Source organism: uncultured Sphingomonas sp. (genome assembly GCF_913062585.1).
Classification (GTDB): domain Bacteria; phylum Pseudomonadota; class Alphaproteobacteria; order Sphingomonadales; family Sphingomonadaceae; genus Sphingomonas.
The window spans coordinates 57,411-100,061 of record NZ_CAJXWX010000014.1; the positions used below are offsets into that span (position 1 = coordinate 57,411).

Here is a 42,651-nt window from a genome sequence, read left to right on the forward strand (position 1 = left end):
CTGCGCCGTGCCGCCCGCGCCGGCATTGAGGCCGAAGACGAAGGCGAGCACGACCGCGATCGCCTGGTACAGGTCGGGGCGCACTTCCTGCCCCTCGCGGCTGGTATAATAGACGGCGCGGGCGAGCTGCGGATATTCCAGCACCGGGGTGGCCAACTCGGTCGCCATCTCGCGAATGGCCAGCGCGGTCGCGCCGCGGCCCTTGGCGACGACCACCGGCACCTCGTCCTGGCCGCGTTCGTAGCGCAGGGCGACCGCGAAATGGGTCGGGTTGGTCAGGATGACATGCGCCTGCTGCACCGCCGCGCGCACCGCGCGCCGCGACATTTCGCGCTGCTTGCCACGGATATGCGCCTTGGCCTCGGGATTGCCCTCGCTTTCCTTATGCTCGTCCTTGATCTCCTGCTTGGTCATTTTCAGCTTGGAGAAGAGCTGGAAGATCTGGATCGGCACGTCGAAGCCCGCGATCAGGACCAGGCCGAACCCCATGACCAGCAGGATGGTGATGAAGGTATCGCCCATCGACCCGATCGCGCCGTTCAGGTCGCTTTGCGCCAGCCCCAGCGTGGCACGGGTCGAACGCCACAGCATATAGGCGCCCATCGCACCCAGCAGCACGACCTTCAGCAGCGACTTGCCCAGCTCGGTCCAGCCCTGGGTGCCGAAAATGCGCTTCAGGCCGGAGGCGGGGTTCAGCTTGGACGGCTTGGGCGCCAGCGCCTTGGGATTGAATTGCAGCGAGCCCAGCCCCGCCTGCGACGCGATGGTCGCGACGATCGTCACCGCGAAGAGCGAGGCGAGCGAGGGCAGGATCTTCCACCCCGCCTCGAGCAGCGGGCGAAAGGGTTCGAAATCCTCGACATCGGCGCGGCCGAACTGGAAGCTCGTCGCCATCACCGCCTTGCACGCGCCCAATAGTGTCGGGCCTGCGAACATCAGCCAGGCGATACCCGCCATCATGACCAGCGCCGCCGCCAGGTCCTTGCTGCGCAGGATCTGCCCATCCTCGCGCGCCTTTTGGCGGCGCTTCTGGGTTGGGGCTTCTGTCTTTTCGCCGCCCTCCGACATCAGCCGAGCACCAGGGTTTCGGTGGCGGCCAGGCCTTCGCGGATGATGACCAGCATATAGTCGCCCATGGCGGGGAAGGCGATCGCGATGGCGATGACGCCGATGGTCAGCGAGGCGGGCAGGCCGACCGAGAAGAGGTTGAGCGACGGCGCGGCGCGGCTCATCATCCCCATGACGATGTTGAGGCAGAGCAGCAGGAAGCCGACCGGCAGGGCGAGCAGCAGCCCGGCGAGGAACGCGTAGGAGCCGAACAGCGCGATGGCGCGTAGCTGGGCAGGACCCATCCAGGCATGGCCGGGCGGCAGCGCCTCATAGCTTTTGACGATCGTCTCGACCAGCACGAGATGCCCGTCGACCGACAGGAACAACAGGGTCAGCATCACCGTGAAGAACTGGCCCAGCGCTTGGGTCGAACGACCGTTCAGCGGGTCCATGGTGGCCGCGAAGTTGATCCCCATCGACCCGCCGATCAGCTCGCTGGCGACCAGCGGCGCGGTAAAGGCGACCTGCAGGATCAGGCCGAGCGCCAGGCCGACAAGCGCCTCGGCGACGACCGACATGATGGTGGGCACCGCGAAGATCACGGGCGGCGGCACGACCGGATGGACCGAGTTCACCAGAAAGGCGATCGCGCCCGCCAGGCTGATCCGCACGGGCAGGGGAATCGACACCGCGCCGAACACGGGCGCGGTGATGAACGCCGCGCCGATCCGGACCATGATGAACAGGATCGCCCAGGCCTGCGGCTCGATCGAGAGGCCGAAGCCGAGCATCCTATTTAACGAGATCCGGGATGCGCTCGAACATGCTGACGGTGAAGTCGCTGAGCAGGCCGACGATCAGGCTGCCGAAGATCAGGATCGACAGGGCGACGACGATCAGCTTGGGGACGAAGGACAGGGTCTGTTCGTTGATCGAGGTCGCGGCCTGCACCATGCCGATCACCAGGCCGGAGACCAGCACCGGCAACAGGATGGGGGCTGCGGCAAGCGCCAGCACCCACATGGTCTGGTTGGCCAGCGTCAGGAAATAATCGGCGTCCATGATGCGGTCTTCGTCCCGTGTGGGTGAGGGATTCCCGTAGCCTTCGACGTCGCTCAGGCTGAACGGACTTATGGGGCGAGAATGGTTAACGAAGGCCTTCCGTCGGGCCGTTCAGGCGGACTGTAGGTTTGCGTGATGGACGTCTTTCCCCATCAGCCGTTCAGGCTGAGCGACGTCGAAGCCCACGCCCCCCTATGTCGCGAAACTATTGGCCAGGCTGCCCATGGTCAGCGCCCAGCCGTCGACCAGGACGAAGAGCAGCAGCTTGAAGGGGAGCGAGATGATCGAGGGCGACAGCATCATCATGCCCAGCGCCATCAGTACGGTGGCGACAACCAGGTCTATGACGATGAAGGGCAGGAAGATCAGGAAGCCGATCTGGAACGCGGTCTTCAGCTCCGAGGTGACGAACGCGGGCAGCAGCACCGAATAGGGAATGTCGTTGGGGTTGGCATAGGGACCCGACTTCGCCATTTCGGCGAACATCGTCACGTCCTTGATCCGGGTCTGCTTGGCCATGAAGGCGTGGAGCGGCGCCCCTGCGGCCTTGATCATCTCGGTGCCGGGCAATTTGCCCTCGGCATAGGGCTGGATGGCCTGGGTGTTCATCTGGCTGATCGTGGGCGCCATGATGAATAGCGACAGAAAGACCGACAGGCCGATCAGCACCTGGTTGGGCGGCGTCTGTTGCAGGCCCAGCGCCTGGCGCAGGATGGCGAGCACGATGACGATCCGGGTAAAGCTGGTCATCATCAGGATGATGCCCGGCAGGATCGTCAGCAGACCCATGATGATCAGGACCTGGAGCGACAGGCTCAGCGATCCCGACGTACCGTTATTGCCGCCGCCCAGCTGGCCCAGCGCGCGGTCGACCGCATCGCCGACACCCGGCGCGGGTGCGGCGGGCGCGGCGGCGGGCGTGACCGCCGGGGTCGCCTGGGCAAAGGCGGGCATCGCGATGACCAGCGCCAGCAGCAGGGCCAGGACGATCCACAGCGGCTTCAGGCTGCGCTTCGGCGCGGCGGCCTGGCGCGCGCGGATCAGCGCGGGGCCGGTGCCGTGGCGGGTGACGGAGATGCTCATTGGTCGAACTTCTTCGGTGCGAAGCGCGACACGAAGTCGCGGGCGCGCGGGGCCGCCTGGTCCATCGGCGTCGGCGTCACCGGCGTCGGTGCGCTCGAGCCCTTACCCTCGACCTTGTCGACCAGCTGCACGCCGCCGCGCCCGACCGAGACGAGCAGGTTGCGCCCCTCGAACTCGATGACCGCCAGGCGCAGGCCGGGCGAGATCATCATCGTCTCGCGCACATGGATCAGCCGCGTCGCGGGCCGCCCCGGCATCCGGCTTTCCAGCCGCCGCCATAGATACAGGCACCCGATCATCAGGCCACAGATCAGCGGCAGCAGGACGACCAGTTTCAGGATATAGGACCAGAGCATGGAATGGATCAGCCGCGCTTGTCGGGGTTGACCAGCTCGGTCATGCGCACGCCGAAGCGATCGCCGACCGTCACCACCTCGCCGCGTCCGATCAGCGTGCCGTTGACCAGCACGTCGAGCAGCTCATTGGCCTGACGGTCCAGCTCGATGACGCTCGATTCGGACAGCGCCAGCAATTCGCGCAGCGACAGCTGGGTCGAGCCGATCTCCACGGTCAGCTTGACGTCGACGTCCTGGAGCAGCCGGAAATTGGCCGCGACCGACGTGTCGACGGGGAAACCCCCGGCCATATCGTTCATTCTTCGGGTCCTTTATAGGATTGCGCCACCGCTTCGGGCGGACGGGCGAGCGAGGTGAGCTGGACGGCGGCACGGCCATTGGCGGTGCCGACGGTACCGGTGCCGAGCAGGTCGCCGCCGACCATCACCGGGACTTCCGGGCCGAAGCTGATCGGAATCACGTCGCCGGTCTTCAGCTCCATCAGGCGGCTCAGCGGCACGACGGGTTCGGCGAGCACTGAGCGAACCGGGAAACGCACCGTCATCACCGCGCGGGTCAGGTCGCCGCGCCAGGTGGGATGCGCCTCGGCCTGCTTGTCGACGACCTTGCCGGTGAGCGCGGAGCCGTGCGGCTTCAACGCGCTGACCGGATAGAGGATGTCGAGCATCGACGGGCGGCGATTCTGCCCGGCAATGCCGAAACGGGTGACGATCATCGCATCCTCGCCCTCGATCCCCGACAACAGGGATGGCGAGGATTCGGGACGTCCGGCGCGGAAGTCGAGCTTGGCGAGCGATTCCCAGGCGTTGCGCATCGGCGTCGCCATCATCCGGCCCAGCTGGCCGATCATCGCCTCGCTGGCGGGCGAGAATTCGGGCGGCAGCATATCGGGCACGTTGCCCGTGCCGCCGAAGGACAGGTCGATCATCGACAGGCCGAAGCCGCCCTCGATGACGATCAGCGCCTGCGCGTCGGCGGCCATGCCGCCCTGCGACGACATGGCCATCGGCACCCAGGCGCTCAGCCCGTCGCCGCGTTCCGCACGGTAATCGGTGAAACGCTGGACGACCAGCGGCTCCGCCCAACAGCGCAGTTCCTCGCGCAGCAGCGGTTCGAACAGGCCCCGCAGCATCCGTGCCAGACGCGCGGACAGATGCTGCATCGTGTGAAGGTCACCGAACGGGTTGATCTTGTGCGAACCCAGCACCGAGTGATCAGCGACATACTGATCACGCGGGCGTTCGCGTCGTTCAACCTGAGGGGCGGCGTTAACCATGCCTCACTGAACAACGAAATTGGTAAAGTAGACGTTAGCGATGCCGCCGAATCCCTCCTTTTGGCGAAGAATCTCGTTGATCGCGTCGACCAGGCGGCGCTGCAGCTGGCGCTTGCCCTCGCCGGTGGTCACCATCTCCTCGCTGGCATCGCCCAGCGTCAGCAGGATGGCCGAGCGGACCGCCAGGTCGTTGGTCTTCAGATTGTTGATGACCGTGTCGTCATAGGGGGTGGAGACGGCCAGGCCGATCTGGACGATATGCACCGAGTCGCGCAGGTTCGAGGTGAAGTCCTTGGGCAACTGGTAATAGTTGGACGCATAGCGTTCGCCGCCATCGCCGACCGGCGTCTTCATGCCGACATTCTCGTGCTTCTCGCCGCCTTCGCCGCCCTCTCCGCCGCCGCCATGACCGCCTTCGCCACCTTCACCGCCTTCGCCGGCGCGCTTCTGCTCGGCCTTGGGGACCAGCTTGGGGCCGGGATGGCTGGCATCGGCCTCGGCTTCCTCCTTGGCGGCCTTGTCCTTCTCGGATTCGGCATGGCCGCCGCCGATCAGGCCGGAGTTCGCGGCATAGAGCCCTGCGCCGACGCCGCCGCCCAGCAGGACGAGGACCCCGACGACCATGATGATGATCTTGCCCAGCTTGCCCTTCTTCTTCTTGGGCGCTTCGTCGTTGGGCGTCTCTTTCGCGTCGCTCATATGTCAGTTCCTCAGGCGATTCGGATGGATGGAGAAGAAACCGTGGTGCCGGGCGATGCCGCTGCGTCCTCGCCGGACGGCTCGGGATCGCCGCCGCGTGGCCGGTTCGGGATCACGGGCACCGGCTGGGCGGGCGCCCGCTGGTCGCGCGCCGATTGGCCCAGATCGGATCCGGTGGTGCCGCCCGCCGAAACCGCCACGTCACCCAGCCGCATGCCCTTGTCCTCGGCCAGCTGGTTCAGCGTGTGATGGGCATCGGCCAGGATCGTCGCCGTGCTCGATTGCTCGGCGGTGAAATGGATATGGGTCGCCCCGTCGCTATGGCGAATCGCGACCGCGATGCCGCCCAGCGCGTCGGGTGACAGCTGGATGCGGGTATCGGCGGTCGCGGCGTCCTCGCGCATCCGGTCGATGCGGTCGATCATCGCCTGGGGCCAGTGTTGCTGCGTCATGTCGAGCGGCGCCTGATCGGTGGCGTTCGTTGCAGCCACCGAACGGGTCAGGTCAGTCGCGCCCAGCGACGCGGCGGCGATTCCGGTCGCGGCGACGGGCGTGCGCGAATCGCGCGGCTCCTCGTCCTTGGCCTGCGCCGAGGACAGGCCGCGCAGCGCACCCGCCAGCATACCGAGCGTCGCCGTACCCCGACCCGGCTGCGTGACGGTCAGCGGGCCGCTGGGGAGCGAGGCTAGGGGCGGGGCGCTCGATGTCGTCGGGGCGGAGGACGGAACCGACGCTGCGACCAGCCGGAAGGCAGGCATCGCGCCGCCGCTGGCGAGTGCCGATGCCGAGGGCGTCGTGGCGGACATGGGCGAGGCTGGAGCCGATACGCCATCGCTCGCGCCCTGGCGTAGCAGGTCGAGGATCTTCGGATCGGACGGGCGCACCGATGCCGCCTCGACCTGTTGCGCCGTGGCCGCACCTGTCGCCCCATCGGTCGGGCGTGCGCTATCCGGCATGACGCGGGGAGCGCCGGCGTCGCGCCCGATGTCCGTCGTCACCGGCGACGCCGTCGTTACGGGCGAGGCCGTCGTCTGGACGGAGAGTGGCATGATGACGGTCGAGCGCACGCCATCGGCCCGCGCCATGTTGGTCGACAGGGTCGTGTCGGACGGGCTGGTTGTGCCTGTGGCCGTCGTCGGGGATGCCGCCATCTGGGGTGTCGGCGGCACGATGATAGGCACGCCAAGGCCATCGGCAGGTGCGGTGTCGGTCGATAGGGCCGGGCCGGAGGGGTTGTCCGTCCCGTCATCCGCCGCATCATCCGTCCCGGTAGCGATGTCATCCTGATCGGCATCGGAATCGGTTGCGGCCTCTTGCCTGGACGCGCGGGGCCCGGTCTTGCCTGCTGTGGCGAGTTTCGAAGCTTCGGCGGTGCGCACGGACGTGGCGGCGGGCTCACCCGGTAGGGCGGCATTCGCTGGCAGCGGCATCAGGGCGGCGGCGACCGGCACGCTGGCGGGGGCGATCGGCGCGACCGTGCCGGAAGGGGTGGCCGTTTCGTCGTCCGTCGCGGTCGACGGGTCGTCCTGATCCTCGTGCTCCTGCACCTGAGACGTCGCCGTCTTGGCGGTTGTCGGAGTGACCGGGTTCGGCGTGGCGTTCAGCAACTCGGTGAAGCGGGCGGGCAGGGAGGGTGTGTCGGCCTTCGCGGCTGGCGGCAGGAAGGCGGGGCCGACCGGCAAGGTGGCGGCATCGGTCGGCAAGCCATTGCCGGGCAGGGGCGCGATCATGCCGTCGGTGATGGCCGGGCTGTCGGCCACATCGCCGTCGCCGGTCGCCGGCGCCTTGCCGGGAACGCGGCCGGTCTTGTCGCCCGTCGCTTCGCCGTCACCCGGCGCGGCGTTCAAAAAGTCAGCGAAATTCGTCAGTTGTCCGGGCGCGGCGGCGTTGCCCGTCCGGGGCCTACCGGGCGTCGTCCGGCCTGCGGTCGAGGCGTCCGGCGTGAGCAAAGATGAAATAGCTGACATGACGGGTCGTGCTCAGCAAGGATCGTGCCGATTTTGCGAGCGTCGTCCGCCCGTGGCCGGCATGTCTTCCAGCGCCCGCATTTCGGCGCGGATCGCGGCGGCGCGTGCGCGCTCCAGCAGTTTTTCGACCGCCGTCTGGTCGCGCTTGGCCTCGCGCGTCTGCTCGGCGGCCTGTTCGGCGCGCCGTTCGGCCGCGATGACGCGGGCGGCGGCGGCATCGGCCGATTCGTGCAACCGGCTGCGGAAATGCGCGCGCGCCATCAGCCCGGCGGCGGCGGTCGGCGGCGCGGGGGCGGGCGCCACCGCCTCGACCAGTTGCGCGATACGTTGCGACAATTGCTGCTCGGTCGTGACGCGCTCCTGCGCGCGCGCTTCCTCGGCCATGGTCAGGTTGAGTTGCAGCGTGCGGACCCGGTGCAGCCGGTTCAGCATCGCCTGTTGCCGGGTGGCCATGACGTTCTACCCCCTGATCAGACGCCGGGCTGGCCGAAGACGCCGACCAGCTCCTCGACCGCATGGTCGAGCGGCACGATCTCATCGGCATCCTGGCGGATATATTCCATCACCGCCGGGTGGCAGGCGATGGCGGCGTCGATCGCCGGGTCCGCGCCCGCGCGATAGGCGCCCATCAGCACCAGGTCGCGATTTTCCTCATAGGTCGCCAGATGGCGGCGCAGCGTCCGCGCGGCCATGGCGTGCGGCTTGCCGACGATGTCGGTCATGACGCGGCTGACCGAGGGGCCGATGTCGATCGCGGGATAGACGCCGCGCTCGGCCAGATGGCGGTTGAGCACGATATGGCCGTCCAGGATCGAGCGTGCCGAGTCGACGACCGGATCGTTGCCGTCGTCGCCGTCCGCCAGCACGGTATAGATGGCGGTGATCGAACCGGTGCCATGCGCGTCTGCGCCCGCGCGCTCGATCAGGTTCGGCAGCATCGCGATGGCCGAGGGCGGATAGCCGCGGGCCGAGGCGGGTTCGCCCAGCGCCAGCCCGATCTCGCGGCCCGCATGGGCGACGCGGGTCAGCGAATCCATGATGAGCAGCACCTTCTTGCCCTCGGCGCGGAACGCCTCGGCAATGGCGGTGGCGCGCAGCGCGCCGCGGATGCGCAGCACCGGCGAGTGGTTGGCGGGGACCGCGACGACGACCGAGCGTGCGCGCGCTTCGCCCGCGACCTTGGTTTCCAGAAAGTCGGCGACCTCGCGGCTGCGCTCGCCGATCAGGCCGATGACGATGACGTCGGCGCGCGCGGCGCGGACCATCATGCCCAGCAGGACCGACTTGCCGACGCCCGAGCCCGCCATGATGCCGACGCGCTGGCCCTGGCCGATGGTCAGCAGGCCATTGATCGCGCGCACGCCGACGTCCAGCGGCTCGCGCACCCGGCCGCGATCGAGCGGCGACTGCATCTTGCCCGCCAGCGGCCAGCGCCCGGCGCCGCGAATGGGGCCAAGCCCGTCGATCGGCTTGCCCGACCCGTCGACCACGCGGCCCAGCATCGCCGCACCCACCTCGGCCTCGCCCGGAGGACCCAGCGGGCGCACCGGCGCGCGCGGGAGGAGGGGGGCGGGGCCGCCCAGATTCATCAGGAGCGTGCGGCCGTTGCGGAAACCGATGACCTCGGCCTCGACCCGGCTCTCCGGTGCATCGCCAATGGCGCAGACGGTGCCAACCGGCAACGACAGGCCGACCGCTTCCATCAGCAGCCCGTCATAAGAGGACAGGCGACCGCAAACCGTGGCGCGGGGCGCGAAATTCGCGCTCGCCAGCGTCTCCAGATAATCGGCGGTGAAACGGTTCAGCATTGGGGAACGGGCACCTTGTCGATGATGGCGGCCAGCTGGTCCAGCCACAGGCGCGGACCGTCCTCGACGATGGTCGAGGCGCTTTCGAGCACGAAGCTGCCCCGTTCGATGGTCGCATCGCCGACCGGGAAGATGGTTTGCGGCAGGCGACCGTCGAGCAGCGCGACATCGTCCGGATGGACGCGCAGCATCGCCGATTCCTGGGCGTCGGTCAGCAGTTCGATCGCCCCCTCGACCCGCGCGGTCAGGCGGTCGGCGTCGATGCCGACCTCGCCGACCAGCCGGGTGACGAGCGCCATGACCGTCTGGCGAAGCTGTCCCGCCATCATCTCGCGGTCGACGCGCGAGGTGAAGGCCTGGGCGATGCCCTCCAGCAACTGGCCGTCGCGCGCCTGGCTTTCGAGCAGCGCCTGATATTCGTGGGTCGCGGCCTCGACGCCCTCGGCATAGCCGGCGGCGCGCGCCATCGCGATCGGATCGGCGACGGTGGCTTCCGGAATATCCTCGCACGCGGCGAGGGGATCCCAGCCTTCGGTCGGGTCCCGTTCGGGGTCGACCGGGTGGAAATGGCGGGGCTTCACCTCCTCGGCTTCGGGCTGGCCGCCCGGCATCGGCGAGCGGGCGCGGAACGGCATCGCCTCCGATCCCAGGTCGATCCCCAGGCCCGCCAGTCCGGGCAGGTCCGTCCGGGCGAAGTCGCCCGGCGGGGTGAAGGCCTGTTGCAGCGCGGCGGCGGCCGCATTCTGCCGGGCGGAAAAGCCGGCGACGAAATCAGACATAGTCGTCCTCGCCGCCACCCATCATGATCGTGCCTTCCTTGGCCAGGTTGCGCGCGACCGCGATCATCGCCTTCTGCGCCTCCAGCACCTCGGACAGCTTCATCGGCCCGCGACCTTCCATCTCGTCGCGGATGCCCGCTGCCGCACGCGACGACATGCAGCCCAGGAAGCGTTCGCGCGCCGCCTCGTCCGCGCCCTTGAGCGAGCGGATAAGGACTTCGCCGTCGACGTTGCGGATAAGGGTGCCCAGATTCTTGTCGTCCATCTCCAGCAGATTCTCGAAGATGAACAGCGCCTCTTCGATCTGCTTGGCGACGTCGCGGTCGATCTTGAACAGCTTGGGCATGACCCGCTGTTCGGTCGACTTGCGCGCGCTCGACAGGATCTTGGCCGCCTCGCGCGATCCGCCCATGGCCAGGCCGTTGCCGCCGCCGCTGCCGCCACCGCCGCCGCGACGGCGCTGCAGCACGGCGTTCAGCGTCTCGACCGCTTGCGGCGTCACCGGGCCCAGCCGGGCGACGCGGTGCAGGATGTCGGGCTGCATCGCCTCGGGCAGCATTTCGAGCACCTGGCCCGCGACGACCGGATCGCAATTGGCGATGATGACCGCGCCGATCTGCAGATGTTCCTTCTCGACGATCTTGGCGATGTCGCTGGCGTCCAGCCAGTCGAGCATGTCGATCTCGCACTGCGCCTCCGGGGGCACGATGCGCGACAGCACGGTGTCGGCGCGTTCGGGCCCGAGCGCGCGGTTCATCATATTCTCGACCAGCGGCTTGGGCTGGAAGGCGATCGAGGTGCGGGCGCGGGCGCAGCCGACGAAATTGTCGAGCACGGCATCCACCTCATTCTCGCTGACATCGGCGATCGAATACATCGCGCGGCCCAGCTCGCGGACCTCCTCCGGGTCCAGCTTCTGCAGTATGGCGGCGGCCTCGTCCTCGCCGACCAGCATCATCAGGACGGCGGCGCGTTCGACCCCGCTATAGGTCCGTTCGGAATCGAGAGCGGTCGTCACGCGGCTTCCTCCGTCGAGGTGCGGATCATGTCACGTACGGCCAGCGCGGCGCGGGCCGGATTGTCGCGGGTGAAGCCGCGCACCTTGACGATACGCTCGTCGAGATGGGTCGACTGTTCGATATCGTCCAGCGTCACCGGCGGCAGGACGGCGGGCTCGACCTCGCCCCCGGTCAGCAGCGCGTTCACCTTGGCGATGTCGATCCCGGCGGCGGCCAGCGCGGCGATCGCATCGGCGTCGAGCGGCACGGCCACGCCCTCGGCATTGACGACCATCGCCGCGCCATTGGCGCCTGCGAAAATCTCGCCGGGCTTTTTGGCGGCTCCGTCGGCGGCGCCCATGGGCAGCGCCTTGGTCTCGGGCTCGTCCTTCTTCTTGGTCATCGCCTTGACCAGCGGACGCACGCCGAGCAGCAGCACGAGCAGTGCGATCACCAGCGCGGTCGCGTTGCGCGCGGCCACCGGCATCCAGCTGGCGTCATACCAGGCGCGCTTGTCGTCGATGGCGGTATCGGCGAACTTGCGGCTGATGACGGTGACATTGTCCTGGCGCTGCGCATTGAAGCCGACCGCCGACTTCACCAGGTCGGAAATCTGGCTGATCTCCATCTGGCTGCGCTTGCCGGTGGCGGGGTCGCGCAGCAGGACGGCGACGGTCAGCCGCTTGATCGAACCCGGCGCGGCACGCGTCACCGACACTTCCTTGTTCAGGTCATAGGCGCGCTGGAAGGCGTCGGACTGTTTCTCGGGGTTGACGCCCGGACCACCGGCGACCGGCTTGCCATCGGCGGGCGGCGCACCGCTCGCGCCGTTGGCGGGCTGCGGCTGTTGCAGCGTGCTGGCGGGCGGGGGCGTGTTGGACAGGGCGCCCGGAATGCCGCCGGGCGTGGTCGGGTCCTTCTGGTTGCCGGTCCAGTTGCCGGTTTCGGCGCGCAGCGCGCCGTCCTTGTCATAGCGTTCGCTGGTCGCGCTGGTTTCGTCGAGATTGACGTCGGCCTGCACCTCGGCGGTGAAGTTGCCCGCGCCGACCAGCGGCGTCAGCAGCTGGATCAGCTGGGTGCGGTACTTTTCCTCCAGGCGGCGCTGGAATTCGATGCGGCGATCATCGCCGCTCGCGCCGTCCGCGCCCTTCTTGGAAAGCAGCGCGCCCATCTGGTCGACCACGGTCACGTCCTCGGGCTTCATGCCCGGCACCGACGAGGCGACGAGATTGACGATCGACTGGACCTGCGCGTCCGACAGCGAGCGCCCGGCATTGAGCTTCAGCACCACCGAGGCGGAGGGCGAGGACTTGTCGCGGATGAAGGGCGAGGCGTCGGGTGTGGCAAGGTGCACGCGCGCCTCGGCCACCGCGTCGATCTCCTGGATCGAGCGGGCCAGTTCGCTCTCGCGCGCCTGGCGAAGCCGTTCGCCCTCGACCGCGCGGCTGACGCCCATCGGCAGCTGGTCGAGAATGGCATAGCCGCCCGGCGCCTGCTTCGGCAGCCCCTGGCTCGCCAGCAGCATCCGCGCCCGCGAATAATCCTCTTCGTTGACGGTCAGCGCGCCGGTGCCGTCGTCGATCTTGCTCTTGATGTTCGCCGTCGACAGCGCCGAGGTCACCGCCTGCTTGTCCGCGTCCGACAGATTGTCGAACAGCGTCTTCTGCGGCGCGCTGGACAAGGCCATCCAGGCGAGCGCGGCGGCGGCGATCAGCCCGACGAGCAGCGCCATCGGCGCCGAACGGCGAACCGCGGGCTGCGCCATCACCGACTTGATCTGGCGAAGCGGGTTGGCGAATTTTTCCGGCAACGGCGGCAAGGTTGCCGGCGGCGACGTGTTGGATGCGGGGGTGAGGGCTGTGCTCATCTTACACCGGCATGCTCATGATGTCCTTATAGGCGGACAGGAGTTTGTTGCGGACCTGCAGGGTCGCCTCGAAGCCGACCGATGCCTGCTGGCGGGCCATCATCACCTTGGCGATGTCGACCGTTTCGCCGCGTTCATAGCTTTCGGACAGGCGGGCGGCCTGTTGCTGGCCTTCGTTGACGCCCTTCAGCGCGGATTCCAGCGTATCGGCAAAGCTGGTGGGCGCCGCGGGAGCTTGAGTCTGGGCGGCCTGTGCCGCCTGGTTGGCACCGGCCTGGCTTGCCGCCTTGAGTGCCTGATTGCGTTCCAGGATCTGGGCGCGCAGCGCCATCACCCGGTCGACGCTCATCGCACCGCCGACACCACCCACGCTCATGCGGTCATGGCCCGGCTAGACGGACGGATGATCTCCTCGCCCTGCTCGCGCGCCTTGGCCAGGCGATAGCGCAGGGTGCGTTCCGAAATGCCCAGCCGCTTGGCGGTCTCGATCCGGTTGCCGCCGCACGCGGCCAGCATCTCGCGGATCGCGGCGAATTCGCTCATCTGCACCACCTTGCCCAGCGTCGCCTCGGCGACGGACAGGCTGGGTGCGGTATCGTCCAGGTCGTTGGCGACCATCGGGCGGTCGAATACGATATGCTCGGGCTCGATCGTCGCGCCGCCGGCAAAGAGCAGAGCGCGCTGGATGACGTTTTCCAGCTCGCGGACATTGCCCGGCCAGTTGTGCATGGCGAGCTTCTCGATCGCGGCGGCGCTGGGCCAGGGCACCATGGTCCGGCCGGCGGCGTGGCGCAGGATCATCGTCGCGGCGAGCGCGGGAATGTCCATGCGACGCTCGGCCAGCGCCTTGGTGGTCAGCGGGAAGACCGACAGGCGGTAGTAAAGGTCGGCGCGGAACCGGCCCGCGGCCACTTCGGCCTGCAGGTCGCGGTTGGCGCAGGCGATGACGCGGACATCGACCGCCTGTGGCATCGACGCGCCGAGCGGGATCACCTCACGCTCCTGCAGCACGCGAAGGAGCTTGGCCTGGAGCTGGAGCGGCATCTCTGCGATCTCGTCGAGCAGCAGGGTGCCGCCGTCCGCCGCGCGGAAGAAGCCCTCGCCCGCCTGGGCCGCACCGGTGAAGGCGCCCTTCTGGTGGCCGAAGAGCAGCGCCTCCAGCATCGATTCCGGCAGCGCGGCGCAATTGATCGCGACGAAGGGCTTGGACGCGCGGGCCGACTGCGCATGGATGGTGCGTGCGACGACTTCCTTGCCGGTGCCGGTCGGGCCGTTGATCAGGACGGTGATGTCCGACTGGGCGACCCGCTCCGCCAGGGTGAAGAGCGCCAGGCTTTCCGGATCGGCGGCGGTCGGCATTGCCGGGCCCGCGACCAGGGCGCGGACGAAGCTGTTGCCGACGCCCGCTTCGCTCGAGGGATAGGTGACCGTCGTCGGGCGACCGTCGCGCATCGGTACGACCGAGGCCTCGGGACCATCGGCGATGACCACCGTGCGGGCCGGGTGCGTCACTGCATCGCCCGGCGCCAGCAGGAACATGTCCCCCGCCTGGGGCGCGGCACCGGGTTCGGCAACGGCCATACCCTGGGCGCGCAAGGCGGAGATCAGCGCATATTTCTGCTTCAACAGCGCGGGGGAGGGGTGAATCGACGGCATCGGCGACAAGTCCTTTCGTGACTCGTCAATGCCCTCTCCTTGGTAAAACGCGGGTTAATGCGGCAATTGCGGCGGCAACTTTTTTCCGGGCGCGGGCGGGCGGGTGCGCGGGCCCGGGCGGCGCGCGCCCGCCTGCCCGCTCGCGCCCGCGGTAAACGGCAAAACCGGCAAAACTTTACGGCGGATATTTGCCGGACCCCGGCTAAAACCTGCCGGAATGCGGCCGTTCTCCACTTCGACGGCTCGACGGTCCCAGGGGACAGCGAGGGACCCGTCAAGCTACTCGGAGGACGAACGATGACTGTTATTGCGACGAACGTGAATGCGATGCGTGCCACTGCCGCTTCTGCCATGGCCTCGAACGCGCTGAGCACCTCGATGCAGCGCCTGTCGACCGGCAAGCGCATCAACTCGGCGGCCGACGACTCGGCGGGCCTGGCGATTTCGTCCTCGATGACCTCGCAGATCCGCGGCATGGCGCAGGGCATCCGCAACGCCAATGACGGCATCTCGATGGCCCAGACCGCCGAAGGCGCGATGGACGAGGTCAACAACATGCTGCAGCGGATGCGCGAACTGGCGGTCCAGGCGAAGAACGGCACCTATCAGAGCAGCGACACCACCAACATCAACAACGAACAGCTGGCGCTGGCCACTCAGATCAACAACGTGCTCGGCAACACCACGTTCAACAACAAGGCCTTGTTCGACGCCAACGCCGGCGCGACCGGCTTCACCATCCAGACCGGTGCGGGCCTCAATGATACGATCACGATGAAGTCGACCGACTTCACTGCCGCGACTGGCAACGCCGCCATGAAGGCCGTGACGGGCGGCGTCGGTGGCACCGCGCCGACCGCGGCTTCGGTCGGCGCCCTCACGCTCGACAAGTACGACGCGGCGATCAGCGCGGTGTCGACGGCGCGGGCCGGCCTGGGCGCCACCCAGAACCAGCTGCAGTCGGCGGTCAACAACACGACCACGACCATGACCAACCTGTCGGAAGCGCAGAGCCGCATCCAGGACACCGACTTCTCGACCGAAACGACCGCGCTCGCCAAGGCGCAGATCCTGAGCCAGGCGTCGACCGCGATGCTCAGCCAGGCCAATCAGTCGCAGCAGGGTGTGCTCAAGCTGCTCGGTTAATCCCCGGATCGGGGGTTGATCCCCTGAACCCCCGATAACTGTTCCCCCGCCATTTCAATGAGATGGCGGGGGGCAGCCAAGAAAAAACGTCGCCCGCTTCACTTTTTTTCTAAAGTGCGGCGAAAGGCGGCCGTTTTCCGTGGTGGCAGCTCGACCTTCGCCTTGGGGGCGGCGGAGAGCTCCAGCTTCGGAGAACGACCATGACGGTTATCGCCACAAATGTTACGGCCTTACGGGCCGCCAATGCATCGGTCACCGCCCAACATGGGCTGGACGTGTCGATGCAGCGCCTGTCGACCGGCAAGCGGATCAACTCGGCCATGGACGATGCGGCGGGCCTCGCCATCACGTCCTCGATGACCTCGCAGATTCGCGGCATGAACCAGGGCATTCGCAACGCGAATGACGGTATCTCGATGGCGCAGACGGCGGAAGGCGCGCTGCAGGAAGTCAGCAACATGCTGCAGCGGATGCGCGAATTGTCCGTGCAGAAGGCCAACGCCACCTATTCGACGCAGGACAAGGCCAGCATCACGTCCGAACAGGACGCCCTGTCGGCACAGATCGCGACCATCCTGACCAACACGACCTTCAACGGACAGCATCTGTTCGACGGGACGGCGGGCACTAGCGGCGCGGTCCAGATCCAGGCGGGCGCCTATACGTCCGATGCGCTGACCATGACCTTCGGCAACCTGAAGACCGATGCCGATCTCGCCACGATCGTCAACTTCACCACGACGCCCGCGACGATGAAGCCGGCACCGGCGCTGGAGGATTTCGATACCGCGATCGCCAAGGTCGCGAATTTCCGGGCCGGCCTGGGTGCCGTGCAGAACCGGCTTCAGTCGGCGATGAACAACCTGACCTCGAACTCGACCAACCTGGCCGAAGCGCGCAGCCGCATCGAGGATACGGACTTCTCGGCGGAAACGACCGCGCTCGCCAAGTCCCAGATCCTGAGCCAGGCGTCGACCGCCATGCTCAGCCAGGCGAACCAGTCGCAGCAGGGCGTGCTCAAGCTTCTCGGACAGTAACACCAGGTTCCTGAGCGCCCTGGCACCGCGCCCCCACTCGGGTGCCGGGGCCAACCGGCTGCGCCTTAGCGGACCGGTTTGCAGGACAAACCCCGGCGACCTTCGGGTCGCCGGGGTTTACTTGCGTCTATTCGCCGCGCAGCACCAGCGCGGGTGATATCCGCGCCGCCGCCCAGGCCGGATACAGGCTGGCCAGCACCGCGCCCGCCATCACGCACAGGCCGATCGTCACGACCTCATGCGTGGCGATCCCGATGGGCAGCGCCAGGAAGACGTCCAGCTCGCCGTCGCGGGACGGCGCCAGCCACCGCGCCAAAGCGGTGATCCGTGTCCGCTCGAGCAGCAGCATCCCGGCCAGCGCCAGGCCCGCCAGCGCGCCGACGCCCGCGATGATGCTGCCCACGCCGGTGAAGACCCGCGCGATACCGCCCGCCGTCATGCCCATGCTGCGCAACACTGCGATCTCGCGCCGTTTCGAACGGGCGAGCAGGGTCATGGACGACAAGACGTTGAAGAGCGCGATCACCGTGACCAGGCCGACCGCGATCGACATGCCGACCTTCTCGGTCGCCAGCGCGGCGAGCAGCGACCGGTTCGCCTGCGTCCAGCTGGTGATGCGATAGCGGGAGCCCAGGCGGCGGCGAATCGCGGCGGTCACGTGCGCTTCGTCCTCCGGATGGGCGAGGGTCACGGCCACGCGCCGGGTGACGCCAGGGCCGTCCAGCACGCCTAGCCTATCAGCGGGGCCCAGCACGACCGGCGCCTGGCCGCCGACCGCATCCTCGTCGCGATATAGGCCCGACACCCGGGCCTCGAACAGTTGCAGGCCGATCGCGCGGTCGGGCGCGACCGCGACCCGGCCGATCGCCACCGGCGAGCCGGGCAGCAGGCCCAGCTGGAATGCCGCATTCTCGCCGACGGCGATGGTGCCGGGCGCGGTGGGGCGCACCCCCATGGTCGGGCGGGCCAGCGCCGGGCTGCGCGCCATGCCGTCGGGGGTCAGTCCCTGGATGCGGACCGGGCTCATCCGGCCGTCGATGGACAGTGCGGCGGTCAGTTCGCGCAGCGGCTCGGCGCGCAGGACTCCGGGCAGGCCCGCGACGATCGCGGCGACCTGTCCCTCGTCCATGCGCTGGTGCGCAGCGGTCGTGACACTGAGATGGCCGTCGATCGGCGCGACGGTACTGGCGAGCTTGGCCTGCGCGCCGTTCATCACCGCGATGACCAGCACCAGCGAGGCGACGCCGATCGCCACCCCGATGCATCCGATGGCACCCACCAGCAGGACCAGCCGCCCCCCGGCACCCGGCCAGAGATAGCGTGCGATCAGTCGACGTTCATGGGATGCGAACATGCTCTTCCCCCGGTGAAGGGGGAAGGCTTAGGCGCAGGGATGTGTGGCGGGAAAGCCGATTATGCGGGCGGCGGGGTGGCGGGCCCCGCCCATGCCCTTCACGCCCGGCTGGCGAGCGCCTTTTTCAGCTTCGCGTGCGCGGCGCTCTTGATCTGGCAGACGCGCGCGGCGCCGACGCCCAGCACCTGGCCGATTTCCTCCAGATTGAGTTCCTCGACATAATAAAGCTGGATCACCATCGCCTCGCGCTCGGGCAGGTCGGAGATGGCGGCGATCAGCGCCTCGCGCAGGTCGCTTTCGGCCAGCTGGTCGAAGGCATTGGGCGTGTCGTCGGCGAACCAGGGCAGATCGTCCGAATAGACGTCGTCGATCGAATCCATCCGCACGGCCTCGGCCGTCTTGTATTCGGCGCGCAGCTTCTCGACCGTGACGCCCAGCTTAGTCGCCACCGCCTCGTCGGTCGGTGCCTGGCCGTTGCCCTGGGTCAGCGCGGCGACCGCCTTGGCATAGTCGCGGCGGCGGCGCATCGCGCCGCGCGTCGTCGTCGCCTGGCGACGCAGCTCGTCGATCATCGCGCCGCGCAGGCGGGCCTTCAGATAATGACCGAACTCGACGCCGCGCTCCTCGAACGAGGCGGCGGCCTCGACCAGGGCGACCAGGCCGATCTGGACCAGATCCTCGATCTCGACCAGGTTCGACATGGATCCATGGACATGCCACGCGATGCGGCGGACCAGCGGCAAATGCCGCCGGATCAGCGCGCCGGAGTCGGTCGCGGGCCCGCGCGGGGCAGGGCGATAGGTCAGCGGCTGGTCCGCGATCGTGGGGTTGACCAGCGCGGGGTCGAAGCTCGCCGGGTTGATCGGCTGGGCATTCATGAATGCGCCGCTGAGAGGGTGCGAGGTCATGCAGCAATCGCCTGTTGCTGGGAGTGATGGGGGGCGCCGATGACGGCGACGACTTCGACCGGCTTTTCTTCCGGTACTTCGAAGAACGAGAGGACGGGCACGTCGGGCAGGCAGGTGCGCAGCAGCTTGCGCATCGCCAGGCGCACGCCCGGCTGAACGACGAGGGCAAAGGGCTTGGCCTCGGCGATCAGGGGTTCGGCCGCCTGGGTCAGCGCGGCGGTGATGCGCTGGCCCAGATCGGGCTCGATCACGTGGCGGCGACCGACATCGGCGCGCATCGCCTGGCCGAGCAGCCCTTCGAGCTGACCGTCCAGCGTCATGACGCGCAGCGGTTCGCGCACGCCGCACAGCTTCTGGATGATCAGGCCGCCCAGTTGCGGACGGATCAGCTCGATGATCTCCTCGGCATCCGCGGACTTCTGTGCGGCGACCGCGATGGCGCTGGCGATGCGGCGGAACTCCTTGAGGGAGATATTCTCCGCCAGCAGGCCCTTGAGCACCTGGGTCAGCGTGGTCAGCGGCAGCGGCGTCGGGCAGAGCGAGGCGGCGAGCTGGGCTGCGCGCTCCTTCAGCCCGTCGAGCAGCGACTGGACCTCGTCGGGGCCGAGCAGCTCGGACGAGTTGGAACCCAGGATATGGTTCAGATGGGTCGCCATGACGGTGCCCGGATCGACCACCAGATAGCCCATGCCGGTCGCGGCATCCGCATCGCCCTTCAGGATCCAGGTCGCGGGCAGGCCGAAGGTCGGGTCCTTCACCGGCTTGCCGTTCAGCGTGCCGAACGCCTGGCCGGTGTCGAGCGCCAGCATCTCGTCGGGCGAGACCTGGTCCTCGGCGACGACCACGCCGTTGATGAGGATGCGATAGCTATAGGGCGCCAGGCTGATGTCGTCGCGGACGCGGGCCTGCGGCACGACGAAGCCCAGATCCTTGGACAGCTGGCGGCGGACGCCGGTGATGCGGGCCATCAGCGGTGCGCCGCGACGCTCGTCGACCAGCGGCACCAAGCCGTAACCGATGTCGATATGCACCTGCATCCCGTCGATGACCTCGTCCCAGGTGATGCGCGAGGGATCGACCGGCTCGGGGGCCGGGGCGGGGGGCGCGATGACCGGGCGCTTCTCGATCTGGCGCAGCTTCCACGCGGTGAAACCGGCGATGGCGGCGGCGGGCAGCAGGATCAGGTGCGGCATGCCGGGCAGCACGCCGAGCAGGCCCAGGATGACGGCGACCGGGATCCAGGTCTTGGACGCGCCGAACTGCGACCCGATCTGGCCCGCCAGGTCCTTGTCGGACGAGACTCGGGTCACGATCGCGGCGGCGGCGATGGAGAGCATCAGGCTGGGGAGCTGCGCGACCAGCGCGTCGCCGATGGCGAGCAGGATATAGGTCTTGGCGGCGTCGGCGATACCCATGCCATGGCTGACCGGACCCAGGATCAGGCCGCCGATGATGTTGGCCGCCAGGATCAGCATCGCGGCGACCGCGTCGCCCTTCACGAACTTGGACGAACCGTCCATCGAGCCGTAGAAATCGGCCTCGGTCGACACCTCGACGCGGCGCGCCTTGGCCTGGTCGGGCGTGATGAGGCCGGCATTCAGGTCGGCGTCGATCGCCATCTGCTTGCCGGGCAGGGCGTCCAGGGTGAAGCGCGCCGACACTTCCGACACGCGCCCGGCGCCCTTGGTCACGACGATCAGGTTGATGATCATCAGGATCGCGAAGACGAAGAGGCCGACGACATAGTCGCCGCCGATCAGGAAGGTGCCGAACGCCTCGATGACATGACCCGCCGCGCTCTCGCCCTCATGGCCGTGCACCAGCACGATGCGCGTCGAAGCGACGTTCAGGCCCAGGCGGAACAGCGTGGCGAACAGGAGGACGGTCGGGAAGGCCGAGAAGTCGAGCGGCTTTTCGGCGTTCAGCGCGACCATCAGCACGGCCAGGCTGATCGCGATATTGGCGACGAAGAAGATGTCGAGCAGCGCCGGCGGGATCGGCACGACCATGACCAGCACCAGCAGCAGGATCGCCGCGGGCAGGGCCATGGTGCGGCCGCTCGAGAAGAACTTGCCCATCGCTTAGCCCCCCATGCGCGCGAGCATCATGTACGCCAGGCGCGCATGATCGGGTTTCGGACGCAGCACGCTGTCGCCTGTCGTGGTTGCGGCGTTGCGCAGGCCGAGCTGGTTCATCGTGCTGGTCGCCCAGGCGATGGCGTCGGCGGCGCTTTCGTTGTTGCCGGTGACGACGGTCGCGTCGCCGTTCATGCCCTGCAGCGCCAGCGCCTGCGCGGCGAACTGGAGGTTCGCCGCGCGCGTCTCGTCGCTATCGGCCTGGCTGCCCGCCAGCTTGGTGGCGAAACGGTCGTAAATGTCCGAGAGCGAGCGCGGCTGGCCGTTCGCGGCATAGAAGATCGAGCGGTTGGCACGGGCGGCGGCGGGGAAGAGCGACGCGGCGCTCGCCTCCGGGTTGCTTGCCATCGTGCCCAGGAACTTGGTCGCGCCGCCCAGGCCCAGGAAATGCGCCATGTACAGGTCGGTGCCATTGGCTTCACGACCCAGCGTCGATTCCAGCGCGGCCTTGTTGTCGGAGGCGTGCTCGGCCGCCATCAGCGAGGCGGCGGTGGGATCGTTGCGCAGCCCCATGATCGCCGCGCGCGCGCCGCCGGTCACATGATAGCGGCCGCCCGACTGGCTGATCGAATCCGCTGCCCAGCCCAGGCCATGCTCGGCGCCATGCTTCTTCACGACCGCGAGCCAGCTTTGTTCGACGAACTGATAGAGGCCCGAGGCCGAAGAGGTGCCCGCCCGCGCGTTCGCGTTCAGCCCCGATTCCAGCTTGGCCTGGCCGAGCAGATAGCCGAAATCGACGCCCGTGCGGCTGGACGCCAGCGCGATGGCCGATTGGACTCTGGCTTGGGAAACGGGTTGGACGGTCATGCTGAATGGTTAAAGCCTCTGTTCGGGCTTCACTCAGCAAAGGGCGTGCCAATTTCTCTCAAGTCGGCACGGCGCAGCCGGGGAAATCGGCGCGGGCAACAAAAAAGCCCGGAAATCCGGGCTTTCGGGCGTATCGGCGATGGGGTGGCGGCGGGGTCGTCAGGATGCGGCAAAGCCCGGCACCGGGCGGATTCGGCAAAGCGGCAAGCTCTTGCCGCCCGGCAAGCGGCAATCAGGCATAGGCGCGCATCATTGGGCGATAGCCAGCCCCGATGTCACCGGTCAGGGTCTGCAACCGGCGACGGACATTGGCCGCCATCAGGTTGACATAGATGCGGCACGTCTCGTTCAGGCGATTGGCCTCGTCGGCCAGTTCGCGCAGTTCGGGGCCCGCCGGACCGATGCCGAGCGACGCGACTTCCTCGATCGCTGCCAGCTTGTCGGAGGTCGCCCGCTCCAGCGCGGCGACGTCGTTCACCTTCAGCGCGGCGATCTCACGATGAAGGGCCTCGATGACCCGGATCAAAGCGTCCCGACGCGTCATTTACCGTTCCAATTGAGCTTCAGGGCGATCATCTGGTCGGCGATGGTCGCCGGCAGGATCGGGAAATGACCATCGGCGATCGCCTTCTTGATCTGGGCGACGCGATCGGAATTGACCGGCGGCTGTTCGGCCATCGCACCGGCCAGACCGCTCAGAACGCTTCCATCGCCACCGAGGGCCCGGGGCGAAGCGGTGGCCGAGGCTGGACCCGTATCGGGACCCGTCTCGGGCGTCGCTGCCGCCCGCGGCGCGCCGGCGATCCGCGCCATGCGCGTCTCTCCGGCATTCAGCCTTGAAGTTGTTAATTCCACCATGCCCGCACCTATCGGTTCCGCTGACATCCCATGAAACGGCCGGGCGGTGAAATCTTTTAGCAGGAAATTCGCCTCCGCTTCCCCGCTATGGCCCGGGTCAGTCGGCCCAGCCGGGCAGGGTGGCGCGACCGCTGGTGAGGGCGACCGCCTGGACCGGCGTGCGGGCGGTGTCGATGCGGACCGGGAAATGCGCACCGGGGGCGGCGTCGGCCATGGCGATGCCCTCCCGCGTGATCGAGAAGCCGTCCGAGCCCGCCTCGATCGTCACCGGGTCGCCGCGTCGGATCACCGGTTCCTGCTTGGCGATGACGGCGGGCGTGGCCATCGGCGCGGCGGTGCGGGGCACGGTGACGACGGGCACGAAGATGCGCCATTGCGGTGCCGGGCAGGCGATGACGACCGCGTCATGCGCCTCGGTCCGCCATGACATCGTGACAGTGGGGCATTGCGCCAGTTTCAACCGCGCATCGACGGGGGAGCGGGCACCGCCTTCTGCGCCGACCGGCCGCCCGGTAAAGGCGGCAACGGCGGCATCGAGCGCGCCGATATTCTGGAATCCGGCGGCGGCGAGGAGCAGGGGCAGAATCATTGAGACTTCCTTCGGGGTTCACCGGCGAAGACCAGAGTGACCAGCGCGGTCCTCTGGCCGGGAGTGGTGGCGGTGGAGAGGGTCAGGCGGTTGGCGGCGACCGGACCGATCAGTGCGGCGGCGGCGCGCGCACGATCGGCGGCCAGCACCACCGCGCTATGGGTGACGGGATCGACATCGGCCGCGCTGCCATCGGTCGCGGCCACGACCGACAGCCGGACGCGCGGGTCGGCCAGCGCCTCACGCGCCCAGGGCACGAGATTGGGGTCGGGATCGACCGGCTCGGCCGAACCGGGCGCGAAACGCAGGGCGGCGGCGGCGACCGGCATCACCGGCGCCGCCGGGCGCAGGGCCTGGGCGGCGGGGCTCATGGTGCCGAATTCGGCGCGTAGCGCGTTGACCAGGGCGGGGCGACGCTCCGCCCCCATCGCCTGCACGAGGACGAGGAAACCGACCAGCAGCAGGGCCAGGTCGGCCAGCGTCACCAGCCAGATCGGCCGGGCGGGGGCGGGGGCGGGAAAATCGAACTCGGTCATGCGACGGTCGCCAGCGGACGGCGGGGCGGGGTCGGCGGGCTGACCGAGACGGCGGGCGCCTCGCGCGCGGCCAGCGTCGCCAGCGGCTGTTCGATCCGCGCCCGCTCGAACGCCTCGATCCGCGCGGCACGGCGCAGGCGGGTGGCGATCGGCTGCGCGACCAGGTTGGCGAACAGCGCGCCGTACAGGGTGGCGAGCAGCGCGATCGCCATCGCGCCGCCGATCCGCTGCGGATCGTTCATCGTCGCGAACATCGCGGCCAGCCCGATCAGCGTGCCGACCATGCCCATGGCGGGGGCGGCCTCGGCAGCGCCGGCCCAGACGTCGACGACCGCCAGATGCCGCTCGACCCGCGCCAGGCGGGCATGGCGGGTACAGGCGGTCACGGTCTCGGGCCGCTCGCCATCGACGATCGCGGCGATCGCCTCGGCCAGGTCGGGGTCGGTGATGACCGAACGGTCCAGCTGGACCACGCCGTGGCGCCGCGCGATGCGGGCGAGATGGGTGATCTGGTCGAGCAGCGGCTCGGCCGAATAGGGCGCCCGGACCAGCGCGCGCAGCGCCAGGATGCTGCGTATCGTGTCGCGCCAGGGCGTCCGGAGCAGCGTCGCGACCAGCGTTCCGCCGAGCACGATCGCGAGCGCGGCGGGGTCGAAAAATTGCGAGAGGGGTGGCAATCCGTTCATGGCCTGTGCGTTGCAAAAGCCGGGCCATTTTTCGTCTTCGCGTCGCAAGGGGCCGTTAACCGCGATTTTGTGCGGATTTCGCCCCGCTGGCCCTGCCGGGTGCGATTGCCGGTGATTGCCGCTCCACCGGCAACCGGGCGGCAAGCCCTTGCCGGATGGCCCCTGGCGGCACCCCGCCTCTCCTCGTCTTTCCCGGTGTCCGGCCAAGTTGGCACGGGTGTTGCGTGTCCCCGCTGGCGCAATGCTCCATGTCGAGCGTCCGCGCCGGAAAGGAGGAATGACGATGGCCAATGAAACGCTGTTCGGGGTGCACGGGGCCGCACTGGAGGTGCGGGCGCAACGCATGGGCGTGCTGGCGTCCAACATCGCCAACGCCTCCACCCCCGGCTTCAAGGCGCGCGACATCGACTTCAAGTCGGCGCTGGCCGCCGTCGAAGGCAGCCAGGATCAGGCGGGCGGCATCGGCGCTCAAGGAATCGAGGGGGCGCTGAAATACCGCGTGCCGATCCAGACCTCGCTCGACGGCAATACGGTCGAACTCAACCAGGAGCAGACGGCCTTCGCCGAGAACGCGGTCCAGTATCAGACGACGCTGTCCTTCCTGAACGGCCGCATCTCCACCATCACCCGTGCGCTGAAGGGCGAATAAGCCATGGCGAGCAATCCCCTTTCCATCTTCCAGGTCGCCGGTCGCGCCATGTCGGCGCAGCTGATCCGGATGAACACCACCGCGTCCAACCTGGCCAATGCCGGGGGCGTCGCGGGGTCGGCCGATACCGCGTACAAGACGATGAAGCCGGTCTTCCGCACCAGCTTCGACGCCGCGACCGGCCTGTCCACCGTCGATGTCGAGAAGATCGTGACCGCCGGGGAAGACCCGACCAAGCGCCACGATCCGAACAACCCCTTGGCCGACAAGGACGGCAATATCTACGAAGCCGCCGTCGACGAGACCCGCGAGCTGGTCGACATGATGGAGACGGCGCGCACCTATCAGAACAATGTCGAGGTGATGCAGACGGCCAAGTCGCTGATCCTCGATACCCTCAAGCTGGGCCGCTGATCATGACCACATCCACCACCTTGGACTCGACGCTCGACGCGATCGGCGTCCGGCGTTCCGGTACGGCCAGCGGCGCGGCCGCGACGACGTCGACCAAGAAGTCCGGCACGCTGGGCCAGGCCGATTTCCTGAAGCTGCTGACCGCGCAGCTGAAGAACCAGGACCCGTTCTCGCCGATGGACAACACCCAGATGGTCGCCCAGATGGCGCAGTTCTCCAGCGTGGCGGGCATTTCCGACATGAACACCACGCTGTCGGCGATCTCGGCCAAGCTGGGCGGCACCACCAAGGCCGACGCGATGAGCTATGTCGGCAAGACGGTGCTGACCTCCGGATCGGTCGCCTATGGCCGGTCGACCGGCGGCATCGCGGGCGCGGTCGAGCTGGACCAGGACGCCACCGACGTCTCCGTCACCATTTCCGACGCGCAGGGCAGCCCGCTCAAGACGCTGTCGCTGGGCGCTCAGAAGGCCGGGACCACCAGCTTCGACTGGGACGGCAAGACCGGCACCGGCGCGGATGCGGGCAGCGGCCCCTTCACCGTCACGATGACCGCCAATAGCGGCTACAGCGCGGTGTCGGGCCGTCCCCTCGTCTGGGCGCCCGTCCAGTCGGTGTCGATGCCCACCACCGGCGATCCCGTCCTGACCGTCGCCGGCCTTGGCCAGGTCAAACTCACCGCCGTCCGCTCGGTCGGCTGATCCCTTTCCCCATCAAGGTACAGAGCCCATGTCCTTCTATACTTCGCTGAGCGGTCTCCAGGCCTCGCAGACCGACCTGTCGGTGATTTCCCACAACATCGCCAATGCGTCGACCAACGGATTCAAGAAGAGCGACGCGCAATTCTCCGACCTGATGGCGGCCAATTTCGCCACCGATCCGACCAAGCAGGTGGGTTCGGGCGTGATGGTCAAGGCCAATCGCCAGCAGTTCGGCGAAGGCAATTACAACAGCTCGTCCAACGCGCTCGACCTGGCGATCCAGGGCGACGGCTTCTTCGCGGTACAGGCGCCGGGATCCAAGGGCCTGCTGCAATATACCCGCAACGGCGCCTTTCAGGTCGACCAGCAGAATTACGTGACCGACGCCAGTGGCGGCCGGATCCAGGTGCTGCCGGTCGACAGCGACGGCAACGTCACCGCCAACGGGCTGGACGGCCTGACCAGCCTGCAGCTGCCCGCCACCAGCGGCACGCCCGTCGCCACCAAGAAGGTGCAGATGGACATCAACCTGTCGGCCACCGCCCAGGCGCCGACCCTGGCGTTCAACCGCACCAACATGGGCACGTACAACAACGCCACCCAGACCAAGATCTATGATCCGGCTGGCAACGCCATGACGCTGACCAATTATTATGTCCGCAAGCCGTTGCCGGTCGATTCCTCGGGCAATGCGATCCAGCCCGCGGACGGCAGCACCACCTGGCAGGTCTACAGCTTCGTCGACAACCAGCAGCTGACCGTCGGCGGGTCGGCGGCGCCGGTCGAGCTGACCTTCGACAAGAACGGCAACAAGACCTCGCCCACGGGCGCGATCGCCTTCGACAATTTCACCTCGGTCAACTCCACCGTGTCGCAGCCGCTGTCGCTGGACTATGCGGGCAGCTCGGTGGCGGGTTCGATCTTCTCGGTCGCCTCCCGCAGCCAGGACGGCCAGTCGGTCGGCATCCTGTCGGGCGTGTCGGTGGGGACCGACGGCCTGGTGACGGCGTCCTTCTCGAACGGCCAGACCGCCAAGCTGGGCAAGGTCGCGCTCGCCAGCTTCGTCAACATGCCGGGCCTCCGCCAGGAAGGCGACAGCTATTGGCAGGCGACGGGCCTGTCGGGCAATCCGAGCTTCGGCAGCGCCAATGAAGGCAGCTTCGGCCAGATCAAGTCGAGCACGCTGGAAGGCTCCAACGTCGACATCACCGAGGAACTGGTCAACCTGATCTCGGCGCAGCGCAATTTCCAGGCGAATGCCAAGGCGCTCGATACGTCGAACCAGATCTCGCAGACCATCTTCAACCTGCGCAGCTGATCCTAGGCGGCCGGGGTAACAGGGGGCAGCGATGGACAAGCTGGTCTATACGGCGGCGACGGGCCTGCGTGCGCACATGGCGGCGCAGACCGCGATCGCCAACAACATGGCGAACGCCTCGACGATCGGCTTTCGCTCCGACCGCGTCGTGTTCGACCGCATCGACCTGAAGGGCGGCGGCGCGGCGTTCGAGGCGCGGATGCCGACCGCCGAGGAAGTGACCGACGCCGATCGTCAGCCGGGCACCGTGCAGCATACGGGCAACCCGCTCGATGTCGCGATCGCGACCGGCACCGCCTGGCTGGCGGTGCAGGCGCCCGACGGGTCGGAGGCCTATACGCGGCGTGGCGATCTGGAGGTGACGGCCACCGGCGTGATGCAGACCGGCGACGGCTATCCGCTGGTCGGCCAGAACGGGCCGATCACGGTGCCGCCCTATAATTCGCTGACCGTGGCGCCCGACGGGACCGTGTCGATCGTGCCGCTGGGCGCGGGGCCGGACACCCAGCCCCAGGTGATCGACCGGCTGAAGCTGGCCGACACCAGGGGGTCGCAGACGGTCAAGGGTCTCGACAACCTGCTGCGCGTGAAGGGCGGGGGCGCCCTGCCGCAGGACATGGACGCCACCGTCCAGTCCGGCGCGCTGGAGGGGTCGAACGTCAACATGACCCAGACGCTGGTCGACATGATCGAGAACCAGCGCAGTTACGAGGTGCAGGCCAACCTCATGAAAGAGGCCAAGTCGATGGACGAGAACAGCGCATCGCTGATGCGGCTGCCGAGCTGAGGATTAGGGGTTTATGTCTTCCGCCGCCATGCACGTCGCGCGCACCGGGCTCGATGCCCAGGATATGCGTATGCGGGTCATTTCGAACAATCTCGCCAACGTGAACACCACCGCGTTCAAGCGCGATCGGGCCGCGTTCGAGACGCTGGCCTATCAGACCGTCACCGCGCCGGGTGCCGCCAGCTCGACCGAGAGCAAGTACGCGACCGGCCTGAACCTGGGCACCGGCGTGCGTATCCAGGGCACCGCGACCATCACCACGCAGGGCGCGATGCAGACGACCAACAACAGCCTGGATCTGGCGCTCGACGGCGACGGCTATTTCCAGGTGCAGATGCCGGGCGGCACGCTGGGCTATACCCGGGCGGGCAATTTCTCGCGCTCGGCCGAAGGGCAGCTGGTCACGTCCGAGGGGTATCAGGTGATGCCGGGCATCACGATCCCCGAGGGCACGACCCAGGTGACGATCGGCCCCGACGGCACCGTCTCGGCGACCCTGCCGGGGCAGACCACGCCCGCGCAGATCGGCCAGATCCAGATCGCCAGCTTCCCCAACCCCGCCGGGTTGCAGGCCAAGGGCGACAATTACCTGACCGAGACCGCCGCGTCGGGCGTCGCCAATATGGGCGTCGCCGGGCTCGAGGGGCGCGGCCAGGTCCGCCAGGGGATGCTCGAAGGGTCGAACGTCAACGTCGTCGAGGAGCTGGTCGACATGATCGAGACCCAGCGCGCCTATGAGGTCAACTCGAAGATGATCAAGTCGACCGACGAAATGCTCCAATACGCCAACCAGAATCTGTGACCATGACCATCCGCATCCCCACCATCCGCTTCGCCTATTGGACCGAGCTGGCGCTGTCGGCGGCGGCGGGCACGCTGGTCGCCGCCGCGCTGGTGCCGGTCCCGGCCCATGCCAGCCTGTTCGGCAAGAAGAAGCCCGCCGAGGACTTCACCACCGTCCGCCCCGCGGCGATGCCGGTACCGCCTGCGGCCCAGCCAACGGGGTCGATCTTCCAGGTGTCGGACGGCTATGCCGCGCTCTACGAAGGCTGGCGCGCGCGCCGGGTCGGCGACCCGCTGACCATCGTGCTCGTCGAGCGCACGGCGGCGTCCAAGTCGGCCAATTCCAAGCTCGGCTCGAAGGGCGATCTGGGCCTGGCCCCGCCGACGACCGGTCCGCTGGGCTCGCTGTTGAAGTCGACCGATATCGGCATGAGCGGCAGCCGCAACTTCAACGGATCGGGCGCCGCCGACCAGTCCAACTCGCTGTCGGGCGAGATCAGCGTGACCGTCGCACAGGTGTTTCCCAACGGCACCATGCTGGTCCAGGGCCAGAAGCGCGTGACGCTGAACCGCGGCGATGAATTCATCCAAATTAAAGGGCTGGTCCGTATGGCGGATGTCGGCATCGACAACCGGGTCGAATCGACCCGCGTCGCCGACGCGCAGATCGCCTATACCGGCAAGGGCGACGTCGCCCGCGCCAGTCGCCAGGGCTGGCTCAGCCGTTTCTTCCAGGCCGTCAGCCCCTTCTGAGGCATGAGAGACATGATGTTCCGTTTCCTGCTCGCGCTTCTCGCCATCTTCGCCGCGACCTTCGGAATCGCGGCCCCGGCTTCGGCGGACCGGATCAAGGACCTGGGCGGGTTTCAGGGCATCCGTACCAACCAGCTGACGGGTTATGGCATCGTGGTCGGCCTGCCGGGAACGGGCGACGACAATCTGGAATATACCGTCCAGTCGCTGAAGGCCGTGGTGTCGCGCTTCGGGCTGCAACTGCCGCCCAACGCCAATCCGGGCATGAAGAACGCCGCCGTCGTGATGGTCACGGCCGAGCTGCCGCCCTTCGCCAAGCCGGGCCAGAAGCTGGACATCACCGTCGCCTCGATGGGCAAGGCCAAGTCGCTTCGCGGCGGCAGCCTGATCCTCACCCCGCTCCAGGGTGCCGATGGCCAGATCTATGCGATGGCGCAGGGCAATCTGGCGGTCGGCGGTCTGGGCGCGGAGGGTGCGGACGGGTCGAAGATCGTGGTCAACGTGCCCTCGACAGGTCGTATCCCCGAGGGGGCGACGGTCGAACGCGCGGTCGCGACCGGTTTCGACACCGCGCCGATGCTGACCTTCAACCTGGCGCGAGCCGATTTCACCACCGCGCAGAATGTCGCCCAGGCGATCAATGCGCGGCTGGGCATGGGCATCGCGCAGGCGATGGACGCCGTGTCGGTCGCGGTCCGCGCGCCGATGGGCGCCGATGTCCGCGCGACCCTGATGTCCGAGATCGAGAATCTGGACGTCACCTCGGCCGAACCGCCGGCCAAGGTCATCGTCAATGCCCGTACCGGCACCGTCGTCATCAACTCGGCGGTCCGCGTCGGCCCGGCGGCCGTCACGCACGGCAAGCTGACCGTGAAGATCGACGAGAATCAGCGGGTCAGCCAGCCCGGTCCGCTGAGCGGCGGCCAGACCGCCATCACCCAGAAATCGGGTGTCTCGGTCGAGGAGGAGAAGCGCCCGATGTTCATCATGGCCCCTGGTCCCAAGCTGGCCGACGTGGTCAAGGCGGTGAACGCGATCGGCGCGGCCCCGTCCGACCTGGTCGCCATTCTGGAGGCGCTGAAGGAAGCGGGTGCGCTCAAAGCGGAGTTGATCATCCTGTGACGCAGGGCATCACTGCTACACCCGCCGCCAGCCCCGTCGCGGGATCGGTCTCCACCGATACCAAGCGGCTGGCGAACGGCGCCAATCTGGACAAGGCGGGCACCCAGTTCGAGGCGATCTTCACCGGCATGATGCTGAAGGCGATGCGCCAGACCAAGCTGGGCGACACGCTGTTCGAATCCAAGGCTCTCGACACGTTCCGGGACATGCAGGACCAGCAGGTGGCCCAGACCATGGCCGAACATGCCCCGATGGGCATCGGCAAGGCGGTGACCGCATTCCTGGCCAAATCGAAACCGGATCTTAACCAAGGATGATCTAGGCCGAGTCGTATGAGCGACCTGCTCTCCATTGGCGCTTCGGGCGTACGCGCATATCAGACTGCGCTGAACGTGGTTGGCGAGAATATCGCCAATACCGGGACGGACGGCTATTCGCGTCGTACGACCAATCTGACCGAGGTCGGCAATGTGGCGGGCCGGATCAGCAACACGCTGACCGCCGGATCGGGCGTCATCGTCACCGGCATCGCCCGTTCGACCGACAGCTATGCCAGCGCCGGGGTGCGCAGCGCGACCGCCGACCTGAAGCGGACCCAGTCGGGCGTGACCTGGCTGAACCGTATCCAGGACGTGATGACCGGGGACCAGGTGTCCGAACGGTTGACCAGTTTCTTCACCGCCGCGCGCGGCCTGGCCGCCGACCCGACATCGGGCGCGCTGCGCACGTCGATGATGGAAGCCGCCAATTCGGCGGCCTTCGCCTTTACGGCGACCAACAAGGCGTTCGATTCGATGAACGCCGATTTCGACAGCCAGGCGCGCGACTCGGCGCGCCAGCTGTCGTCGCTGGCGGCCTCGCTGACCGCGGTCAATGACGGGCTGACCCGGACCCAGCCCAATTCGGCGGCGGCGGCCCAGCTGGCCGACCAGCGCGACCAGCTGATGTCGCAGATGAGCGGCCTGTCCGATGTCAGCGTCAGCACCGACGAGCTGGGCCGCGCCACCGTGCGGCTGGGCGACCGGGCGGGGCCGGTCCTGGTCTCTCCCACCGTATTGGGCGCGGTCAGCTATTCGCGCGATGCCGGCGGCGGCGTCAGCTTCTCGGTCATGTCCGAGGGGCAGTCCTCGGCCTTCGTGCCCTCCGGCGGGACGATCGGCGGGTTGCTCGACGGGGCGGAGCGGATCGCTGCGATGCGCAACAGCTTCAACACCGTCGCGCAGGATTTCGTCACGACGGTCAACACCATCCAGGCCCAGGGCCAGGATGCCAACGGCAACGCCGGCCAGCCTCTCTTCAGCCTGACGAGCGGTTCCGCCGCGATGACCGTCGCGCTGACCGATCCGTCGCAGATCGCGGCGGCGGGGGTCGGCAAGGGCCCGCGCAATACCGACAATCTCTCGGCGATCGAAGCGTCGCGCTATACCGGCAAGTTCGAAGGCCGCCTGACCCAGATCATCAGCGACAATGCTTCCACGTTGCAGCAGAAGCAGACGATCGCCGATGCCCAGACCTCGATCCTCGACGGCGCCAATTCGGCCCTGTCCAGCGCGACGGGCGTGACGCTCGACAATGAGGCGGTGTCGCTGATGCGCTTCCAACAGGCTTATTCCGCGTCCGGTCGCGTCATTCAGGTCGCGCGCGAAACCCTTCAAACCATTTTGGATATTCGGTGATGGCGATACAGGTTTCGACCTCCACCATGTATGACAGCGCGCTGCGGCGCATGTCCGCCTTGCAGAGCAAGGCCAACGACCTGATGACGCAGAACGCGACCGGCAAGCGGTTCGTCAAGCCGTCCGACGATCCCACCGCCGCCGCGCAGGTCGCGCAGCTGGACCGGGCCGATGCGGACGCCGCCGTCTATACGAGCAATTTGTCGCTGGCCAAGTCGGTGCTGCAACAGGTCGACACGACGCTCGGGTCGATCGGCGACCAGCTGAAGAATGCGGTCGAACTGGCGACCAAGGCGGCCAACGGCACGCTCAACGATTACGACCGCTCGGTGATCGGCGATCAGGTGGCGGCGATCCGCGACCAGCTCGTGCAGCTTGGCAATACCCGCGACATCCGCAACCAGCCGCTGTTCGGCACGGTCGACGGCACCGATCCGGTTCAGTCGAACGGCGGCACCATCACCTATTCCGAGCCCAAGGTCTCGGCCGTGCCGATCGACCGGGACCAGACGGTCGAGATCACCGCGGGCGCGCAGCAGATCTTCCAGTCGGGCGGCACCGACACCTTCACCGTGCTGAACAATCTGATCACCGCGCTCAAGACGCCGAAGGCCACCGGCGGCAGCGCCGCCAGCGATACGATCCGCAACTCGATCGACCAGCTGAACGCGGCCAACAACAATGTCGGCGTGGTCCAGGCGTCGATCGGCGCGCGCCAGACCCGGGTCGAACTGCAGCAGACGCTGATGACGACCGCGGCGACCGACCGCGCGTCGCTGCGCTCCGCTGTGTCGGATGCCGACATCGCCAGCAACATCGCCCAGCTGCAGCAGACGATGACCGTGTTGCAGGCGACCCAGGCCAGCTTCACCAAGCTGTCCAGCCTGTCGCTGTTCGATTATCTGAAATAATCGTCACGGTTCGCCGCATGCTTTCCGGTGCGGTAACCCTATGGTGACCAAATCGCGCTAGTCCAGACATCTGACGGCCCTTGTGCCGCTCCCTGCTGGAGAATCGGTTCACCATGTTTCCTGCCATCGGCCTTGTCATCCTGCTCGGCATGGTCTTCGGCGGCTTCGCCATCACTGGCGGCCAGCTGGGACCCGTGTTCGAGGCGATTCCCCACGAGATGCTCATCATCGGCGGCGCGGCCGTCGGCGCGCTCGTCATCGGCAATAGCGGTGCCGAGCTGAAGGCGCTGGGCGGCGCCATGGGCAAGATCTTCAAGGGGCCCAAATACAAGAAGCAGGACTATCTGGACGTCATCTTCCTCGTCTCGAAGCTGATGAAGATGCTGCGCACCGAGGGGCCGATCGCGCTGGAGCCGCATGTCGAGGACCCGAAGTCCTCCTCGGTCTTCGCCGAATATCCGCGTCTCGTCGCCGACCATACGTTGGTCAACCTGATCGCCGACACGCTGCGCCTGGTCGTCGTGTCGTCGGGCACGCTCGACGTGCACGCGGTCGAGGAGGTCATGGACAACGCCATCAAGACCCACCACCACGAGGTCGAGGGACCGCAGGGCACGCTCCAGAGCCTCGCCGACTCGCTCCCCGCGCTCGGCATCGTCGCGGCCGTGCTCGGCATCGTGAAGACCATGGGTTCGATCGACAAGCCGCCGAGCGTGCTGGGCGGCATGATCGGCTCGGCGCTGGTCGGCACCTTCATGGGCGTGTTGCTCGCATACGGCATCGTGAACCCGTTCGCGGGCCGCCTGAAGCAGGTGATCGACGCCGACGCCGCCATCTATCACGTCGTCAAGCAGATCATCATCGCCTCGCTCCACGGCCATCCGCAGCCGCTGGTGATCGAAGCCGCGCGCTCGGGCATCAAGCACAAGGACCAGCCCGGCTTCGCCGAGGTGTTCGACGGCCTGCGGGGCAAGTAAGCCATGGCGCGCGCACCGCACGGCAAGAACGAGCCGCCCAAGATCATCATCGTCAAGAAGATCATCGCCGATGGTCATGGCGGGCATCATGGCGGCGCGTGGAAGGTCGCCTATGCCGACTTCGTGACCGCGATGATGGCGTTCTTCCTGCTGCTCTGGCTGCTGGGCGCCACCACCGAGAAACAGCGCAAGGGCATTGCCGATTACTTCGCGCCGACCCTGCTCGACACCCATTCCGCCGGGATCGGCGGCGGCGCGCTGAACGGCGGGCCGGGCGCGGGCCAGAAGATGTCCGGCACCAACGGCCTGATGCAGTTGATCGTCCCCAAGATATCGGACGATGGCGGCGACCGGGCCGGGACCGGCGACAAGGGATCGCTGCGCAATCCCAATGCCGAGGCTGTGGACCGCAAGAAATTCGCCGAGCTGCAAAAGGCGCTCGAGAAGAAGATGGACATGACGCCCGACCTGAAGCGTCTGGCCAAGCATATCCGCTTCATCCCGACCCAGGACGGCCTGCGCATCGACCTGGTCGACAATGCCGATTATTCGATGTTCGCCAGCGGTACGACCTCGCTCGAGCCCGAGGCATCGGCGCTGATCGGCACCATCGCCCAGTCGATCGCCGGCCTGCCCAACACGATCATGATCCGTGGTCATACCGACGGCGTCGGTTACGGCGATCCGCGCGCGATGAACAACTGGATGCTGTCGTCCAGCCGCGCCGAGTCGACTCGCCGTCGCCTGGCCGCCGGGGGCATCCCCGAGTCGCGTTTCGAGCGGATCGAAGGCGTCGCCGACCGCGAACCGATCATTGCCGACAATCCGTCGGACCCGCGCAACCGGCGCGTGGCGATCACCCTGCTCTATCGCAAGGGGCATTTCGGGCAGTAGGCGCGCGGCGCCGGCTGCCCGTGCGCCCGCCGGGCGATCAGGCGATCGGTGAGGCCTGGAACGCGGCCGTTGCTTCGGCCCGCTCGCTCAGCGCGGCCAGCGCGGGATGATCGGCGGCGGATAGCAGATCGGGCAGGACGAACTGGGTGAAGCGCCAGCTCACGGACGTCGTGACGTCGGCCTGCATGGCGCGCGGTCCGAATTGCCAGCCTGGCGTCGCGGCGAATTCGGTTTCCAACAGGGCATAAGCGGCCCGCAATTGTCCCTCGACCCGGTCGAGCCAGGGCTGGTGCTGTTTTTCGGCAGGCCGCAAATTGCGTTCATAGACGATCTGGACGCTCTTCTCGCAGGCGGCGAGGGCAAGCCCGATCAGGCGTTGCGACCGGACGAAATCCGGCCCGTCCTGCGGCGTGAGGCGCAGCGCGGGTGATGCCAGCCGATCCAGCGTGTCCAGGATCAGGGTCGAGTCCAGCAGGACGCTTCCGTCATCCATGACCAGCGTCGGCGCCTTCACCACCGGATTGATCGCCGCAAAGGCGTCGAAGTCGCGAAAGACGGAGAGCGGGACATGCGCGAACGGCAGGTCGAGCAGCCGCAGCGATATCGCCACCCGGCGAACATAGGGTGAGTCGAGCATTCCGATCAGGCGCATGGTGGTCCCCCGCTTTTTGCAGTCCGTCTGCGATAGCCGGTTTTCCTGGGCCATGTCCCATCGGTCAAGCGCCGCGCCCGTGCCGCCGATACGACAAGGCCCGCCCGACCTCGCGCACTCTGGGAGAGAGGCGGGGGGTCGGGCGGGCCTTGGTGCGATCAGTCGATCGCGGCGGCGCTTATTCGGCGTCGGCGGTCGCTTCGGCCTTGCGCTTGCGGCCCGGAGTAGCGGCAGCGCCGGCGGCGTTGCGCGGACCGGGCTTGCGGCCCAGGCCGATCTTCTTCGCCATCGCGCGACGGCTTTCCGAATAGCTTTCGGCGACCATCGGATAGTCGGGCTTCAGGCCATAGCGCTCGCGATATTCTTCCGGCGTCAGGCCATGGGTGGCCAGATGGCGGCGCAGCGTCTTGTACGGCTTGCCGTCGATCATCGACACGATATGATCCTTCGACGCCAGCGACTTGCGCACCGAGACGGCCGGAACATATTCGGTCGGCGCCTCGACGTCCGCGGCCTGCGGTGCAGAGCCCAGCAGCGAAGACACGGTCTCATGCATCTTGTGGAGGAAAGCCGGAACCTCTTCCGACGAGGTGCGGGTATTGGGATTGCCCAACCACGCAATGGTCAGTTCGGTTGCCAGTTCTACGGCATTCACATCGATAGGGTCGTCGGCCATGATACGCTCCTGTTATTTTGACCTTGACCTAACCGTCAATCGCGTGAGGTCAACCATTGAGTTGGGATCCTAATCAAAATCTATCAAAAAACGGATCCGATTTACTTGTCGCAACCTGTCGCAGAATTTCAGGAAGCGATCCGGAAACGGATGATCATCGCCGTGCGGCGACATTCGCGATCCGGCTAAGGTTTCAATACAGCACGGATATTGCGCTCGTCCGGGCGGATGATGACGGGTTCGTCACGCGCGATGCCGAACCAGGGGACGACGCCCCGGTCTACGATTGCAAAAAATGCAAGAAAAATTGATTAGGTTGCAGTTGTGCTAATCGTCGGATTCGGCCAGAAGGAACGGGCCTTTCAGGCATCCTCTCCTAAAAACTTTCATGGCTGGTCTTCGGACCGGCCTTTTTTTTGGCTTGCGTCGGGCGCGGATCGGCCTAGGCTGAAATGATCGCCGCGCACCAAATATAAAGACAAGCAGGAGTGGAAGCCGCCGGGAAGACCGGCACCCGCGCGTCGGTGCCGGGGGTTGAGCGACACTTCGCTCCCCCCGTAGTGCCCCCCACGCGTTATTTCCGCTCGGCGGGCGGATCGCGATGGATAAAATGATTCAGCGCCGACAGCGCCATTCCGGCCCAGGCTGCGGCCTCGGACGGGCCAGGCCTGGTGGAGTCGGTCACTTTCGGCGGCTCGACCGCGGGGTCGGGTGACGGACCTGGCGGCGGCGCGGGGGATGGCTCGCTGGTCCGACCGGCATCGCGCGCCAGGGCGGAGGCCGCAACGATCAGACCGGTGGCCAGCAACTGCCGCCCCGCCGGACTGCGCGCCTGATCCAGCAGGACCTGGCCGATCCGGTGCAAGGGGGAGGGGCCGGGCGCCGCGGCCTGTGCATCCTGCGCCGCCTTTTTCTGCTTTTTCTTCTGCTTCTTCTTGCCCATGGCCAGGCTCCCAATGTGTATTTGTAATATAATACACCTGAGGGCCGGTTCAACCCATGCGGTCGATCAGCCGTTCAAGGTGCGCGCGCGACGCCGCTGGACCGAGCTGCCGATCCCCATCGCCTCGCGATATTTGGCGACCGTACGCCTGGCGATGTCGAAGCCCTTGGCCTGGAGCAGCTCGACCAGCGTGTCGTCGGACAGGATCTTGGTGCCCTCATTGGCGATCAGCGCCTTGATCGCGCTCTTCACCGCCTCGGCCGATACGGCATCGCCGCCGTCGGCTGCCGCGATGCCGCTGGTGAAGAAGAATTTCAGCTCGAACAGCCCGCGCGCGCAGCTCAGATATTTGTTGCTCGTGACCCGGCTGACGGTCGATTCGTGCATCCCGATCGCCTCGGCGACTCGCGCCAGGGTCAGCGGTTTCAGATGCGCGATGCCGTGGAGGAAGAACGCGTCCTGCACCTTCACGATCTCGGTCGCGACGCGGATGATCGTGCGCTGGCGCTGGTCGAGGGCCTTCATCAGCCAGTTGGCGCTGGCCAGGCAATCGGCCAGCCACGCCTTGGACCCCTTGTCCTGGGGACCGAGGCGCAGCTCCTGATAATAACGGCGGTTGACCAGCACGCGGGGCAGGGTGGCGGTATTGAGCTCGATTCCCCAGCCCGCCTTGGTCCGCGTAACGAACAGGTCGGGGATGACGGCCTGGGCAGGCTCGCCGCCATAGCGACAGCCGGGCTTGGGATCATAGCCGCGCAGCTCGCGGATCATGTCGGCCATGTCCTCGTCATCCACGCCGCACAGGCGCTTCAGCCGGACCAGGTCGCCGCGCGCCAGCAGGTCGAGATTGGCGATCAGCTTGGCCATGCAGGGATCGTAGCGGTCGGCCTCTTTGGCCTGGAGCGCCAGGCATTCGGCCAGATCGCGGGCGCCGACGCCGGTGGGGTCGAGGCTCTGGACCACCGACAGCACCGACTCGACCCGGGCGATCGGGACGCCCAGCCGCTCGGCGATCTCGCCCAGCGGCACGGTCAGATAGCCCGCCTCGTCCAGCTGGTCGATGATGTGCGCCGCAACGGTCAGCTCGACGCCGGACAGGATCAAGGCGACCTGCTCGCCCAGATGCTCGGCCAGATTGGGCGCATCGCCGGGCAGCGAATCCCAGTCGGGGCCGTCTTCGCCGCCCAGGCCACCGCCGCTTCCCGTCCCGTTCAGCGACAGGCCGCCATCGGGCCCGGTGCCGCCATCGGCGACGCTGTCCTGCTGATGGCTCTCGGTCGCATAGTCCAGGTCGAGCCCGCGATCCTCCGCCGGGGCGGTGCCCGTCACCAGCTCGTCCGCGCCCGCCGGCGCCTCGCGCTCGGGCCGCTCCGGCGTCGCCACCTCGCGCACCGCCGTCGCGTCGAGCAGGGGGTTCTTCTCGACCTCTTCGGCGATGAACGCCTCGACCTCCAGATTGGACAGCGTCAGCAGCTTGATCGCCTGCTGAAGCTGCGGCGTCATGACCAGCGACTGCGACTGGCGGATGTCGAGACGCGGCGCGAGACTCATATTACCGCTGCCCGTCCGACGCCCCGTGCCCATCGCCCGGTAAGGGCGATGAAGCGGAACGGAGCGGATCGGGGCGCACTTCTCATCAGATCAGAGCGAAAAGCCCTCGCCCAGATAGAGGCGGCGGACATTGGCGTCGGCGACCAGTTCCTCCGGCGATCCGGTGAACAGCACGCGCCCGTCATAGATGATGTAGGCGCGGTCGACGATGTCCAGCGTCTCGCGGACATTATGGTCGGTGATGAGGACACCGATGTCGCGCCGCTTCAGGTCCTTCACCAGGTCGCGGATGTCGGCGATCGAGATCGGGTCGATGCCCGCGAACGGTTCGTCGAGCAGCATGATCGACGGGTCGGCGGCCAGCGCGCGGGCGATCTCTGCGCGGCGCCGCTCGCCGCCCGACAGGGCCATGGCGGGCGCGGCACGCAGGCGGGTCAGGCCGAATTCCTCCAGCAGCTTGTCCAGCTTGCGCGCGCGCTCGGCCGGGTCCGGCTCGGCCAGCTCCAGCACGGTCAGGATGTTCTTCTCGATCGACAGGCCCCGGAAGATCGAGGTTTCCTGCGGCAGATAGCCCAGGCCCAGGATCGCGCGGCGATACATGGGCAGGCCGGTGATATCCTCGCCGTCCAGCATGATGCGGCCCGAATCGGGCTTCACCAGACCCATGACCGAATAGAAGCAGGTCGTCTTGCCCGCGCCGTTCGGCCCCAGCAGCCCGATCACCTCGCCGCGCCCGACCGAGACCGACACGTCGGTCAGGACGGTGCGCTTGTCATAGCTTTTGGCAATCGAGACGACCTGCAGGCCGTTGGCGACCGGCGGCTCCGACACGGGCGCGGTGCGGTGGCCGGTGCGCTGACCGGCCTCGCGAATCGGGGTTTCCATGTCCATCGGCCCGTTCTTTCCTTACCTGATGGCCTTACATCACGGGACGTTAGCGCGCACTTACCGCCCGCGTCACGCCTCAGTTGCGATCGGGGACCGAGAAGGTGCCCGTGACCCGGCCCGACGGCGCGCGCGCGACCGCACCGCCATTCCCCGACGACGCCCCGCCCGCCACCGACGATCCGTCGATCACCGCGCGGCCGGTGTCGAGGTTGATGGTCAGGCGGCCGCCATTCACCGTGTTGCCGTCCTGGGTCAGGGTGACGTTGCCCAGCATCGTGATGACCCGGCGGTTGAGGTCGTAGATGCCGTAATTGGCGCGCGCGGTCTGGTTGGGCCGCTTCACGACGACATTGCCCGACGCCTCGAACCGCGAGACCTGCGGCTTTCCGCCGATCACCTGGCCGGTATAGATGATGACGACGCGCGCGGCGGTCAGCGTCATCTCCGCCTGGCGCAGCGAGACATTGCCGGACAGGACGCCGCGATTCTGCTTGTCCTGCAATTCGATGACGTCCGCGCCGAAATCGACGGGCGCACGGCTGTCATGCTTGCCCTGCGCGGTGGCGGACACTGCCAGGACGAGAAGGGCCGGAGCCGCAGCGGCGAGGAGCTTGTGCATGGGCGGCTATTTCGTGCTTTACGGCACGATGCGCAAGCGTGCGTTGCCTTCCAGCCGGACGGTGCGGTTTTCCAGGTCCGCCCGCATCCGGTTCGCGCTGAACGTCCCCTGCGGCACGCGGCCCGTCACCGCGCCGCCCGACACCATCGTCCGCTGCTGCAGGTCGATCGTCGCATTCTGGGTCTGGAGGTCGTATCCGCCCGCCGACTTGAAATCGAGCGGCCCGTCCAGCTTCACCTGTTCGGTGCGCATGTCGTAGCGGCCCGAATCGGCGCTGACCGTGGCGGGGCCGTCCGACAGCCGGATCGCGGCGGCCAGCTTGTTCAATTGCACCACCGGCTCGGCCGAGCTGCGCTGGATCGCGGAGCCTGCGTCGAGCACGAAGGGCTGCCCCTTGTCGTCGACGCCGCGATACTGCGCCGCCTGGATCTTCAGCCGCTCCTTGGCGACCTCGACCTTCTTCTTGTCGAGGACGAAGGACACCTCGCTCGACGAATAGATCGGCGCCATTACCAGGAACGCCGACAGCACGCCGATCGCGCTGGGCAGCATCCAGCGCGCCACCCGCACGAATCGGTCGTGGCGGCTGCCGGGCGCGGCCCAGCGCTGACGCTGGGTACGGGCGCGGTCGGCGATCTCGGACATGCAGGCTCCCTGGGCGGACCGAATCAGGCGTGGGCGAAGATATCGACCTCGGGCCAGCCGGCGAGGTCCAGCTCGGCGCGCGCCGGCAGGAAATCGAAACAGGCCTGCGCCAGTTCCATCCGGCCTTCACGCTCCAGCCGCTTGTCGAGCTCGACCTTCATGCGGTGCAGGTAGCGCACGTCGGACGCGGCATATTCGCGCTGCGCATCGGACAGGTCGGGCGCACCCCAGTCGGACGACTGCTGCGCCTTGGACAGCTCGACGCCGAGCAGTTCGCGGACCAGCTCCTTCAGGCCGTGGCGGTCGGTATAGGTCCGCACCAGCCGCGAGGCGATCTTGGTGCAATAGACGGGGGCGGCGACGACGCCCAGATAATGGCGGATCGCGGCGATGTCGAAGCGCCCGAAATGATAGAGCTTCAGCCGGGCCGGATCGGCGAGCAATGCCCGCAGGTTCGGCGCGGCATAGTCGCTTTCGGGCGAAAAGCGCACCAGATGCTCGTCCGGGCCGCCGTCCGAAAGCTGGACGACGCACAGCCGGTCGCGCGGCGTGATCAGGCCCATCGTCTCGGTATCGACGGCGATCGACGCGCCGGGCGCGAACAGATCGGCGGGAATGTCTTCTTCATGCAGATGAACGGTCATCCGCCTGCCCTAGCGGCCGGGGGGCGAAGCCTCAACCGGGATCGCGCGAAAGGGGGAGGGGTGATTCGCCGCTTTCCGCGAAAACTTGTGGAGTTTCGGCCACAATTCCGACGCAATCTGCTTCGTTCGCGGCAAAGCGAGAGCCGTTCGCACGATTTCGTTCGCGATGGCTGCGTATCTGCGTTATGACCCCCAATCAGGCGCAAAAGGTTTGGCGCCGAAAGACCCGCGCTCTTCGTCCGGCGCACGGTTCTTGAAGATAGCATTTGCGGGCGAACCGGGAAGACGAACAGGGCTTATGGGTTTCGATAGAGGTAGCCCTGTCTCTTATACACATCTCCGAGCCCACGAGACCGTACTAGATCTCGTATGCCGTCTTCTGCTTGAAAAA

At 67.4% G+C, this 42,651-nt stretch carries 48 protein-coding genes (1 of these 48 cut by a window edge); 15 read left to right on the forward strand and 33 right to left on the reverse strand.

Translation table 11 applies throughout. The features are described from left to right. From QZ546_RS10850 to QZ546_RS10925, 16 genes are all read right to left on the reverse strand, one after another. Positions 1–1,068: the 5' portion of a flagellar biosynthesis protein FlhB gene (locus QZ546_RS10850; protein ID WP_294237082.1), read on the reverse strand. 60 nt of this gene lie to the left of the window's left edge; 1,068 of the gene's 1,128 nt are visible here — the first part of the coding sequence; the start codon lies at positions 1,066–1,068; its stop codon lies off the left edge, out of view. Further along, on the reverse strand, positions 1,068–1,841 hold the full coding sequence (fliR, locus tag QZ546_RS10855) for a flagellar biosynthetic protein FliR (protein WP_294237085.1): 774 nt from the start codon (positions 1,839–1,841) through the stop codon (positions 1,068–1,070). The genes QZ546_RS10850 and fliR overlap by 1 nt, the downstream gene beginning before the upstream one ends. 1 nt (position 1,842) lies before the next feature. Then, a complete protein-coding gene (fliQ, locus tag QZ546_RS10860; RefSeq protein ID WP_294237088.1) occupies positions 1,843–2,112 on the reverse strand; it encodes a flagellar biosynthesis protein FliQ in 270 nt (89 codons plus the stop codon). A gap of 192 nt (positions 2,113–2,304) precedes the next feature. Then, a complete protein-coding gene (gene fliP, locus QZ546_RS10865) occupies positions 2,305–3,195 on the reverse strand; it encodes a flagellar type III secretion system pore protein FliP (RefSeq protein ID WP_294237092.1) in 891 nt (296 codons plus the stop codon). Beyond that, entirely contained in the window at positions 3,192–3,551 is a 360-nt protein-coding gene (locus QZ546_RS10870) for a flagellar biosynthetic protein FliO (protein ID WP_294237094.1), read from the reverse strand. Before QZ546_RS10870 ends, fliP begins: the two co-directional genes overlap by 4 nt. 8 nt (positions 3,552–3,559) lie before the next feature. Further along, positions 3,560–3,850 (reverse strand): flagellar motor switch protein FliN, encoded by a 291-nt coding sequence (gene fliN / locus QZ546_RS10875; protein ID WP_007406148.1) that lies wholly within the window; start codon positions 3,848–3,850, stop codon positions 3,560–3,562. Then, positions 3,847–4,758 carry a flagellar motor switch protein FliM gene (locus QZ546_RS10880; protein WP_294237097.1) on the reverse strand — a complete coding sequence of 304 codons (912 nt, stop codon included), beginning with the start codon at positions 4,756–4,758 and terminating at the stop codon, positions 3,847–3,849. The genes fliN and QZ546_RS10880 overlap by 4 nt, the downstream gene beginning before the upstream one ends. 72 nt (positions 4,759–4,830) lie before the next feature. After that, positions 4,831–5,526: a flagellar basal body-associated protein FliL gene (gene fliL, locus QZ546_RS10885; protein WP_294237100.1), complete on the reverse strand. Its 696-nt coding sequence runs from the start codon at positions 5,524–5,526 to the stop codon at positions 4,831–4,833. A gap of 11 nt (positions 5,527–5,537) precedes the next feature. Then, positions 5,538–7,373, reverse strand: a complete 1,836-nt coding sequence (locus QZ546_RS10890; RefSeq protein WP_294237103.1) for a flagellar hook-length control protein FliK — start codon at positions 7,371–7,373, stop codon at positions 5,538–5,540. 132 nt (positions 7,374–7,505) lie between these two features. Beyond that, on the reverse strand, positions 7,506–7,946 hold the full coding sequence (locus QZ546_RS10895; protein WP_294237106.1) for a hypothetical protein: 441 nt from the start codon (positions 7,944–7,946) through the stop codon (positions 7,506–7,508). A gap of 17 nt (positions 7,947–7,963) precedes the next feature. Further along, positions 7,964–9,301, reverse strand: coding sequence for a FliI/YscN family ATPase (locus QZ546_RS10900; protein WP_294237109.1), 1,338 nt, complete (start codon positions 9,299–9,301; stop codon positions 7,964–7,966). Continuing rightward, the gene (locus tag QZ546_RS10905) at positions 9,295–10,080 is read right to left on the reverse strand and encodes a FliH/SctL family protein (protein WP_294237111.1); all 786 of its coding nucleotides are present in this window, start codon (positions 10,078–10,080) and stop codon (positions 9,295–9,297) included. The genes QZ546_RS10900 and QZ546_RS10905 overlap by 7 nt, the downstream gene beginning before the upstream one ends. Continuing rightward, positions 10,073–11,098 (reverse strand): flagellar motor switch protein FliG, encoded by a 1,026-nt coding sequence (gene fliG / locus QZ546_RS10910; protein ID WP_294237113.1) that lies wholly within the window; start codon positions 11,096–11,098, stop codon positions 10,073–10,075. The genes QZ546_RS10905 and fliG overlap by 8 nt, the downstream gene beginning before the upstream one ends. Further along, positions 11,095–12,945, reverse strand: a complete 1,851-nt coding sequence (gene fliF, locus QZ546_RS10915; RefSeq protein WP_294237115.1) for a flagellar basal-body MS-ring/collar protein FliF — start codon at positions 12,943–12,945, stop codon at positions 11,095–11,097. The genes fliG and fliF overlap by 4 nt, the downstream gene beginning before the upstream one ends. A 1-nt stretch (position 12,946) precedes the next feature. Beyond that, positions 12,947–13,321 carry a flagellar hook-basal body complex protein FliE gene (gene fliE, locus QZ546_RS10920; RefSeq protein WP_294237118.1) on the reverse strand — a complete coding sequence of 125 codons (375 nt, stop codon included), beginning with the start codon at positions 13,319–13,321 and terminating at the stop codon, positions 12,947–12,949. Continuing rightward, positions 13,318–14,601: a sigma-54-dependent Fis family transcriptional regulator gene (locus tag QZ546_RS10925; protein WP_294237121.1), complete on the reverse strand. Its 1,284-nt coding sequence runs from the start codon at positions 14,599–14,601 to the stop codon at positions 13,318–13,320. Before QZ546_RS10925 ends, fliE begins: the two co-directional genes overlap by 4 nt. 297 nt (positions 14,602–14,898) lie before the next feature. Between QZ546_RS10925 and QZ546_RS10930 the strand changes: the two genes are divergently transcribed. Both QZ546_RS10930 and QZ546_RS10935 read left to right on the forward strand, forming a co-directional pair. Beyond that, a complete protein-coding gene (locus QZ546_RS10930) occupies positions 14,899–15,747 on the forward strand; it encodes a flagellin (protein ID WP_294237123.1) in 849 nt (282 codons plus the stop codon). Positions 15,748–15,947: 200 nt separating this feature from the next. Beyond that, positions 15,948–16,784, forward strand: coding sequence for a flagellin (locus tag QZ546_RS10935; RefSeq protein WP_294237126.1), 837 nt, complete (start codon positions 15,948–15,950; stop codon positions 16,782–16,784). Between the two features lie 127 nt (positions 16,785–16,911). Here the strand turns inward: QZ546_RS10935 and QZ546_RS10940 are convergent, their stop codons facing one another. The 9 genes from QZ546_RS10940 to QZ546_RS10980 form a co-directional block, all read right to left on the reverse strand. Beyond that, positions 16,912–18,138, reverse strand: coding sequence for an ABC transporter permease (locus QZ546_RS10940; protein ID WP_294237129.1), 1,227 nt, complete (start codon positions 18,136–18,138; stop codon positions 16,912–16,914). A gap of 98 nt (positions 18,139–18,236) precedes the next feature. Next, positions 18,237–19,046 carry a sigma-70 family RNA polymerase sigma factor gene (locus tag QZ546_RS10945; protein ID WP_294237132.1) on the reverse strand — a complete coding sequence of 270 codons (810 nt, stop codon included), beginning with the start codon at positions 19,044–19,046 and terminating at the stop codon, positions 18,237–18,239. Continuing rightward, a complete protein-coding gene (flhA, locus tag QZ546_RS10950) occupies positions 19,043–21,124 on the reverse strand; it encodes a flagellar biosynthesis protein FlhA (RefSeq protein ID WP_294237134.1) in 2,082 nt (693 codons plus the stop codon). The genes QZ546_RS10945 and flhA overlap by 4 nt, the downstream gene beginning before the upstream one ends. A 3-nt stretch (positions 21,125–21,127) precedes the next feature. After that, positions 21,128–21,988, reverse strand: a complete 861-nt coding sequence (locus QZ546_RS10955; protein ID WP_294237136.1) for a lytic transglycosylase domain-containing protein — start codon at positions 21,986–21,988, stop codon at positions 21,128–21,130. 232 nt (positions 21,989–22,220) lie between these two features. After that, on the reverse strand, positions 22,221–22,532 hold the full coding sequence (locus QZ546_RS10960; protein WP_294237139.1) for a flagellar protein FlgN: 312 nt from the start codon (positions 22,530–22,532) through the stop codon (positions 22,221–22,223). Further along, positions 22,529–22,801 (reverse strand): flagellar biosynthesis anti-sigma factor FlgM, encoded by a 273-nt coding sequence (flgM, locus tag QZ546_RS10965; RefSeq protein ID WP_294237141.1) that lies wholly within the window; start codon positions 22,799–22,801, stop codon positions 22,529–22,531. The genes QZ546_RS10960 and flgM overlap by 4 nt, the downstream gene beginning before the upstream one ends. Positions 22,802–22,943: 142 nt before the next feature. Continuing rightward, a complete protein-coding gene (locus QZ546_RS10970; RefSeq protein WP_294237144.1) occupies positions 22,944–23,435 on the reverse strand; it encodes a flagella basal body P-ring formation protein FlgA in 492 nt (163 codons plus the stop codon). Then, the gene (locus tag QZ546_RS10975) at positions 23,432–23,971 is read right to left on the reverse strand and encodes a flagellar motor protein MotB (protein WP_294237147.1); all 540 of its coding nucleotides are present in this window, start codon (positions 23,969–23,971) and stop codon (positions 23,432–23,434) included. Before QZ546_RS10975 ends, QZ546_RS10970 begins: the two co-directional genes overlap by 4 nt. Then, positions 23,968–24,657, reverse strand: coding sequence for a MotA/TolQ/ExbB proton channel family protein (locus QZ546_RS10980; protein WP_294237151.1), 690 nt, complete (start codon positions 24,655–24,657; stop codon positions 23,968–23,970). The genes QZ546_RS10975 and QZ546_RS10980 overlap by 4 nt, the downstream gene beginning before the upstream one ends. A gap of 283 nt (positions 24,658–24,940) precedes the next feature. Here QZ546_RS10980 and flgB point away from each other — a divergent pair, with 283 nt between their 5' ends. The 13 genes from flgB (at position 24,941) to QZ546_RS11045 (ending at position 35,642) form a co-directional block, all read left to right on the forward strand. After that, on the forward strand, positions 24,941–25,306 hold the full coding sequence (flgB, locus tag QZ546_RS10985; protein ID WP_294237154.1) for a flagellar basal body rod protein FlgB: 366 nt from the start codon (positions 24,941–24,943) through the stop codon (positions 25,304–25,306). A 3-nt stretch (positions 25,307–25,309) separates the two neighbouring features. After that, positions 25,310–25,720, forward strand: coding sequence for a flagellar basal body rod protein FlgC (flgC, locus tag QZ546_RS10990; protein ID WP_294237157.1), 411 nt, complete (start codon positions 25,310–25,312; stop codon positions 25,718–25,720). Between the two features lie 2 nt (positions 25,721–25,722). Continuing rightward, positions 25,723–26,421: a flagellar hook capping FlgD N-terminal domain-containing protein gene (locus QZ546_RS10995; protein ID WP_294237160.1), complete on the forward strand. Its 699-nt coding sequence runs from the start codon at positions 25,723–25,725 to the stop codon at positions 26,419–26,421. A gap of 28 nt (positions 26,422–26,449) precedes the next feature. After that, positions 26,450–27,739, forward strand: coding sequence for a flagellar hook protein FlgE (locus QZ546_RS11000; protein WP_294237163.1), 1,290 nt, complete (start codon positions 26,450–26,452; stop codon positions 27,737–27,739). A 31-nt stretch (positions 27,740–27,770) separates the two neighbouring features. Next, complete coding sequence (locus QZ546_RS11005; protein WP_294237166.1) at positions 27,771–28,526, forward strand: flagellar basal body rod protein FlgF; 756 nt, start codon at positions 27,771–27,773, stop codon at positions 28,524–28,526. Positions 28,527–28,539: 13 nt separating this feature from the next. Continuing rightward, positions 28,540–29,328, forward strand: a complete 789-nt coding sequence (flgG, locus tag QZ546_RS11010; RefSeq protein ID WP_294237168.1) for a flagellar basal-body rod protein FlgG — start codon at positions 28,540–28,542, stop codon at positions 29,326–29,328. 2 nt (positions 29,329–29,330) lie between these two features. Continuing rightward, the gene (locus QZ546_RS11015) at positions 29,331–30,062 is read left to right on the forward strand and encodes a flagellar basal body L-ring protein FlgH (RefSeq protein WP_294237170.1); all 732 of its coding nucleotides are present in this window, start codon (positions 29,331–29,333) and stop codon (positions 30,060–30,062) included. 12 nt (positions 30,063–30,074) lie between these two features. Further along, positions 30,075–31,184, forward strand: a complete 1,110-nt coding sequence (locus QZ546_RS11020) for a flagellar basal body P-ring protein FlgI (protein WP_294237173.1) — start codon at positions 30,075–30,077, stop codon at positions 31,182–31,184. Continuing rightward, entirely contained in the window at positions 31,181–31,501 is a 321-nt protein-coding gene (locus QZ546_RS11025; protein WP_294237177.1) for a rod-binding protein, read from the forward strand. Before QZ546_RS11020 ends, QZ546_RS11025 begins: the two co-directional genes overlap by 4 nt. Positions 31,502–31,516: 15 nt before the next feature. Beyond that, on the forward strand, positions 31,517–32,860 hold the full coding sequence (flgK, locus tag QZ546_RS11030) for a flagellar hook-associated protein FlgK (protein ID WP_294237180.1): 1,344 nt from the start codon (positions 31,517–31,519) through the stop codon (positions 32,858–32,860). Next, the gene (gene flgL, locus QZ546_RS11035) at positions 32,860–33,771 is read left to right on the forward strand and encodes a flagellar hook-associated protein FlgL (RefSeq protein WP_294237183.1); all 912 of its coding nucleotides are present in this window, start codon (positions 32,860–32,862) and stop codon (positions 33,769–33,771) included. Before flgK ends, flgL begins: the two co-directional genes overlap by 1 nt. Before the next feature lie 113 nt (positions 33,772–33,884). Beyond that, positions 33,885–34,748, forward strand: coding sequence for a flagellar motor stator protein MotA (gene motA, locus QZ546_RS11040; RefSeq protein ID WP_294237187.1), 864 nt, complete (start codon positions 33,885–33,887; stop codon positions 34,746–34,748). A gap of 3 nt (positions 34,749–34,751) precedes the next feature. Then, positions 34,752–35,642: a flagellar motor protein MotB gene (locus QZ546_RS11045; protein ID WP_294237189.1), complete on the forward strand. Its 891-nt coding sequence runs from the start codon at positions 34,752–34,754 to the stop codon at positions 35,640–35,642. Positions 35,643–35,679: 37 nt separating this feature from the next. On the opposite strand, the gene QZ546_RS11050 is transcribed toward QZ546_RS11045, so the two are convergent. The 8 genes from QZ546_RS11050 to QZ546_RS11085 all read right to left on the reverse strand — a co-directional run bounded on the left by QZ546_RS11050 (position 35,680) and on the right by QZ546_RS11085 (position 42,260). Further along, a complete protein-coding gene (locus QZ546_RS11050; protein ID WP_294237192.1) occupies positions 35,680–36,294 on the reverse strand; it encodes a glutathione S-transferase in 615 nt (204 codons plus the stop codon). Between the two features lie 178 nt (positions 36,295–36,472). Then, positions 36,473–36,970, reverse strand: a complete 498-nt coding sequence (locus QZ546_RS11055; RefSeq protein ID WP_294237195.1) for a MucR family transcriptional regulator — start codon at positions 36,968–36,970, stop codon at positions 36,473–36,475. A 574-nt stretch (positions 36,971–37,544) separates the two neighbouring features. Further along, positions 37,545–37,913, reverse strand: a complete 369-nt coding sequence (locus QZ546_RS11060; protein WP_294237197.1) for a hypothetical protein — start codon at positions 37,911–37,913, stop codon at positions 37,545–37,547. A gap of 66 nt (positions 37,914–37,979) precedes the next feature. Continuing rightward, positions 37,980–39,464: an RNA polymerase factor sigma-54 gene (rpoN, locus tag QZ546_RS11065; RefSeq protein ID WP_294237200.1), complete on the reverse strand. Its 1,485-nt coding sequence runs from the start codon at positions 39,462–39,464 to the stop codon at positions 37,980–37,982. 90 nt (positions 39,465–39,554) lie between these two features. After that, positions 39,555–40,355, reverse strand: a complete 801-nt coding sequence (gene lptB / locus QZ546_RS11070) for an LPS export ABC transporter ATP-binding protein (protein WP_294237206.1) — start codon at positions 40,353–40,355, stop codon at positions 39,555–39,557. A 73-nt stretch (positions 40,356–40,428) separates the two neighbouring features. Next, positions 40,429–40,971, reverse strand: coding sequence for an LptA/OstA family protein (locus tag QZ546_RS11075; RefSeq protein WP_294237209.1), 543 nt, complete (start codon positions 40,969–40,971; stop codon positions 40,429–40,431). Positions 40,972–40,989: 18 nt separating this feature from the next. Beyond that, positions 40,990–41,616 (reverse strand): LPS export ABC transporter periplasmic protein LptC, encoded by a 627-nt coding sequence (gene lptC / locus QZ546_RS11080; RefSeq protein WP_294237212.1) that lies wholly within the window; start codon positions 41,614–41,616, stop codon positions 40,990–40,992. 23 nt (positions 41,617–41,639) lie between these two features. After that, positions 41,640–42,260: a ribonuclease D gene (locus tag QZ546_RS11085; protein WP_294237215.1), complete on the reverse strand. Its 621-nt coding sequence runs from the start codon at positions 42,258–42,260 to the stop codon at positions 41,640–41,642. Positions 42,261–42,651 lie beyond the last annotated feature (391 nt).

Coding starts and splice junctions, on each gene's coding strand:
- fliR (WP_294237085.1), bottom strand. CDS start 1,841: ATGCTCGGCTTCGGCCTCTCGATCGAGCCGCAGGCCTGGGCGATCCTG.
- fliQ (WP_294237088.1), bottom strand. CDS start 2,112: ATGGACGCCGATTATTTCCTGACGCTGGCCAACCAGACCATGTGGGTG.
- fliP (WP_294237092.1), bottom strand. CDS start 3,195: ATGAGCATCTCCGTCACCCGCCACGGCACCGGCCCCGCGCTGATCCGC.
- QZ546_RS10870 (WP_294237094.1), bottom strand. CDS start 3,551: ATGCTCTGGTCCTATATCCTGAAACTGGTCGTCCTGCTGCCGCTGATC.
- fliN (WP_007406148.1), bottom strand. CDS start 3,850: ATGAACGATATGGCCGGGGGTTTCCCCGTCGACACGTCGGTCGCGGCC.
- fliL (WP_294237100.1), bottom strand. CDS start 5,526: ATGAGCGACGCGAAAGAGACGCCCAACGACGAAGCGCCCAAGAAGAAG.
- QZ546_RS10895 (WP_294237106.1), bottom strand. CDS start 7,946: ATGGCCACCCGGCAACAGGCGATGCTGAACCGGCTGCACCGGGTCCGC.
- QZ546_RS10900 (WP_294237109.1), bottom strand. CDS start 9,301: ATGCTGAACCGTTTCACCGCCGATTATCTGGAGACGCTGGCGAGCGCG.
- QZ546_RS10905 (WP_294237111.1), bottom strand. CDS start 10,080: ATGTCTGATTTCGTCGCCGGCTTTTCCGCCCGGCAGAATGCGGCCGCC.
- fliF (WP_294237115.1), bottom strand. CDS start 12,945: ATGAGCACAGCCCTCACCCCCGCATCCAACACGTCGCCGCCGGCAACC.
- fliE (WP_294237118.1), bottom strand. CDS start 13,321: ATGAGCGTGGGTGGTGTCGGCGGTGCGATGAGCGTCGACCGGGTGATG.
- QZ546_RS10925 (WP_294237121.1), bottom strand. CDS start 14,601: ATGCCGTCGATTCACCCCTCCCCCGCGCTGTTGAAGCAGAAATATGCG.
- QZ546_RS10930 (WP_294237123.1), top strand. CDS start 14,899: ATGACTGTTATTGCGACGAACGTGAATGCGATGCGTGCCACTGCCGCT.
- QZ546_RS10935 (WP_294237126.1), top strand. CDS start 15,948: ATGACGGTTATCGCCACAAATGTTACGGCCTTACGGGCCGCCAATGCA.
- QZ546_RS10940 (WP_294237129.1), bottom strand. CDS start 18,138: ATGTTCGCATCCCATGAACGTCGACTGATCGCACGCTATCTCTGGCCG.
- QZ546_RS10945 (WP_294237132.1), bottom strand. CDS start 19,046: ATGACCTCGCACCCTCTCAGCGGCGCATTCATGAATGCCCAGCCGATC.
- flhA (WP_294237134.1), bottom strand. CDS start 21,124: ATGGGCAAGTTCTTCTCGAGCGGCCGCACCATGGCCCTGCCCGCGGCG.
- QZ546_RS10955 (WP_294237136.1), bottom strand. CDS start 21,988: ATGACCGTCCAACCCGTTTCCCAAGCCAGAGTCCAATCGGCCATCGCG.
- QZ546_RS10960 (WP_294237139.1), bottom strand. CDS start 22,532: ATGACGCGTCGGGACGCTTTGATCCGGGTCATCGAGGCCCTTCATCGT.
- flgM (WP_294237141.1), bottom strand. CDS start 22,801: ATGGCGCGGATCGCCGGCGCGCCGCGGGCGGCAGCGACGCCCGAGACG.
- QZ546_RS10970 (WP_294237144.1), bottom strand. CDS start 23,435: ATGATTCTGCCCCTGCTCCTCGCCGCCGCCGGATTCCAGAATATCGGC.
- QZ546_RS10975 (WP_294237147.1), bottom strand. CDS start 23,971: ATGACCGAGTTCGATTTTCCCGCCCCCGCCCCCGCCCGGCCGATCTGG.
- QZ546_RS10980 (WP_294237151.1), bottom strand. CDS start 24,657: ATGAACGGATTGCCACCCCTCTCGCAATTTTTCGACCCCGCCGCGCTC.
- flgB (WP_294237154.1), top strand. CDS start 24,941: ATGGCCAATGAAACGCTGTTCGGGGTGCACGGGGCCGCACTGGAGGTG.
- flgC (WP_294237157.1), top strand. CDS start 25,310: ATGGCGAGCAATCCCCTTTCCATCTTCCAGGTCGCCGGTCGCGCCATG.
- QZ546_RS10995 (WP_294237160.1), top strand. CDS start 25,723: ATGACCACATCCACCACCTTGGACTCGACGCTCGACGCGATCGGCGTC.
- QZ546_RS11000 (WP_294237163.1), top strand. CDS start 26,450: ATGTCCTTCTATACTTCGCTGAGCGGTCTCCAGGCCTCGCAGACCGAC.
- QZ546_RS11005 (WP_294237166.1), top strand. CDS start 27,771: ATGGACAAGCTGGTCTATACGGCGGCGACGGGCCTGCGTGCGCACATG.
- flgG (WP_294237168.1), top strand. CDS start 28,540: ATGTCTTCCGCCGCCATGCACGTCGCGCGCACCGGGCTCGATGCCCAG.
- QZ546_RS11015 (WP_294237170.1), top strand. CDS start 29,331: ATGACCATCCGCATCCCCACCATCCGCTTCGCCTATTGGACCGAGCTG.
- QZ546_RS11020 (WP_294237173.1), top strand. CDS start 30,075: ATGATGTTCCGTTTCCTGCTCGCGCTTCTCGCCATCTTCGCCGCGACC.
- flgK (WP_294237180.1), top strand. CDS start 31,517: ATGAGCGACCTGCTCTCCATTGGCGCTTCGGGCGTACGCGCATATCAG.
- flgL (WP_294237183.1), top strand. CDS start 32,860: ATGGCGATACAGGTTTCGACCTCCACCATGTATGACAGCGCGCTGCGG.
- motA (WP_294237187.1), top strand. CDS start 33,885: ATGTTTCCTGCCATCGGCCTTGTCATCCTGCTCGGCATGGTCTTCGGC.
- QZ546_RS11045 (WP_294237189.1), top strand. CDS start 34,752: ATGGCGCGCGCACCGCACGGCAAGAACGAGCCGCCCAAGATCATCATC.
- QZ546_RS11050 (WP_294237192.1), bottom strand. CDS start 36,294: ATGCGCCTGATCGGAATGCTCGACTCACCCTATGTTCGCCGGGTGGCG.
- QZ546_RS11055 (WP_294237195.1), bottom strand. CDS start 36,970: ATGGCCGACGACCCTATCGATGTGAATGCCGTAGAACTGGCAACCGAA.
- QZ546_RS11060 (WP_294237197.1), bottom strand. CDS start 37,913: ATGGGCAAGAAGAAGCAGAAGAAAAAGCAGAAAAAGGCGGCGCAGGAT.
- rpoN (WP_294237200.1), bottom strand. CDS start 39,464: ATGAGTCTCGCGCCGCGTCTCGACATCCGCCAGTCGCAGTCGCTGGTC.
- lptB (WP_294237206.1), bottom strand. CDS start 40,355: ATGGACATGGAAACCCCGATTCGCGAGGCCGGTCAGCGCACCGGCCAC.
- QZ546_RS11075 (WP_294237209.1), bottom strand. CDS start 40,971: ATGCACAAGCTCCTCGCCGCTGCGGCTCCGGCCCTTCTCGTCCTGGCA.
- lptC (WP_294237212.1), bottom strand. CDS start 41,616: ATGTCCGAGATCGCCGACCGCGCCCGTACCCAGCGTCAGCGCTGGGCC.
- QZ546_RS11085 (WP_294237215.1), bottom strand. CDS start 42,260: ATGACCGTTCATCTGCATGAAGAAGACATTCCCGCCGATCTGTTCGCG.